The following is a 55,947-nucleotide window of genomic DNA, read 5'->3' on the forward strand; positions in this document are numbered from 1 at the left end:
TGTCGCGTTTAGTTCCCGATTTCAATTGAAGCAGTAAGCTGAAACTGAAGCGCTGGAATTTCACCTTAGCGCTTCACCAACACGTCAAGGTTCCTGAGCTTCACAGCCCTGCGGCTTTGGTCAGGTTCACCCGGAACCTGTCGCGCCTGCGCTGGTAGCGCCGGGTCATCTCGGCGGAGGCATGTCCAAGTTGCTTTTGAACATAGCGCTCATCAACCTCTGCCGACGAGGCGAGTCCGGCGCGTAAGGAATGCCCGGAGAACATTGCCAGTCGTTTGGCTTCCGGCAGATCGGATCTGACGTCGCTCTTCAGAACGGTTGCCTTGATCAGTCGTGCGACGTGCTTGTCGGAAAGGCGGGTCTCGAGGGCATGTTTGCCGTCCCGCGAGGTGCGCACGAAAACCGGCCCAAAGTCGATCTTCGCGAAGTGTAGCCATTGCTCCAGCGCATGGACGGGGCAGGTCTGGTCGCTTGAGCCACGCCCGACCTCGACCTCGCGCCACCCGGTCTTGGCGTTTAGCGTCAACAGAACACCTCCTTCGAAGATCTCCATCCAGCCGCCGGAGTCCGGTGTATCATCCTTGTGTACATCGAGGCTGACGATCTCGGAGCGACGGAGACCTCCAGCATAACCCAAAAGCAAGATCGCCCGGTCTCGGAGCCCGCGGAGATCGTAGGGCAGGGTGGCCACCATGGCCTGGATATCGTCAGGCAGGATAGCTTCCTTCTGAACCGGCGGGCGCGCATGCTTGCGTTTGATCCCAGCCAGAACAGTGGCGATGTGGCGGTCCTTGCGATCAAGAGTGAACCCGCGCTGCCTGTAGTTCCAAGCGAGGCCGGAGAGGCGCCGCTCAATGGTGGAGACCGAGAGAGCAGGGGCCTTCCCGGTCGCGGCGGCCAGGTCCGCCACATAGAGCCCGACCATCTCGGGCGAGGGGGGCAGGGGATCCGTCCCTTTCAGCCGGCACCAGCGGGTGAAGTTTTTCCAGTCGGCCGAGTAGGCCTTGTTGGTGTTCTCAGCTGTAGAGGCCTCGGCGTAATCGCGCGCGGTGTCGATCAGCCGGTCGAGCGCGCCGGAGCCGGCCACATGGGCGGGCAGAGCGATTGAGGCTCGGTCCCGAGAGGTTCTCTCGTCGTGTTCGTCACTGTCCAGCGAGTCATAGGACGCTGAGCTCGAAATCTCTGCGTCAGACGCGTCGGAATCCTCGATTTTGGTGCCGTTATTCGTAATACTGCTCATGTTTTTGAGCATATCATTTTTACGTCCGATAACGCAAGGTTATTGGACATTATGGCAAAAGATAGAGTGAGGCGTTTTCTGTGCTATTTTCTGGAGCAAAGCGCCGCGATGGTTTAGGCTTCAGTCATGACATTTGCCCGACCGGATCACTCCATCGACACAGACACTCTACCCCGGATGCCCGCATGGGTCACCTCGGCACGTCCTGAAGCCTTTGAAGATGTGGCGTTTTTGTCGGGCGCGGCGCTGAACCACCTGCATCTTGTGTTGGGACGCGAAGAGGTCCCCAAAGCCTTGTTGCGGGATCGGCTGGCGCTGCGAGCGGCCGAGGCATGTGTCGGGTTTTCTGGTCGTCCGGAAAGAGCCCCAGAGCTGCGCGACGCGATTCATCTTCTGCGCTCTGGCGATCTACCTGGTCCCGCGGGGGAGACATATCTTTCTTGGCGTCGCGCCGCTGAACGACCGGTGTCTGTCAAGGCTCTGGCGCGGGCCTTGCCGAGCCTCGACCCGCGACAGATTGCCGAGTGGTTCGATACGGGGCAGGGGGCGCCGGTGCGCCGCGCCGCGATGGTTTTGGAGACAGTCCTGACGGTAGCACCGCGTGCCGAGGTGCCCGCGCTGGTCTTCGCGGATGCCGCGCTCGCGCAGACGCTCGGTTGGGATCATCTTGTGCCGCTACTCGCCGCGGGTTTGAAACGCACAGACCTGCGCAAGCGGGGTGACGATTTGCGCCTGGCCTGTCATCGCGCGCTCATCTCATCGACCCGCGAGGCCGTGCGTCTCGCCGCAGATCTCGCGCGGCGGACGGCGCATCTCAAAGCGGTTGCACCGAAGCTGCGGGCCAAGGGTGCGGGCGACGCGGTCGCGATGTTCCTGAGCCGCGATGCCGTGGCGCCTTCAGCCTTGCCTTTGGCGGACCGCGCGGCGCGGCGGCTCTGCGACCGGCTGGTCGATCTCGGCGCTGTGCGCGAACTGACCGGCCGCGACACCTTCCGGCTCTACGGGGTGTAGTGATGGCCAAGGATCGCTCCGAACCCGAGCTTGACCGCGAGTTGTCCGACCTGCCGCCCGAGCTGCGCTGGCGCGAATGGATGCGCCGGATCGAGGCGGTGCTGTTTGCCTCCGCCGCGCCGGTGCCGCGTGCGGATCTGGCGCGCATAGTGGGGCAGGCGGCCTCGGTTGATCTGCTGGTCGAGGATCTGGCCGCCGATCTGGAAGGGCGTGCGTTCGAGATTGCCATGGTCGCAGGGGGGTGGATGTTCCGGACGCGGCCTGTTTACGCGCCTGCGATCCGCGCCGCTGCTGATGTGAGCGACCAACTGCTGGACCTGAACGAGTTCGACGTCGCGATTTTGGCGGCGATCGCCTACCACCAGCCGATCACCCGCGACGGGCTGAAGGATATCTTTGGCAAAGAGATCAGCCGGGATCTGATCGGGCGGCTGCATGCACACGGTCTGATTGGAACTGGGCCGCGCGCGCCGCGTCGTGGTGCCCCCTATACCTTTGTGACCACAGACGCGTTCCTCGCAGCTTTCGGTATGGAGAGCTTGCGCGACCTGCCAGACGCTGAACAGCTGAATGACGCTGGGCTGGCCGCGCGCCCTTGAAACCTGCTTCAGACCATCAGGGCACCTGCCGCTGCTGATGGAGCCGCGCGGCCGCCTGAACGAGATCCGCCAAATGCGGGCCAGCGGTGGTAGAGCAAGGCCCAGCTTTGGGCCTAGGCAGGACGGCATCGCTGAAGGATGTGACCAGTCCGCTCCAAGCTGGCGCAGCCTGAGCGACACGTTTCCAATAAGAGATCGCGGGACTTCTTCGCGTTCCGAAAGGCGTCGACCGCCCTTCCGTCAATTGCCGAAGCAGATGATAGCGATCTCGATGAGGGAGGCGCGCGATGGACATGCGCTTTTTACCAAATTGAAAGCAGGCTGATCCAAGAAGGTCCGGGAGTGATCGCCCCTCTGCCATTCGATGCCCTGCTGCATGCAAACGAAGCAGATCGTCGATCAGGCGCTCCAGACGCCGAACTCCGTTGGCGGCGGGACGGGTGCGTTTGCAGAGGGCCGCGCCGCACCAGGCGCAGATCTGATGCGGTACAAGACGCTTCTGGCTGAACGGAGCCAATCCTTGTCCGCAGGATGGGCACCTGTCCCGAAGTCGGCAGCCATGGCGAAAGCAAGAAACGCGTGTCGCCAGGCTCCAGCCTCGGCGAAAATAGGGCGTTTCGTCTTCCGCCAGACAAGCGGGACAGAACTGCAGCCAGGTAACCTGCCTCCCGGGTGCGCAGGTCTGCTGAGACCCTGGCCGCAGGGGCAAACGCAGCACAGCCAAAGGGTCGGGAGCAACGGTCAGAGCCGCGATGTCTTCCAAGGGTATGTGGGTATGCTCCCCCAAAAGCCGCAGGATGCGATCGGGCAACGCCCGATCAAGCCGTGCCGACCAGTTCTCGCCCGGCGCTCCGAGAAGCGCACCAAAATAGTGCGGAGGTATGCCGTTTGCGTAAGCGAGGCGGTGCAGCCAACTCGACAGAAGTTCACCTGGTGCGGGCATAATGCTCATGGGCCAACGGTTTCCCGCCGCACTTTCATACCGCTCTGCAGGTGTGACGGAGATCCCGGTCGGCCCAAACCTCATGTCATCTCGTGACGCAAAGCCGAATTGCGGCGCCTCGAAAGAGGCACATAGCCAAGGTCCGACAGGGTTGCGCCCGTGATCCGGTCCTCACCGCGCGAGATGGCCGCAACTGCGGCCCGGGTGACGATCTCGACAACCTCGCCGATCAGCCCCTCTGACAGATCGTGGATGATCTTCGCCAAGGGTTCGCGCGACAGATCGGAAGCTTTTGCGAGCGGCAGACTGGCTTCCAGGCTGTCGAGAAGCGTCGCGAACTCCTCGTCATACGCCCATCGTGGAATGGGGATCGTATCGAAACGTGAGCCCATTTCGTCCGTATCATGAACCGCATCGTAGATCGCGATTTCGCCGACAAGGACGGGTGAGATGTCATGCACCCGTGCGATCCGCCGCAAGAACGAGAAGATGGCCTTCACATCTTGGCGCCGCCCGCGCAACGCGCTGTGGAACTCGTCGAAGATCAAAAGGCGCGGCTTCAGGCGCTCCAGAAGATGATCGACCTGATCGCCGGCGCGGGCCAGGCTGCGCCAGCCCGCGGCTTGTGGCGCGCGCAATCCGGACAGGATGCTGGCATAGAAATGCGACAGCCCTGCACCTTCCCGGGTCTGAATCACCCACACCTTTTGTTGGTCGGCAGCACGCAGATGTTCGACGGCGAAGCGTTCGGCGATCATGGTCTTGCCGTTATGGTAGGGACCGGCAAGCAGCAAACCGCGTGGGCGCAGGGATGGCGGTCGCTCAAGCAGCAGTCGCATCGCGTCATGCGCCGCGCCGGCCGCCGGATGGCTGATCCAGCGCGGCGCGCGCACATGGGCGATCCGCACTGCGTCATCGGCCTGCAAGAGTGGGACGGTGGCGGACATGAGGTGGTCCGGCACCTTACCAATCCTCGATTGGGAAGACCCGCCGCGGACGATCCGGGTCGAGCTTTGCCTGGGCCGAGGCGGAAGGCGTAGCGAAGTCGGCATAAGGCTTCTTTGCCTCGGTGGCATGCCGGGCGCGGGTCATCTCCTTCAAACGGCTTTTGGGGGTTTTGGCGGCGGCAACAGTTGCGGCGATTTCGCGTCGGATCGCTGATGCCTCCTGCACAGGGCGCCGCTGGATTTCGCGCCGCCGCTGTCGATCCGCCTGGTGCTGCCAGAGCGTGATCGGCTCGGCCAGTCCGTCCCGTCGCCTGACCGGCCGCCAAGCCTGGGTATCCGGATCCTTGACGTAGACATGGCTGATGTCGCGAGGATCATAGCACAGATCGAGCGGGTTCAGCCGGTCACGACGCGCGACCAGCCGGCCCAGCCAGGGCTCGAAATAGTCGATGGCGAAGAGACTGATGCCCTGAGGTGAAATCTTCCGCGTCTTGCGCGGCAGGAAATTCAGCAGCACATCGACAGGTGCATCGATCGGCTGGTCTTTCGGCTGGAACCGATCTTCCCACTCTTTCGCCGGAACGGTCAGCTTGCGCGCATTCTGACTCAGGTTGTGGTCGATGATCGCGAGCGCGATGCAGCGTTCAAGATCCGCGAAGCTGAGCCGTGCCCGCGCTTCCGAGGCATAGTCGCCCCGATCCGCGATGGAACGCCCCGTCTTGCCCGGCAAAGCCCGCAGCGCCGTGTTCACTTTCCCCAGCAGGCGTTCGACGACTCCGCCCCGATGCACGGTGCCCTTGTTCCGCATGCGTATGGCGATGCCATAGTCCGCGCATCCTCTGCTGAAGGTGCTGCTTTGGAACTCCTTGGCGGAATCGACGACGATCTGCTTCGGGCGACCATGCATTGGCCAGGCATGATCGATGCCGCGTTCTGCCAGCCAGGCAGTCTTGCAGCACATCGCGTGCGCCAGACAAAGCGCGACAGACAGTCGTGACGGCCGCTCGAGGGTCAGGCAGAAGCCGATGATCGCGCTCGTGGCCACATCTGCAGCGATGGTCAGATAGGGGCGACCAACGAAGACGCCGTGGTCATCAATCACCTCGACAAACTGGATGTCTGCCGGCGTGTGATCGATCTGGACAACGTCGAGCGCGTGGTTAGCCCGGATGTAGCCGGGTCGCGGCTTCAGCCGGTTCAGGTGTTTACTATCTGACAGGCGGCGGCGGGCAATTTCTTCCGGTGCGAACAGAATGGGGATCCGCCGGGCGACAGTGACATAGGCGGGTGGAGTGTGCCCTTCCTCTGCGCAGCGGGCGCGGATCTCTTCAACGATCGGTGCAAGGTCTGGCTGCTCAGGGCAAAGCCACATCTCCCGCAGGGTCATCGCGATGATGCTCTCGACAGCGGGGCTGACCCGTGGTTTCCTTGTCCCACTCGTTCGCGGCAGCAGGGACGATACCCTGCGCTCTTCCCGATACCGCGCCAGATAGTTGTAGACTTGGCGTGTCGAAAGCCGCAGCTCGGATGCCGCGCGCATCACGGCCTCACGCACGGGCGCCGCCCCGTCAAGAATCCGGTCCAACTCGCGCGCGATCCGCGTCGCCTTGGCCCAAGCTTCATCCGAGGCATGCGCTCCGCCGGACGTCATCGATATGAAACTTTCGAAACCGGCTGGGCAGTGCGCCAACAGGGCGGCCACTTGCTGAAATACGGAACCAAAATTGAAACCTTAAGCTGAAAAATGATGTGCAATATCGCGGTATCTTCCAGAAATCACGTAATAATCATGTGCTGAAATGGTGAAGAAAATGCGACATGTGGTTCCTGCCCGGTCCGATGGAAGAGGAGCCGGATTATCTGCCGCCCGGACCTAGGGCAGAGCTTCGTGAAACCGCAGTCCTCGACGATTGGCGGAAGGCAGAAGCGGGCAATGCCGCGCGTCTCGCCCGTGTGGCTGGCCGGATCGGCGCGCTGGACGACCGGCTGCGCCGTGGCCCGAAAGGTTGGCGGCACAGGCTCGCGCTGATGGAGGCGGCAGACCTCAGCTGGTTTGTAGGCGACCGAATTGGCCCGGATCGGCTGGCGCTCTGGAAATCCATGCGCTTGTCCGGCGTGCAGGACGACACCGCGGCGCTCGCGCGTGTCGGATGGGCAGTGCGGCGTCTTACAGGCGGCCCTGGACCGGAAGTGGACCTGTCCGCCTTCCTCGACCGCCGCGACCCCGAGAACCTCGGCGTCGAAGCCGAACCCTTCGCGGATCGCGCGGGCGGTTGGCTCGATCTCATGGCGCAAGCCGCCGATCTTCACCCAATCACGCGCGCTTGCATGGGCTTCCATCTCTGGAGTCTCGCGGGCCTCGGGCAGCACGGCGACCGGATGGAAGCGGCGGTCACAGCCGCACGGATCGTGGCCAGTGAGGGCAAGGGGGCACTCTTCGCGCCTTTGGCCATGGGCGGGGCAGGAGGATTGCGCTTCGGTGGCCCACCCGCTGACCGTCTGTCTCGTTGGCTTGACGGGATGGAGACCGCATGCCTGACCGCAATGCGTCACCTCGATGATATCGAGGCATGGTCGGCGAGGGCGGAAGCCGAGATGAGCCCGCTTTCAGGCCGCACGCCCCCGGCCTTGTGCGCGGTACTTACCGAATGGCCGCTCGTGTCCGCTCCGATGGCCGAGGCCCTGATCGGCGCCAGCCGGGCTGCCGTCCAGCGCAACCTTGCTTGGATGGAAGCGCGTGGTCTGATCCACGAGATGACGGGGCAGGGGCGGTATCGGATGTGGAGGGTCGCAACTTAAGCCGTGCTCTTTGTCGGGGGGCCGACAGTTTATGTTAGAGTCAACGCTTCTGTCCGCCAAACTTGCAGAGAATTCGCGCATCTAGCCCAGTTTGACGAATGTTGCTCGAAGCACGAATGTCCGCACAGATGAAAACGAACCGCCCGTGTCCAGTCTTCGTCTCTTGCTGCGGCTTATAAATGCGTGGCCCAGCGAGGATGGCTCTCGTCAATGATCAAGGCATGGCTGTGCCTGCGATGTCCCCTTAGGTGGGGATGGTCGAGTGGCAAATTATCGTGGGTGTGCTCAAGCTCAACGGGATCGCCGGACGGCCAGAGTTTCAGCGCGGCGAGCATTCCACAAGCCGCGAGGAGCGCCAAACCGATCAACGCTGTAACGACGCCATAAACTGTCAGGAGCCAGCCCGACAGCGGATAGGTCACCAGCCAGCAGGCGTGGGATAGGGCAAACTGCGCCGCGAAGAGCGCCGGGCGGTCCTCCGCATGCGTGGAGCGGCGCAGCAACCGGCCGGAAGGAGTGAGAACGGCGGAATATCCGATACCCACCAATAACCACGCCACCAAGAGGATGGACCAGCCAAGTCCAGCGGTCAGGACCGTCGCACCCAATCCAAGAAGGGTTGCTACCATCAGTGAGGCGCCGCCGAACATTACGGGCCGGTCGGGCAGCCTGTCCAGCAGGCGCGGTAGGATTAGCGCCGCCGTCATGGAGCCCGCGCCAAAGGCGAACATCGTCCAGGCCAGCGCGCTCTCTGACAGGCCAAGAGAGCCGCGCACCAGAACGACTGTATTGACCAGCACCATCGCACCTGCCGCCGCCGCCGCGAGGTTCAATGCCAAGAGCCCGCGCAAGCGGGGCGTGGCCAGATAGATGCGGATGCCGCGCGTAGTGCGGTCATAGACACCGCGCGGCTCGGATGGGCGGGGACTGGGCAGCACGACCGAAACAACCAGAAGGGCCGATGCGGCGAAACCGAGGACCGTGCCGAGGAAAAGCGAATTGTAGGACATCACCGCGAGCAGAAGGGCCGCCAGCGTCGGGCTGACGATGTTTTCCAGATCGTAGGCCAGCCGCGACAGCGACAGCGCGCGGGTATAGCGCGCCTCTTCGGGCAGAACGTCCGGGATCGTCGCCTGAAAGGTCGGCGTGAAGGCGGCGGAAGCCGATTGAAGAAGGAAGATCAGGACGTAGACCTGCCAGACCTCGGTCACGAAGGGCAGTGCGAGCGCGACACCGGCACGCACCAGATCGAGCGTCACCAGAAGCGCGCGGCGCGGCACGCGGTCTGCGAAAGCCCCTGCAATGGGCGCGATGCCCACATAAGCAACCATCTTGATGGTGAAGACTGTGCCGAGGACCAGCGCCGCCCCGTCGCCCGAAAGATCAAAGGCGAGCAGGCCGAGTGCGACTGTGGCGAGTCCGGTACCCAGAAGGGCTACGACCTGTGCCAGAAACAGGTGCCGATAAGTGCGGTCGGAGAGAATATCGAGCATGGTCAGCCTCAGAGATATCGGGCGATCGCCCGCAACTCGGCGCGATCAGTTTCAGAACTTTCAACGTCGATACAATGGTCCATGTGATCATGGATCAGCGCACGCTTGGCGTTCGTCACGGCCTTTTCGACCGCTTGCATCTGCTGAGCAATCTCCAGACAGGGTTTGCCCGCCTCGATCATTTCGATCACGGCGCGCAAATGGCCGTCAGCGCGTTTCAGCCGGGCGACAAGGGCGGGATGGGTTGCATGGACTGGATGTTTTGTCATAAAGTAGTTCTATCCCCCCCGGGAGGATAGAACAAGATGGTGCCACGACGCACCACGCTAGAGACGGGCAGACGGGCAGATCCTATGGATACCTTGAGGACAGTTGTAAACGCCGCGTTTGCGACACTCTTATGTTTGGCCGTACTCCTCTGGTCTGTGGTGCCCGCAACCTCGCACGCACCCTCAGTCATCGGCGTCCTTCAAGAGCACGCAGAAATGGTTGCTGAGCACGGTCATTCGCATGGACTGGAAGAAGACCTCGCCTGGGCCATGCATGGACATAGCCATGACAGCATCGATCACGATCACAGTCAGGCGGTCGTGCCTGGCCCCGACCGATCGCCGCACCCGCTCGATATTTATAGAGCCGCATGGCCGTTGAGTTCGGCCACGTCGAACACCTTGCAGACATACCAAATCGAAAGACCTCCGCGCGTCTGATCGACTGCGTGCCAACAGCGCGCTGCATTCGATCATCAACACATATGCGGAGTTCAATCCATGAATACAGTCCACCAGGGCTGGACCGATCCCGGCATACGCCGGATCGTGATCCTGTCCTTCATTGCCCTTTCGGCGCTCGTCCTGGGTGCGGAAAACGCTCTTGCCCATGCCGTCACAGAAGGTGACGCAGGCTATATCCAGGAAATCTGGGGGGTGAACATCATCCCCTTCATGTATCTCGGCGCCAAACACATGGTCACGGGATACGATCACATCCTGTTCCTGCTCGGCGTCGTCTTCTTCCTCTACAAGATGAAGGATGTAGGCATCTATGTCAGCCTCTTCGCCCTCGGGCACTCGACCACGATGCTGGCCGGTGTCTGGTTCGGCTGGGGCATCAACGCCTACATCATCGACGCGATCATCGGCCTTTCGGTCGTCTACAAGGCGCTCGACAATCTCGGGGCTTATCAGCGCTGGTTTGGGTTCCAGCCGAACACCAAGGCCGCAACGCTGATCTTCGGCTTCTTCCACGGCACGGGCCTGGCCACGAAGATCCTAGACTACGAGATCGCGTCAGAGGGCCTACTGGCCAATCTTCTGGCGTTCAACGTGGGCGTCGAGCTTGGCCAGATCATGGCGCTTGCCGTGATCCTCATCGTCATGGGCTTCTGGCGGAAATCCCCAAGCTTCTTCCGCCAAGCCTACACCGCCAACGTCGTCATGATGTCCATGGGATTCATCCTCATGGGCCTGCAAATCACCGGCTACTTCGTAGCCACCTGAGAATTTAGGAGACCAAAATGTTTAACGCAAAAAAACCGAGCCTTGATGAGCTTCCCAGCTCCGCGCAGCTTATCCGTTCCACTGCCATTGCGGCGGCCAGCGCCGTTGCGATCCTTGTGACCGTCGTGCTGCCTGCCGAATACAACATCGACCCGACCGGGATCGGCGGGGTTCTCGGGCTGAGCGAGATGGGTGAGATCAAAGCCCAGCTTGCGGAGGAGGCCGAAGCCGACAGGCTGTTGGAGATCGAAGCCGAAGAGCAGTCGAGCCTTATGAACGATATCTTTGGACTTTTTGTCGGCACGGCATATGCACAGGACGCCGAAATCTGGCGTGACGAAACCACCTTTACGCTTGCACCCGGCGACAGTGCCGAGTGGAAGCTGGTCATGGAAGAGGGCCAGACGGTGGAATACCGAATGCTGGTCGATGGCGGTCGGGTGAATTTTGACATGCACGGCCACGGCGGCGGCAATTCGGTGACCTATGAAAAGGGCCGCGGTTCGACGGGCGACGAGGGCGAGATCATCGCGGCATTCGACGGCGAACACGGATGGTTCTGGCGGAATCGGGACAGCCAGCCCGCAACCGTGACTGTCCAGGTGCGCGGCGAATACACCGAATTCAAAGACGCAAGTTGACACAAGGGCAGCCACCCGCATGAAAAGATGCGGGTGGTTGCCTGGCTCCGAAACAGACCTTGGATGAGTCCGCAGTCTCGCCTCAGATTTTCCCCCGAAACCAACCTCGGGCATCTTTTGGCCAATCAGTGAGTACCCGCGTGGCAATGTCACGCCTATGTTACGGGATACTTCTTGACCTCCCCCTACTGGAAGCTTGCATAAGGATCGCATGATCTGCGTTTTCCGCCTCATTTTGATTCTTGCATTGAGCTTCGGTGCCGTGGTTGCGCCGGATGTATCGGCAGCGAATGCGGCTGAGGCAGCAATGGCTCAGATGGTGGGCGCTGAAAGCGGGGACGACCATTGCGGCGGATGCGATCCGATCGGATTTGCTGACGGGATAACCTGCGAGGGTGGGTGTACAGTCCCTTGTGGCGCGGGAACTACGGCCGGTATCGTAGCTCGTACGTCAGCGATGACGCTTGAGATGGCCTTCGGTGTTGTCATCCCGGTCGCGGGACCTGTGATCCCGATTGGCGCGGTTCCCTCCCTTGATCCATTTCCTCCCAAGCTGCCTGTCTGAACCTGATAGCGGCCTCGCTTGTTGCGGGGCCTGACCGTTGCCTTGGCCGAAGCTGGCTGAGTGCGACCCTTTCAGATCAAGGCAGAAGTAATGACCCTCAACAGACTGATTTCACGACGGCACGTGCTGCGCACCGGTGCCGCTTTCACGGCCATATCCACTCTGTCACCGGCACGAGTAGCGATGGCAGGTCCGACAGAGGACCCATTCTTGCTACGCGCTGCGGCCGGACAAGCCGCCCTGCGACCGGCACCCTACGGCCCTACCGACGTCTGGAGCTACAACGGATCCCTCCCCGGCCCCGAGATCCGGGTGCGGCAGGGAGACCGAATTCGGGTTCTGGCCCGGAACGGGCTAAATGAAGGGACGACGGTCCACTGGCATGGCATTCGCACACCCAATGCGATGGACGGTGTGCCGTTCCTGACACAGGACCCGATCCCGGTCGGTGGCGAGTTTCTCTACGAATTCGATGCGCTGGACGCAGGTACATTCTGGTATCACCCGCACCAGCGCAGTTCGGAACAGGTCGGGCGCGGGCTTTACGGGCCGCTGATCGTCGAGGAAGCAAACCCGATCCGCGTGGATCGCGATTTGACCTGGATGCTCGATGACTGGCGGATGACCGGCGACGGACAGATTGCGACAGATTTCGGAAGCCGGCACGACGCGATGCACGGCGGTCGTATCGGCAATTCCGTGACGATCAACGGCCAGATCCCTGACCGTATCGCGGTGCGATCCGGGGAACGCATCCGCCTTCGGCTGGTCAATGCAGCGAACGCGCGGATATTCGGGCTGGATTTCGGGGGGCTTGCGCCGGTCGTGGTCGCTCTGGACGGTCAACCCGTGTCACCTCATGTACCAGACGATGACATCGTGGTGGTCGGTCCGGCCATGCGTGTCGATCTGGTGATTGATATGACCGGCAAGCCCGGAGAGAGCCTGACCATCACCGATGTCTTCTACAGGGATCTGGAATACCGTCTGGTCGATCTCGCCTACGGGCCGGATCGGTTACGGGACGCGGTCCCGGACTGGTCGATGGAACTGCCACCCAACCCGCTGGCCGAACCCGATATGCAAGCTGCCACGCGGCATCAGATCATCTTTAATGGCGGCATGATGGGGCAGATGATGATGGGCGGCGGCATGGGGTCCATGATGGAGCAGATGCGCGAAGGCAACATGTGGTTCATCAACGGCAAAGCAGCAACGGGGCACATGATGGATCCATTGCTGGTCCTGCCGCAGGGCACGTCGCATGTGCTGCAGATGGACAATCGCACCGCGTGGCATCACCCGATGCATCTTCATGGACATTCGTTCCGTGTGATCACACGGAACGGGCAACCGACACGGCATCGCGAATGGCAGGACACCGTCCTGATGGCACCGGAGGAACGGGTCGAGATCGCCTTCGTGGCGGACAATCCGGGAGACTGGATGTTCCATTGTCACATCTTGGAACACCAGGCGGCCGGCATGATGGGCATCATACGTGTCGATCCTGGCACGACCAAAACCTGAAACAATCTCACGTAACGATCACCACGAAAGGAAAGAACCGATGAAGAAACTAATTGGACTTGCCAGTCTTGGCACCGCAGGTGCTGCCGCTGTCCTTGCAATGAGCCTGAATGCCGCGCCTGCAGCAGCGCAAGAGGCCACGCTCTACAAGAACCCGCAATGCGGATGCTGCGAGAGCTATGCGGACTACCTGCGCGAGAATGGCTTCACGGTCGAGGTAAAGCCGACCCATGATCTGGCTCAGATCAGCCGTGATGCAGGTATCCCGGACGATTTCCAGGGCTGCCATACGACCTTTCTGGGTGACTACGTCGTCAGCGGTCATGTGCCAATTGATGTCGTCAACAAGTTGCTTGATGAGCGCCCGGACATTGCCGGTCTGACACTTCCCGGCATGCCGTTGGGATCGCCGGGTATGGGGGGCGCGAAGCAGGAACCGTTCAAGATTTACACCGTCGAAGAAGGTGTGAACCCGACCGTCTATGCGGTCGAATGATTAATTGCGCGGACTGGTGCGATCCCGTGCCTGACCGGTTTCAAGGGAAAACAAAGGATGAAGTGCATGATGATGGATGGTGGAATGATGGGTGGCGGCATGATGATCGCGATGGGACTGGTTTGGTTACTCATCGTGGCGGTGCTGGTGCTCGCGGCAATCGCCTTGGTCAAATACATCCGCTCGGACAGCGGAAAATAGAAATGCGCCAAGATGCGGAATGAGGGCGACAGCAACGGCGACGGCCTGTTGTCGATGGGGATTGGTCTGGGGGCGTGCGTCCTGCTTGTCGTGGCATCGATAGTAGCACTCTCGTTGTATTTGGATAGCCAGAAGAAGGCACAAGCGACATGAAAAACACCATTAGGCTCGCCGCAGTCTTGCTCGCCACAACGGTCTCTCCCGTTTCGGCGGAGAGCGACTTGCGCATGGGCGAGCGTCTCTATCAGGAGAATTGTGCCAGTTGCCATGGCGCAAACCTGGAGGGGCAGCCTGATTGGCGCACCCGATTGCCGAACGGCAGATTGCCTGCCCCGCCGCATGATGCGTCGGGTCATACCTGGCATCATACGGACCGCGTATTGTTCGACATCGTGAAACGCGGACCGGCGGCGATTGTCGGGGCCGGTTATGAAAGCGACATGCCCGGATATGAGGGCGTACTGACAAATGACGAAATCACGTCGATCGTCGACTACATCAAGAGCACCTGGCCCGACAAAGAACGTGCCTTTCAGAGTGAGCGGACCCGCGAGGACCAGCAAGCAAAGCCATGACCAGCTATCGTGACAATATGACTGTTCCCACGCCCCGCCGGAGAAATCTCGGCTTTGTGCTGGTGCCCGTCGTGGCTTTGGCCCTTATGGTCCTGTTTGGCTGGGGGCTTTTCAGCGAGGGCGATGATCTGCCGTCCGCGCTTATCGACAAGCCCGTACCGGAGTTTGCACTCGCTCCGGTGCTCGGCCGCGAGGAAGGTCTTTCGACGCAGGACCTGATCGGCCATGTTTCGCTGGTGAACGTCTTCGCCTCGTGGTGCGTGCCCTGCCGCGCCGAACATCCGCTATTCATGGAATTGAGCGCCACGGGCGAAGTGCCGCTCTACGGGATCAACTACAAGGATCCGCCCGAACAGGCGCGCGCCTGGCTAGACGAACTGGGTGATCCCTACACCCGCATCGGGGCCGACATAAACGGACGTGCGGGCATCGAGTGGGGTGTTTACGGCGTGCCTGAAACCTATGTCATCACGTCCGACGGCACCATTGCCTACCGCCATGTCGGCCCCATCACGCGAGCGATTCTGGAGGAAACCCTTTTGCCGATCGTCCGTGATCTGAAAACCCAAGCCGGCAAGGAGCCAACGCCATGAAATATCTAAAAACGGCGCTGCTCGTCTGGGCATTGTCCGTCGGCGCTGCGTTTGCCGGGCCGCAAGGCTTCGCACTGCACGACACGCCGCAGCCGGTGATCAATGTGCGCTACGAGACCGAGGACGGCAGCCGTGGGGACATGGAGGATTTTCGCGGCAAGGTGATCCTCGTGAATGTTTGGGCAACCTGGTGCGTGCCATGCCGGGAAGAGATGCCGACGCTGGATGCGCTTCAGGCGGAACTTGGCGGCGACCGGTTCGAAGTGGTCGCCCTGTCCATCGACCGGGCCGGATCGCCCGTCGTGCGGCGTTTCTACGACGAGATCGGTGTCACCAATCTCAAGATATATGTCGACAAGACCATGCTGTCGATGACCGCGCTGCGCACCGTCGGTCTGCCGACAACGATCCTGATCGACGCGCAGGGGCGGGAGCTTGGGAGACTGGTCGGCCCGGCCGAATGGGATGATCCCGAGATGGTCTCCTTCTTGCGAGGCTTTATCGAATAAGCGCCCCTGAAAGAGCGCCGCCCGCCCTTGACCGCCCAGTTATCAGAATGACCAGTACTCAAACTTCAGAAGGATTTTCCGGATGACCGACATATCATCTTCCAACGATGCGGGTGCCGCCGACATCGAAAGCGCAGGCAACTGGCCCCGGTGGTTGACGCGCAGACGACTGCTGTTCGTCGGTGCGGCAACCGTTATGGGCGGCGGCATGGCGCTGAACTGGGGATGGCTCACCGCGATCGGTCTCGCGCCTGTCTTGGTTTCGCTGGCACCCTGTGCCGCGATGTGCGGGCTTGGTCTGTGCATGAAGGGCGGGTCCGGCGGGAAATGCGACGATGCGGGTGGTGGCAAGCCCGATCAATCCGAAAGGTGATGCAGTTGATTGTCTATCTGACCCGGCGCGCCGCCTTGGCGACATTTGCGGCCACGATCGCCTTTCCGGCCTCCGCCGATCATCCGGGTGAAAATCTGGATGCCCGGATGTTCGAGATGGAGCCATACTTCCAGGCCATCGACGCGGCACAGGCCCCGGATTTCGAGTTGCAGAATGCGGAGGGCAATCCTGTGCGCTTGGCGGATTTCAGCGAAAGGGTCGTCATCCTGCATTTCATCTACGCCAACTGCCCGGATATCTGCCCGCTCCATGCGGAAAAGATCGCGGCGGTCCAGGCTTCGATCAACGACGGGCCGATGAGGGATCTGGTGCAATTCATCTCGATCACAACCGATCCCGTGAATGACACGCCGGACGTTCTGCGCGACTACGCGGACCGGCATGGGCTCGATCCGAGCAACTGGGTCATTCTGACCAAACGGCCCGATCAGAGCGACGACGCGACGCGCCTTGTGGCGCGGGACTATGGGCTCGAGTTCACCACGACCGCCGACAGCGACATGATGATGCACGGTGCGGTCACCCATGTCGTGGATATCGGCGGGCGGTTCGCCGCAAAGTTCCATGGCATGGATTTCAAGAATGTGAACCTGATCCTCTATGTCAGCGAGTTGATCAACAATGCCCAGCATCGACGCCGGGAACGCAGTTGGTGGGACCGGGTGACAGGGGTGTTTCAATGAGTGTCACCGCGACTGGCGTCATGCCATCTTCGGCGGATGGAATATCCCTGACAGCGCTACGTCGGTATTTTTCGGTAATCATCCCGGCCAATCTGATCTGGGAGTTCGCCCATATGCCGCTCTACACGATCTGGAACGAGGGCACCTGGGGTGAGATCGTCTTCGCCGCGGTTCATTGCACGGGTGGCGACATCCTGATTGCCATGAGCGCGCTGGTGCTTGCCTTGATGCTGACCGGCCGTGGCTGGCCCTTCGTGGCTCCGACGCGACGCTCGGTAACCGTCCTGACGGTGGTGTTCGGGTTGGGATATACGCTGTTCAGCGAATGGCTCAACATCGTGATCCGCGCGGCTTGGGCCTATTCGGACCTGATGCCGATCATTCCGGTCCTCGATGCAGGGCTGTCGCCCGTGCTGCAATGGATCGTAATCCCGCTGATTGCCTTCTGGTGGGCGGCGCGACCCTTCAGCGCCGAGCATAAAGCATGATGGATATTTCCGGCATCGGCATCTTCGCGGCCTTTCTGGCGGGGGCCATTTCCTTCCTGTCACCCTGCGTCCTGCCACTGGTTCCGGGCTATGTTTCCTACATCGCAGGCCAGCCGGATTTGCGCACGACGCGATCGGTCGGCCTGCGGGCACGCGCCGGGGCACTTGGCCTAAGCACCTGCTTCGTTCTGGGGTTCTCCACGGTCTTTGTCGCGTTGGGGGCCGGGGCCAGCGCGCTCGGGTCGTTGCTGCTGACTTGGCGCACTGAGCTCAACTATCTGGGCGGGGCGATCATCATCCTGTTCGGACTGGTCATGCTGGGTGCCTTCCGTCTGGAAGCGTTCTCGCGTGACACCCGCTTCACACTCGACATTCCGGGGGGTCGCCCGCTTGGAGCCTACGTCCTGGGCTTGGCCTTCGCCTTTGGATGGACGCCCTGCATCGGGCCGATCCTCGGCGCAATCCTGACGCTCAGTTCGACATCCGGCGGTATGTCGGACGGCATCTGGCTGTTGTCGATCTATTCCGCAGGGCTGGGCGTGCCGTTCCTGCTGGCCGCGCTGTTCACCGACGCCATCGCCGCACGGGTCAGACAGATCGGCAAAGCCGGTCGCTGGCTCTACAAGGGCGCGGGCGTCGCCATGATCATCATGGGCGTTGCCATCATGACCGGCCAATTGTCCCGGTTTGCCTACTGGCTTCTGGGAACCTTCCCATTCTTGGCCTCAATCGGTTAGTCTTCCTCGGCATTCCTGATGTGAAGCCAGATCAGTGCTGACCCGATGACAAGAAAGATCAGGTTGAGGAAGAACGTGTAATCGATGCTGAACCGGACCATTTCCTGAAGCGAAGGCCGCTCGGTCGGGATCATCCCTACGAGAGCGAACAGGTAATGCACCGTAATGCCCGCAGCGACCATGCACAGGTACAGCAAGCCTGAAAGATAGAGCGCATACTGCCAGCCGTAATATTTTGCGTGCACCCATATCACCGTGGCAGCAACAAGATCGGCTCCGAGAAAGGCGATCACGCCTCCGAACGACGCATCACGCGACCAGAGCATCGCAGCCAGGGGGACATTGCCCATCGACCCGATGAAGGTGAAGAAGGCCACGACCGGTGCCACCAGCGCGTTTTCAAGAACGATCAGGAAGCCCGGCGCGTCCTGCGCACCGCCATCTCCGACCAGAAAGATCGCGTTCCAGAAGCTCTGCGGCACAAAGACGGAAATGAAACCCGCGACCGTGAAGCCGAAGAGGATCTCCTTCCAGACCATCTTCCATTCCATGAAGAAAGCGCGGGCGATCCGGTCCCATCCTTCGCGGGACAGCAGTTTGTCGCGGAACGAACCCTTCATGGTCTGGTCCCTGTCCATACCTTCGTCGGACTGGGCCTTCTCCGCATGCTCTTTTGCGCTTTCGACAAACGACCTTGGAAGCCATATCAGGGTGAGGGCATAGGCGTAGATCGTCATCAGGATGCCAAGCATGAAATTTGCCACCATGAATTTCCAGCCCAGCAGGACCAGAAGGACGATTCCAAGCTCGATCACCAGATTTGTCGATGAAATCAGGAAGGCGATCGAATTGACCGGATGCGCACCCTTCACGAGGATCGAACGCGACGCGGCAAGAGCCGCGAAGGAACAGGACGATGACACAAACCCAAAGAAGCCGGCAATGCCTGCCTTCCTGGCACCACGGTCGCCAAGAACACGCGCCATCTGATCCCGTGTCACGAAAATCTGGATGCCTGCGGAGATGATATACCCGAAGATGAGCGCCCAGAGCGCCTTCCAGAGCATGCCCGCCCCGGTCGTGAATGCTTCGATTATCTGGTCCATTCAGCTTGACCCTTTTTCGCAGTGCTGTCCGACTTGCGCATCTATCGGGAGAACGAGTCCGAGGGATATGAAAACGGCACCCGCCTTTCAGCCGATCAGATAGACCCTGATCGGCATCCAGATCCCCATGACCATCATCATCAGGTTCTCTGTGAGCGAGACAAAGCCGAGCGGTACGTTGCTGTCGCCGCCGACGCAGGCGCACTTCAATTCACGCTTGTCGATATAGACCGCCTTGAAAACCGATACTGCGCCAACAGTGCCGATGAACAAGGCCACCGGTGCCGAAAGCCAGGTCAGCGCCCCGGCGACCATGAGGATACCTGCGAAAGCCTCTCCAAACGGATAGATATTGCCATAACGCACCCACCGACGCGCCAGCAGGTCGTAGTTCAGGAACATGGTCGAGAAGCTCTCGACATCCTGAAGTTTTTGTACCGCCAGAAAGCACATCGAGATCGAAATGAACCATTCCAGCCCGCGCAGGGTGAAAATGTTCTCGAAGCTGTACCACGACAAACCGAGCGCCATCAGGAACGCGACGGCAAAGATCGTGATCACCGGCTGGTAGGACGTGTCCGAGCGTTCGTCTTCCGGCGCATCGATGCCGAAATGGACCCGAAGGTCGTCATATCCGCCGATCCGCTCGTCCCCGATCCAGGTTTGCGGGGTGGTTTCGACGCCGTGCTCTTCCATGAACGCGTCGGTTTCCTCACGCGTGGTCAAAGGGTGATCCTCGACTTCGAAACCCTTGCGCTCCAGCAGGTCCTTGGATTTGAGCCCATAGGGACAGAGGTGGTCGGGCATCACCATCCGGTAAAGCTTGGCTGTCTGGGTTGTGTCTCTTGGCATGTCATATCCTCCGTTTCAGGGTTCAGGCGTCGCAGCCATAATAGCCGCGATAGCCTGCCCGCAGGCCGGCATCGAGTTCGAGCACGAGGTTGGCGTCCTGCACTTCACCACTGTTTTCCAGCGCCGCAGCCCCGTCCGGCGCACTGAGGCTTACGGACATTCCTTCGGTGCTCAGGGTGCCGGTTGCGTCGGTTGAACCAAGACGCACCAGGTCGCCGCTGATCTTTGCCAGCGCCGCCGGGGCACCGTCGATCTGTCCTGTGGCAAGCACAGGTTTGCTGGTCGTCGTATACTTGAAGGTGCAGATGGCCCCATCCGGGAAAAGCTGCGCGATCTCATCGCCAGTCAGGAATTCCAGATCAAGGATGGCGATTTCGGCGGATGAGAGTGCCTCGTTCAGATCGACGATGCGGGCTGAACCATCCAGACCCTCATCAGCCGCGTCACCATTCGTGTCGATGTCATTCACCAGATACCGCATTTCGGCGATTTCTTTGTCTTGGGCAAAGATGATCTCGTCAGCCAGTTTGCGCACCCGAGGGTCAGAAATGTTGGCGCGGCTCGATGTCATGATCGCGATCGAATGGTGCGGGATCATTGCCTTCATGTAGCTGGTATCGCCCACGGTCACCTGGCTCCGGACCAGCCAGAGGGATCCGGCAAACACCACGGCGCCGCCAATAAAGATGGCAGCGTTGATCGCCTTGCTGGAGTACATCGACAGCATGAAGCCCAGCATGATGATCGCCATTATGGCCCCCATCAGCACGGCCATATAGGCGCGTGTTTCGGACCAGAAGATATGGCTCAGCAGATAGGTGTTGAGATACATCAGGATGAACATCACCACCGTGGATGTGGCGATCATCGCGAAAAAGCGTATGTATGTCATTGGAAACCTCCAGTCTCGAAAAATTGATGTCCTATAGAAGGAACAACATTGCTGCGCTGGAATGTTCCGTAGTTTTCGGGAAAGTTCGGCTTTTGCAGACGTCAGAGCTATCCGGACGCCTTGCTGATACTGCCCGCCTTTTGTTCCATCGCCAGATCGGCCAAGATGGGGCAATCGGGGCGGTGATCACCCGCGCATGCATCCACAAGATGCGACAGCGTCGCGCGCATTTCGGTTAGTTCAGCGATCTTGCTGTCAATCCGATCAAGATGCTCTTCGGCAATCTGCTTCACCTCGGCACTGGCGCGGTCAGTATCGGCATAAAGCTTCAGCAGGCTCCGGCAATCCTCGATGGTGAATCCAAGGGCCCGTGCCCGGGCGAGAAAGGCCAGCTTGTGCACGTCGCTTTGCCGAAAGCTGCGATAGCCATTTGAACTGCGCAGCGGTTCGACAAGACCGATGTCTTCGTAGTAGCGGATCGTTTTGGCGGGAAGGCCGGAAAGGTCGGCCACATCTCCGATGTTCATAATCGTTTCCTCCTTGAGTTCATTCAGCTGGAATCGGGGATGCCGAGGCTTCGGAGACGGGGCGCGCCGTTTCGTCCATCGCCGGGCGCACGCGGCGCAGCCGCAGCGCATTCGTCAGCACGAAGACAGAGCTGAGCGCCATCGCACCGGCAGCCAGAACCGGTGAAAGCAAAAGCCCCGACACCGGATAAAGCACGCCCGCCGCCACCGGGATCAGGGCGACGTTATATCCGAAAGCCCAGAACAGGTTCTGGCGGATGTTGCGCATGGTGCTTCGCGACACTTCGAGGGCGTTCACGACGCCACGCAGATCGCCGGACATCAGCACCACGTCGGCGGATTCGATGGCCACGTCGGTGCCGGTGCCGATGGCGATCCCAACGTCCGAATGGGCAAGCGCGGGTGCGTCGTTGATCCCGTCGCCAACGAACGCGATGCGTTGGCCCGCGCCGCGCAGATCGTCCAGCGCGGCCACCTTGCCGTCGGGCAGAACGCCGGCGATCACATGGTCGATGCCGATTTCGCGGGCGATAGCCTCTGCCGTTTCGCGCTTGTCACCGGTGATCATGGCAACCTTCAGTCCCTGTGCGTGCAAGGCGCGGATTGCAGCGGCGCTGGACGGCTTCACGGGATCGGCTACTGCAATGACGGCGGCGACACGACCGTCAATTGCAGCGAAAAGTGCGGTGCGGCCCTGTTCGGCCAGACGGCGCTCCTCATCGGCCAGATCGCCAATCTCCAGCCCCTCGCGGGTCATCAGGCGGTCGGCCCCGACAAGCACCTCGCGGCCCGCCACTTTTGCCCGCACGCCGTGGCCGGTGATGGATTCAAAATCCTTGGCGTCATGCCGCGCGACGCCCTCGACCTTTGCCGCGCGCACGATTGCCTCGGCGATCGGGTGTTCCGATTGCGCCTCGACAGCGGCGACAAGCGCCAGCACCTCGGTGCGGTCAAAGCTGTCCGCAAGCACGAGATCGGTCAGTTCCGGGCGGCCCTGGGTAACCGTTCCGGTCTTGTCCAGCGCCACCACATCCACGCTGGATAGCTGTTGCAACGCGTCGCCCTTGCGGAAGAGCACGCCCATCTCGGCGGCACGTCCCGTGCCGACCATGATCGACGTCGGCGTGGCGAGCCCCATCGCGCAGGGGCAGGCGATGATCAGCACAGATACACCGGCCACCAAAGCAAAGGACAGCGCGGGCGAAGGACCGACCAACAGCCAGACAATCACCGTCAAAAGCGCCAATGCCATGACAGCGGGCACGAACCAGAGCGTGATCCGGTCCACCAGCCCTTGAATCGGTAGCTTGGCGCCCTGCGCCTCTTCGACCATCCGGATGATCTGGGCCAGCGTCGTGTCGGCGCCCACACGCGTCGCGCGGAAGTGGAAGGCACCGCTGCCGTTGACGGTGCCGCCTGTGACGGGATCGCCCACGGATTTGGCGACCGGCACCGGTTCGCCGGTGATCATACTCTCATCCACACGGGCACTGCCTTCGGTCAGTTCACCATCCACTGCGATCCGCTCGCCAGGGCGCACGATCAGAATGTCGCCAGCGACGATTCGGTCGATGGCCACATCCTGCGGCTCCCCGTCAACCAGCACACGGGCCGTCTTTGCCTGAAGGCCCATCAGCTTCTGGATCGCAGCCCCGGTCCGGCCCTTGGCGCGGGCCTCCAGCCAGCGGCCCAGAAGGATCAACACCACGATGACCGCCGCCGCCTCGAAATAGACCGCGCGCGATCCCGCGGGCAGCAGCGTCGGTGCGAAAAGCGCCACAAGTGAATAGATGTAGGCCGCCGATGTGCCAACCGCGACAAGGCTGTTCATGTCCGGCGCGCCTTTCAACAGTGCCGGGAAACCGCGTGTGTAAAAAGTACGTCCTGGCCAGAGCAGGACTGCCGTGGTCAACACGAACTGGATCGTCCAGCTGGTCCAGTGGCCGATGGTGTTACCGATCAGACCGTGCATGCCGGGGATCAGATGTGCGCCCATCTCAAGTAGAAACACCGGCAGGGCGAGGGTCGCTGCCACGACAGTCCGTCGTGCCAGAACCCGCGCCTCTTCGTTCCTACGGGCTCCTGCGTCTTCCGATGAACTATCTTCGGCCTGAGTGGCGGGGTAACCTGCGTCGCTGGCCGCCCTGATGAGGTCGACAACCGCGACCGCGCCCTCCAGATAGGTGACCGTAGCGGTTTCCGAGGCCAGGTTGACGTTCACGTCCAGCACGCCCGGCAGCACTGCCAGTGCCTTGTCCACCCGACCGACGCACGAGGCACAGGACATGGATGAAATGTTCAGACGTACGCTCCCGGTACGGGCCGGATAGCCGATCTCCTGAAGGGTCGTGGCGATTTCGGCGATGCGCTCCGGTGCGTCGATCTGCGCCTGGGCGGTCTCGTTGGCGAGATTGACACGGATATCGCTGACCCCCGGCAGACGCGTGAGGCCACGTTCCACGCGGCCGACGCAGGAAGCGCAGGACATGTTTTGCAGGGAAAGCCGAAGGGTGCGCGGATCCGACATGAGAATCTCCTTGTTCTGATACTCCTGCAGATAGGGCCTCCAGTTACTGGAAGGTCAACAGGCATGTAGAATAAAATTCTGGCCATTGACCTTCCCGCGCCGGAACGCCTTACATGCATGTCGTCAAAGGAGATTGCGATGTTCAGATTCAGCGTACCGAACATGAGTTGCGGCCATTGTACCGCTTCCATCCAAAGGGCCATTATGGCGGCCGACCCAGATGCAACGGTTTCGTGCGATCTGACTGCACGTATCGTCGACGTCGACAGCACTCTGGATGAAACTGCATTGGCCGCAGCGATCAGCGATGCGGGCTACAGGTCTGAGAAGCTGGCAGAGGTTCAGTAGCCAAGATGCGTCAGCAACGCTCCGCTGGACGGAGATAGTGGCTCTCTCTATGTCGCTGATATGCAACACTCTCTGACAGCAGCGGCCAAAACTCGCCTGTTTCAAAAAAAGCGACAAACCTTCCTGCGCAGGACGGATTGACTGTACTGCATCGCTCTCCGATATTCGCGGCATGAGCTTTCGAGTTTTCATATCAAGCTGGTCAAGGGCGTTTACGTGCATTGCGTTTGCACTGGCATTGGTGTTTTCACCACCTTCTGCCGCTCACGCTGCGTCCGGCATGCATGACGGACATCAAGCCAAGTCTGTTGGTGTCGTTGGTGCTGCCATGACTCATGACACCGGAAGCGATGCGCATCACGCGCATGAGAAGCTTGGGGTCGCAAGCGACATCGACATCGCAGCGTCCGACAAGGATGGCAAAGAGCAACAATCCCAAGAGTGTTGCAACGGCATCTGTATTTCTGTCGTCTTCATCGAAGACACCAGGATCAGAGCAGAGCCGGTTGGTACAAGTGAATATGTCATTCTGGACGGTCGAACGTATTCGGTAGAAACAGCAGGGTTTCTTCGGCCCCCTCGATTCCTGATCTGAACCGGCGCCCAAATCGGGTGTGAGCCTTGCGCAGAGTCTGCGTGAGACAACGTTCACCAATCAGGTTACTTTCATGAAAATTCATCTACTTATGGGGGCTTCGGCCCTCGGGCTTGGCGCATGCGCCTATGAGCCCACCCCGTTGCCGTCCGTCGCGACCCAACAGGCCGTCGTCAACACGGCAGTTTCATCGCCGATCAGCTATCAGGACCCCTTGGCGGGCTACACCTATCGCGGCCCTACAGGTCCCCGCGACTGGCGTTCCGTCAATCAAGAACAGACGGAGGGCAACTGATGCGGGTATCGAAGTTTCCGCTGGTTTTCGGCTTTCCGCTAATCTTGGGTGCCTGTGCTGCAGCTGTACCGGGCATCTACACGGAACCAAAAGCTGGCTTCGCCAACATTTCCAGCCAGGTCACACCAGCCATCGGCAAACGGACAGCCTTCGCCGAAACCCAGGCCGAAAACGAGGCCTTGAAGAAGCAGGTGCACGCAATGGTGCACCGCAAGACCATTTCGGCGGACACCGCCGTTCAGGTCGCGCTTCTGAACAACAAAGGGTTGCAGGCGTCCTATGCGAACGTTGGCCTATCGGCCGCAGAGGCCTGGCAGCAATCGACGCCGGAAAACCCGATCGTGTCGATTGGTATACTGGGCATCGGTGCGCCCGAACTGGGTGCCTACAGGGCGATCGAGGGACTGATCCGGTCGAACGTGCTCGATGCCACCACTCGCAAGCAGCGTACGGCCATTGCAGACGCAAACTTCCGGCAGGCTCAACTGAGCGCCGTGAACGACACACTCGCACTGGCCAATCAGACGCGGAAGGCATGGGTCGATGCCGTAGCCGCCTTCGAGGCTGTGAGTTATCTCCGCCGTGCGAAGGCGACGTCTGACGCCGGATCGGAATTGGCTATGAGGCTGGGTGAGACCGGCGCACTCAACAAAGCTGGACAGGCCCGCGAGCAGGCATTCAATGCCGAACTCGCTGGACAACTTGCCCAGGCACGATTGAGTGCTACCCGGTCCAAGGAGGCTTTGACCAGGCTCATGGGGCTGTGGGGCACCGAAGTCGACTATTATGTGCCCGATGCCCTTCCTGCGCTGCCGCGTTCCGTCGGCCGTGTGACTGACATCGAAGCGAAAGCATTGCGAAATCGGGTTGATCTGCGCGTTGCCAAACTTGGCCTGGAAGCACAGGCCAAGGCGTTTGGTCTGACTGATCAGACTCGCATTATCAGCGATCTCGAATTCATTGCCGGGTTCGAAGCGGAGCGGGAAATTGAGGACGGAGAAACGGAGACCGTGACCACCCCTCAGGTGGAGGTGGAGTTCGCAATCCCTATCTACGACACCGGGAAGGCACGGATGCGCAAGGCGGAATTGTCGTACCTGCAAGCAGCCAACGTGCTGGCAGAAAGAGCCGTCAACGTCCGGTCCGAAGCGCGTGGTGCTGAAGCCTCCTATCACGCCGCGTATAAGATCGCCCGCCACTATCGCGACGTTCTGGTGCCGCTACGCACGACCGTCGAAGAAGAGGGTCTGCTGTCCTATAACGGCATGATCACCAACACATTCGAACTGCTGACAGATGTGCGCGAAAAACTTGGCGCATCACTGGAAGCGGCAAACGCAAAACGCGAATTCTACATGGCACAGGCTGATCTGACCGCTGCGATCTATGGCGGCGGCGAAGGCGGTGGCGGTGCTGGTGGAGAAGGCGCGACACTTGCCGCCGGTGGCGGCGCAGGACACTGAAAGGAACTGACATGCTAAATAGACGTCAATTACTCGGAGCCGGCGCGGCAGGTGCAACGCTGGTATCTTCGAAAGCCTGGGGTCAAACCCTGAACATGGGCCTGCCCGAAGCTGCCCAAATGGATAGCGCAGCAACGGCGATCACGGCGCGTCCCAATTCCGGACCGGACTACAATCCGGTTGTGACACTGAACGGCTGGACATTGCCACACCGAATGAACAACGGGGTGAAAGAGTTCCACCTCGTTGCCGAACCGGTCGAGCGCGAGCTCGCCGATGGCATGATCGCGCATCTGTGGGGCTACAATGGTCAATCCACCGGGCCGACGATCGAAGCAGTCGAAGGCGACCGGGTGCGCATCTACGTCACCAATAAGCTGCCGGAAGGCACAACGGTGCACTGGCACGGGCTCATTCTTCCTTCAGGCATGGATGGGGTCTCCGGATTGAGCCATCCAAGCATCCCGCCGGGCAAAACCTTCGTCTACGAATTCGACTTGGTGAAGTCCGGAACGTTCATGTACCACCCCCACGGCGATGAAATGGCGCAGATGGCGATGGGGATGATGGGCATGTTCGTGGTTCATCCCAAGGATCCAACATTCATGCCGGTGGATCGCGATTTCCTGATCATGCTGAATGCTTTCGACATCGATCCGGGGACCTATGTGCCCCGCATCATGACGATGACGGATTTCAACCTTTGGACCTGGAACAGCCGGATCTTCCCCGACATCGATCCGCTGGTCGTGAACAAGGGCGACCGGGTGCGAGTACGGGTTGGGAACCTTACGATGACGAACCACCCGATCCATATGCACGGCTATGACTTCAAGGTCACCTGCACGGATGGCGGCTGGGTGCCGCCTGAAGCACAGTGGCCGGAGGTCAGCATCGACATTCCCGTAGGTGCGATGCGGGCCTACGAATTCGTCGCCGATCATCTGGGAGATTGGGCGATCCATTGCCACAAATCGCACCATACGATGAACGCCATGGGCCATGACGTGCCGACGTTCATCGGGGTGAACAAGAAGCCGCTGACCCAGAAGATCCGTCAATTCCAGCCGGAATACATGCCGATGGGCATGTCCGGCATGGGGGACATGGCAAAAATGGAAATGCCGCTACCCGACAATACCATCCCGATGATGACGGGTTGGGGCCCGTATGGACCCATCGAGATGGGCGGCATGTTTTCGGTCGTGAAGGTGCGGGACGGCATCGACGCGGACGATTACTCCGATCCCGGCTGGTACGAGAACCCTCCGGGCGAGATGGCCTACGAATGGACCGGCGAATTACCCGAATTTGCCTCCAACAACAGCCCCAAGACCATTCTCACACCGAAACCAACCTCGAAGGGCTGAGCGGCCCTTCGTCATCTCCAACCGAACCAACCTACAGGACAATAAAATGAGAAATCTTCTTTTGACGACAAGCTTCGCGATCGCGCTATCAGCACCGGCCTTTGCTGCAGGTACACACGACGGCGGACATGGGGAGACCAAGCCAGCCGCAATGATGGTCGGCATGCCGGGTGACGCCGCCAAGGTTGACCGCACAATCGACGTCACTTTGCTCGAAAACGATGAGGGCCAGATGCTGATCGAGAGTGAGCCGATGGATATCAAAGAGGGCGAAACCATCCGCTTCAACATCACCAACAAGGGCGAGCTGGAGCATGAATTCGTCCTCGACACGGTAGAGCGGAATGCCGAGCACAAGATCGAAATGGCCAAGATGGACATGGAACATGACGATCCGAACCGTATCCGTCTCGATGCGGGCGCTTCGGGCGAGGTTGTCTGGACTTTCGCAAATTCTGGCACATTCGAAGCGGCATGCTTGATCGCCGGCCACTACGAATCCGGCATGCACCGTGAGGTCGCAGTAGGTGACCAGATGGCTCAGGCTGACGTGGAATACACGAGCGGCACCATCAAGAAAATCGACGCCAAGGCCGGCAAGGTTACAATCATCCACGGGCCGTTGGTCACGCTCGACATGCCCGCCATGACCATGGTGTTTCGCGCGGACGAGACGATGATCGCGAACATGTCGGAAGGTCAGGACATCGAATTCGTCGCTGACCGGGTCAAGGGCAAACTCACTGTCACACAGATCAAGTGATGAAAATCCATGGGGCCAGGGCAAACGCCTTGGCCCCATCGCTTTGAGGCTTGGCCCGAGCAAGCAAGAAGATCCCAAAAAATCAAGCGCTACGGAGGTAGCCGAGCATGACGAATTTCCTGAGAACCTGCACCATCGCCCTTGCGCTCGTCCTTCCGGCTTTTTCAGTGGGCGCTTCCAGTGGCAAGGGCCAGCAGCCTCACGCGCGTGCATTCGAAGTGCCTGGCCATGATCCGATCGGGAAACCCGGTGATGGCTCCTCAATCGACACGACGATTGAATTGTCCATCAGGGAGACAGAAAGCGGCTACATGCTTTTCGAGCCGGACGCACTCCACATCGAGAGCGGTTCAGTTATCCGCTTTTTGATCAGCAATCTGGGCGGACTGGATCACGAGTTTTTTCTCGGCTCCTTTAACGAGGTTGCAGAACACCAGCAGTGGATGCGCGAACATCCCGATATGCAACATGACAACGCCAATTCAGTTTCGATCCCTAGTGGACAAAATGCCGAGTTGATCTGGGAGTTCTCCGATATGACCAACCTGGAGTTCGTATGCTTGATCCCCGGCCACTGGGAAGCGGGCATGTGGGGCGTCATCATCGTGCACGATCACCTTGCGCCGAAATCCAAGGGCTAGACTTTTCAATGTCACTCTTGGACAGGTATCACCTGCTTGTACACGACGTAGCTGCCGCCTTTGGGTACGACTACAACGATGCCACGCCAGACTGGGTGCATCCGTTCATTCATCTCATACTGGTCTTGGCCCCCGCGCTGCTGATCACCGTTGGCTCATATCTTGCTATTCGCGGCATTCTGAAGCTTTGGAAGTACCGCAGCACGCCGGCGTTACACACAGAGCCCATACGAGGGCTTGAAAAAAGTCTTTTCAAGACTGTCTTGCGCTACTCCAGAAGTCAGCAGGCATTGATGATATTGGTTAGCCTCATCGCAATGCCTATACTCTATCTGACTTTAGAACTGCCAAAACAGATCGTAAACAACGCTCTGGATTCAGGCCGTTTCCCGATTGCCATTTTGGGACAAGACCTCGATCAGGTCGTTTTCCTCATGCTGCTTTGCGGTCTTTACCTTCTGGCGATCATCCTGAACGGGCTAAACAAATATGGCCTTAATGTCTTCAAAGGGTATGTCGCTGAGCGTTTTCTGCGGCGCTTCCGCCTGCTGGTCTATCGGCACTGGCGCAGCGATCCAGACGCTCGAAACCAGAGCGAAATCATCCCTATTCTCGCACAGGAAGTTGAGCCCATAGGTGGCTTTGCTGCAGATGTCCTTGCGCTACCAATCCTGCAAGGCGGTACGCTTCTGACGATCCTGTCTTTCATGTTCGTTCAGGACCCTGTGGTGCGAGTACGGGTTGGGAACCTTACGATGACGAACCACCCGATCCATATGCACGGCTATGACTTCAAGGTCACCTGCACGGATGGCGGCTGGGTGCCGCCTGAAGCACAGTGGCCGGAGGTCAGCATCGACATTCCCGTAGGTGCGATGCGGGCCTACGAATTCGTCGCCGATCATCTGGGAGATTGGGCGATCCATTGCCACAAATCGCACCATACGATGAACGCCATGGGCCATGACGTGCCGACGTTCATCGGGGTGAACAAGAAGCCGCTGACCCAGAAGATCCGTCAATTCCAGCCGGAATACATGCCGATGGGCATGTCCGGCATGGGGGACATGGCAAAAATGGAAATGCCGCTACCCGACAATACCATCCCGATGATGACGGGTTGGGGCCCGTATGGACCCATCGAGATGGGCGGCATGTTTTCGGTCGTGAAGGTGCGGGACGGCATCGACGCGGACGATTACTCCGATCCCGGCTGGTACGAGAACCCTCCGGGCGAGATGGCCTACGAATGGACCGGCGAATTACCCGAATTTGCCTCCAACAACAGCCCCAAGACCATTCTCACACCGAAACCAACCTCGAAGGGCTGAGCGGCCCTTCGTCATCTCCAACCGAACCAACCTACAGGACAATAAAATGAGAAATCTTCTTTTGACGACAAGCTTCGCGATCGCGCTATCAGCACCGGCCTTTGCTGCAGGTACACACGACGGCGGACATGGGGAGACCAAGCCAGCCGCAATGATGGTCGGCATGCCGGGTGACGCCGCCAAGGTTGACCGCACAATCGACGTCACTTTGCTCGAAAACGATGAGGGCCAGATGCTGATCGAGAGTGAGCCGATGGATATCAAAGAGGGCGAAACCATCCGCTTCAACATCACCAACAAGGGCGAGCTGGAGCATGAATTCGTCCTCGACACGGTAGAGCGGAATGCCGAGCACAAGATCGAAATGGCCAAGATGGACATGGAACATGACGATCCGAACCGTATCCGTCTCGATGCGGGCGCTTCGGGCGAGGTTGTCTGGACTTTCGCAAATTCTGGCACATTCGAAGCGGCATGCTTGATCGCCGGCCACTACGAATCCGGCATGCACCGTGAGGTCGCAGTAGGTGACCAGATGGCTCAGGCTGACGTGGAATACACGAGCGGCACCATCAAGAAAATCGACGCCAAGGCCGGCAAGGTTACAATCATCCACGGGCCGTTGGTCACGCTCGACATGCCCGCCATGACCATGGTGTTTCGCGCGGACGAGACGATGATCGCGAACATGTCGGAAGGTCAGGACATCGAATTCGTCGCTGACCGGGTCAAGGGCAAACTCACTGTCACACAGATCAAGTGATGAAAATCCATGGGGCCAGGGCAAACGCCTTGGCCCCATCGCTTTGAGGCTTGGCCCGAGCAAGCAAGAAGATCCCAAAAAATCAAGCGCTACGGAGGTAGCCGAGCATGACGAATTTCCTGAGAACCTGCACCATCGCCCTTGCGCTCGTCCTTCCGGCTTTTTCAGTGGGCGCTTCCAGTGGCAAGGGCCAGCAGCCTCACGCGCGTGCATTCGAAGTGCCTGGCCATGATCCGATCGGGAAACCCGGTGATGGCTCCTCAATCGACACGACGATTGAATTGTCCATCAGGGAGACAGAAAGCGGCTACATGCTTTTCGAGCCGGACGCACTCCACATCGAGAGCGGTTCAGTTATCCGCTTTTTGATCAGCAATCTGGGCGGACTGGATCACGAGTTTTTTCTCGGCTCCTTTAACGAGGTTGCAGAACACCAGCAGTGGATGCGCGAACATCCCGATATGCAACATGACAACGCCAATTCAGTTTCGATCCCTAGTGGACAAAATGCCGAGTTGATCTGGGAGTTCTCCGATATGACCAACCTGGAGTTCGTATGCTTGATCCCCGGCCACTGGGAAGCGGGCATGTGGGGCGTCATCATCGTGCACGATCACCTTGCGCCGAAATCCAAGGGCTAGACTTTTCAATGTCACTCTTGGACAGGTATCACCTGCTTGTACACGACGTAGCTGCCGCCTTTGGGTACGACTACAACGATGCCACGCCAGACTGGGTGCATCCGTTCATTCATCTCATACTGGTCTTGGCCCCCGCGCTGCTGATCACCGTTGGCTCATATCTTGCTATTCGCGGCATTCTGAAGCTTTGGAAGTACCGCAGCACGCCGGCGTTACACACAGAGCCCATACGAGGGCTTGAAAAAAGTCTTTTCAAGACTGTCTTGCGCTACTCCAGAAGTCAGCAGGCATTGATGATATTGGTTAGCCTCATCGCAATGCCTATACTCTATCTGACTTTAGAACTGCCAAAACAGATCGTAAACAACGCTCTGGATTCAGGCCGTTTCCCGATTGCCATTTTGGGACAAGACCTCGATCAGGTCGTTTTCCTCATGCTGCTTTGCGGTCTTTACCTTCTGGCGATCATCCTGAACGGGCTAAACAAATATGGCCTTAATGTCTTCAAAGGGTATGTCGCTGAGCGTTTTCTGCGGCGCTTCCGCCTGCTGGTCTATCGGCACTGGCGCAGCGATCCAGACGCTCGAAACCAGAGCGAAATCATCCCTATTCTCGCACAGGAAGTTGAGCCCATAGGTGGCTTTGCTGCAGATGTCCTTGCGCTACCAATCCTGCAAGGCGGTACGCTTCTGACGATCCTGTCTTTCATGTTCGTTCAGGACCCTGTGTTGGGTGCCGCCGCACTGACGGTGCTGCCAATTCAACTCGTGCTGCTGCCCAAGCTACAACGCCGGGTCAACGCCCTTTCACGCACAAGGATCAGGGAAGTCCGACAACTTGGCAGGCAGCTCAGCGATCAGTTGCGCGAACGACAGGTCAATCCGGCCGGGCTGCTGCCAGTGAGTACAAGTTTTAGAGAGCTTGAGCGCGTGCGCAGGAAGATTTTCCGTCTGAAGTTCTTCATCAAGGCCCTCAACAATTTTCTGACCGCGCTGACGCCCTTCCTGTTCTACTCTTTGGGTGGATATTTTGTCATCGAAGGTCGCATTACACTCGGCGCGCTGGTGGCCGTCCTGGCAGCACACAAGGACTTCTCGGCACCGCTGAAAGAGCTCTTCAATTACTATCAGACGCTGGAAGACACGCGGATCCGGTATCAGGAAATCATGGCCTTTTTAAACAAATCGATTCAGCCATTGGGGCATGCTCAGCCAGACAACACTGCGCCACAAGAGGCTGGCCAATTCGAGCGATCCAAGCAGAGATACCCAGCTCTTTCTTTGGTAGGGCAGGGGGCCATAGCAACATCATGAAGGAGTTTGATGGGATGAAATGGGCAGCGATATTCTTTGCTTTGATCGCCGTTGCTTCAGCAGGCTGGTACATCATGCAGCCGGATTACTCTCAAACGGGTACGCAGACGGATGAGGGCGTCGCGCTTCCCGCAGGCGCGCTTGTAACTGTCACGCTACCAGCAAGTTTTACAGAGCAGGAGCAAATCGGCGCAGGCGCTTATGATGCGGTCTGTGCCGTGTGCCACGGCCTGAACGGGCAAGGCCGGGATGGCGTTGCTCCACCGCTTGTTCACAAGATTTACGAACCGAGCCATCACAGCGACATGGCGTTTGTCCTCGCGGCGCAAAATGGAGTGCGGGCGCATCATTGGAAATTTGGAAACATGCCAGCGGTTGAAGGCGTGACGCGATCAGAGATCCTTGCTATCGTGACGTATATTCGAGCATTGCAGCGTGCCAATGGGATCAATTAAGCCGTTTCGACAGATAAGAGGGTGGAGTTTGGTTCGCGGTCAACGACTACTAGGTTCGCCGCGACATGGCCACAACTGGCGGAAGAACGTTTTCATGAGTAAATGTCTTTATGCGTCCATATTGAGTATTGGTGCATTTTTCAGTTCTTTCACCGCAACATATGCCGAGGAAACCGACCTCTTCAGATTGACCGACCGCGCAGCCCCGGTCGGCATCGGTGCCCGTGAGCCATCACTTGCAACCTTGCCGGATGGCCGGGTCGTATTGAGTTGGACAGAAGAAAACGGAGCCGAAGCGGAAGTTCGCATGGCCATCCTTGATGGCAGCGAGTGGTCGGACGCTCGCACAATTCATAAATCGTCAAAGATTTACATCAACTGGGCCGATTTTCCATCGGTAGCGGTGCTGGCTGATGGCGGCCTGGCGGCACAATGGCTTAAACTGAATGGGGAGGGTGATTACCAATATGACGTCAATATCGCTTTTTCTAAAGATGAAGGCAGAAGCTGGACGGAACCGCTTGTTCCCCATGATGACAGATCACAACGCGAGCACGGTTTTGTTTCGTTGGTTCCCGATCAGTTTGGCGGGTTGACGGCGCTGTGGCTGGATGGCCGGGAGTATGACAGTCAAACAGAAGGCGAAAACTTCGAGAATGCGATGCAGCTGCGCGCACGACAGATCAACTCTGACGGAACGATGAAGCCAGAAAGCCTGTTGGACGCGCGCGCTTGTACTTGTTGTCAGACGTCCGCAGCGCGGACCGCTTCGGGCGATATCGTGGCGGTCTATCGTGATCGAACCGCCGATGAAATCCGCGACATTTCGATTGTTCGATCTACCGGAGGGGACTGGACGCAACCCCTCACTGTTCACGACGACGGATGGGAAAGTGCCGGCTGCCCCGTAAATGGCCCAGCTGTTGATACGATGGACGACAAGGTGTCCGTCATCTGGTTCACTGCAGCTGAGAATAAACCGGAGGTTTATATCGCGTTTTCGGACGATGGCGGCGCGCAGTTTGACGAACCGCTCCGCATTGACCTCGGCACAGCCGCGGGACGGGTGGATGTTCTGCAAATGCCGGATGGAAGCGCATTGGCGCTCTGGATTGAATATGTGGGAGGCGGTGAAGCGATCGTCATGTGCCACATATCGCGAAGTACCGGATGCGCAGCGCCTCAGGCGCTCCATATCAATCGGGGCGGCGGATCGATCGGTTTTCCCCGAATGGCGCGCGGAGACGCCGGTACGTTTGTGGCCTGGACGCAGCCGACCGGCGGCGGGGATGGGGACACTACAATCCGCATGGTCGAAGTCGCGGTGACTCCATAGGTTTCGAGCATACATCTCAATATCCTATTGCTTGCTTGACGCCGTTGCCCTTATTCTGCGGCCCGCCCGAGGGCCAAATCAGGCACTGTACCGGCTTGCTTCAGGCCCCACCCTTTGATGATGGCATAAACCGCCGGAATGACGATCAGGGTCAGCAAGGTTGACGACACCATTCCCCCGATCATGGGCACTGCGATGCGCTGCATGATCTCGGACCCGGTGCCATGCGCCCAAAGGATCGGCATCAGGCCGGCCATGATTGCGACAACTGTCATCATCTTGGGGCGCACGCGGTCTACTGCACCCACCATGATCGCGGCGTGGAGCTCGTCGCGGGTCAGGTCCCTGTCGCCCGCGCGGGCACGCGCTTCATTCAACGCCTGATCGAGATAGATCAACATGATCACTCCGGTTTCAGCCGCCACCCCGGCCAGCGCGATAAACCCGACGGCCACCTTAACCGACATGTTGAAGCCCATGAACCACATGAGCCAAATGCCACCGACCAGAGCGAAAGGCAGCGACAACATCACGATCAAGGTTTCCGTCAGGCGGCGGAAGTTTAGGTAAAGCAGCAGAAAGATCAGCGCCAGCGTCAGCGGCACAACAGTGGCCAGCCGCTGTTTCGCGCGTTCAAGGTATTCGAACTGACCGCTCCAGCCCAAAGAATAGCCGGGTGGCAGAGTGACGGAGGCCGCGACCGCCGCCTGAGCTTCGGCCACATAGCCGCCAAGATCGCGTCCGACGATATCGACAAAGATATATACGGCAAGCTGTCCGTTCTCGGTGCGGATCGACGTAGCTCCGCGGGTGCGTTCAATGGTGGCCACGTCCCCCAGTGGAATGGTGCCACCGCCCGGCAGTGCAACCTGAACCTCGCGCCCAATCGCCTCCGGATCAGACCTCAGTGTCGCCGGATAGCGCATTGCGACGTCGTAGCGCTCGCGCCCCTCGACGGTCTGCGTGATGGCCTTGGCCCCCAACGCCATGCCGATTACCTCTTGCACATCCTGCACCGACAGACCGTAGCGGCCAAGCGCTGTACGGTCCGGGGTGATGTCGAAGTAATAGCCGCCGATCACCCGTTCGGCATAGGCGCTGGTCGTTCCGGGCACCGTTCGTACCACGGCTTCGACCTCACGGGCGACCTTTTCCATCTCGGTCAGGCTGGTGCCGAAGACCTTGATCCCCACAGGCGTGCGGATGCCGGTGGACAGCATGTCGATGCGCGCCCGGATCGGCATCGTCCAGGCGTTCGATACGCCGGGAAATTGCATGGCGGCATCCATTTCCTGCCGAGGCTGTTGATTTCCACTCAGAAGCGACCCGGGCAGGCATATAATTTCCATTGAGGGGGCATCGTTGAGTGAACCCCAAATCGACTGATCAACTCGCTGACCGTCTCTTCGCCCTTCAGCGCCTCTAGGCTCTGGACCCATTGATTTGGTTGCGGTCTCCGCGCGATCTTGATTCAAGCTCCCAAACTTTAGGGGGCGTGATGAGCAATCTTTTCTGGCTGAACGATGAGCAGATGGCACGGCTTCGACCGTACTTTCCGAAGAGCCATGGCAAGCCACGCGTCGATGACAGGCGTGTTCTGAGTGGCATTATTTTCATTAATCGCAATGGCTTGCGTTGGAGCGACGCGCCAAAGGAATATGGTCCATCCAAGGCGCTCTACAACCGATGGAAGCGGTGGAGCGACATGGGCGTGTTTGCCCGGATCATGGTTGGGTTGGCTTCGGAGGGAACGGACCGGAAGACGATCATGATCGACGCGACCTACCTCAAGGCGCATCGCACGGCCTCCAGCCTGCGTTTAAAAAAAGGGGGCGTGGAAGGCTGATCGGGCGCACGAAAGGTGGCATGAACACAAAGCTGCATGCTGTCACCGACGCCGCAGGGCGTCCGATCCGGTTCTTCATCACTGGTGGGCAGGTCAGCGACTACACCGGTGCCAGGGCGCTGGTGAGCAGCCTGCCATCGGCTGACTGGCTACTGGGGGATCGAGGATATGATGCGGACTGGTTCCGTGAGGCGTTGATAGAAAAGGGGATCAAGCCCTGCATCCCGGGACGTAAGTCGCGCGACAAACCTATCAAATACGACAAGCGGAGATACAAGAGGCGCAACCGGATCGAGATCATGTTCGGACGCCTGAAGGACTGGCGGCGGGTTGCCACTCGCTACGACAGATCCCCAACCGTATCCCTCTCAGCAATCGCGCTCGCCGCGACCGTCTTGTTCTGGCTCTGAATCAATGAGTCTGGAACCTAATGCGACCTTGGTCTTAAATTCTGGGCGATGCTGCTTCCGTTTCGACATGTCAGATCTCCTTCGTGTTGAAGATCAGCAGACTACAAATCGCAGCTTACGCCAGTGTCCGAATTTCGGGGAGAATCTCAGACGCTATCACTCGCCTGTCGAAAATCTCAAAATTACTGACCTCACATTTTTGTGATATTAAATTGGTTGAACCTCCAGTGGGTGAAGGTTGTAGAAACCGGAAAAGTTTAGTTTGAGGGTAGTGGAATGAAGTTTGTAAAAGATGCGGCTATCTCGCGGCGCAGTATCCTGCTTGGAGCAGCGGCGAGCGGCCTCACTCTGAAAGCGGGCACCGCATTTGCCCAAAACACGCCTCCGCTAGCATCACCGGTTGTACGTAGGAACTCGTCCGGTTTTGCTGTCGCGAATTGGGAGGATCACTTCGACAACCTGAAACATGGGGTAATACTCTGCGATATAGATTCCCGAGCGGTGCAGTATTGGTCCGAAAACCAAAGCGTTTATAAGCTTTATCCTTCCAGTGTGCCTGAGTCCGAAGATCTTACCAAACGCGGGTACACTAGCGTGATCAAGAAAGTGGAAGGTCCAAGCTGGCGCCCAACTCCTTCAATGAAAATCCGCAATCCTGAATGGCCCGACTACTTTCCACCTGGTCCTGATAATCCTTTGGGCACGCACGCTCTCTACCTGTCATGGCAGTATTATCGCGTCCACGGGACAGGAGACACGCGGAAGATTGGCCGCCGATCATCAAATGGGTGCATTGGTCTTTATAACGAACATATCAAAGAATTGTTTGCTTTGGCCGAAGTAGGAACACAAGTCAAGCTGTTTTGATCCCGCACTTCGCATGACTTGTTAAAGTCTGATCTCGTGTACCAGCGCTCATTCTACGTTCACTACTCGAAAGCCATAGTTTCATGAAACGACGAAAATTTCTCTTTGCCACCGGGGCTGTCGGAGCTTTGTGCAGTCAGCCCGTTTCAGCTCATGTAGTGCTGCCAAAGTATGATTTGCCGCCGGAGTATTTGCCTCAAGTAGTAAGCATCCCAGGAGGCGCTGATCCCTACGAAATTCATGTTTTCCCAAGCCAGTTTGCCCTCTTCTGGACCCAACCTGACAACACTGCAATTCGCTATACCGTCGGGATCGGTCGCCCGAGTCTTTATGAGGCAGGCGAATTCTATGTTGGGGCAAAGAAGGAATGGCCCAGCTGGACACCGACCCCGGGCATGTTGCGTCGTGAGCCTCAGAAATATGGTCCCTTACGAAATGGAATGCCTGGCGGTTTGAGCAATCCTCTAGGTGCGCGGGCCCTCTACCTCTTTCAACCGGGTCGTGGCGATACCTTTTTGCGTGTGCATGGCACAAATGACCCAACCACTATCGGCCGTGCAGTCTCGAACGGGTGCGCCAGATTGGTGAACGATCAGATTGTCCAATTTTATGATAAAGTCCCGCTGGACACCCGTGTGATCCTATACCCCGCAACTTAGAACACTGCCTTGGCGAGATCAGCGTGTTTTGGTAGCTTTTCAGCAGAAGATTTCCTAGGGAAGATAACTCAATCACCCCGGATCTCTCTCAATCCTAGGAAGGATTCAAGATGTTATTAGCGCGACGCGGCCTGTCGAAAATTGTTCTTGCAACAGTATTAGCAGCATTTCCTGTTACTACTGTGGCCGCACAAGAACTCAATGAAGCAGATATCAAGCGTCTCGCACTTGAAGCGATCTTGGAAAAACCCGAAATTCTGATCGAAGCGCTTTCAATCCTTCAGGAACGTGAAAATGTAGCGCTCGCCGAAGCGCAGACTGACGCCCTGTCTGAGTTGCGCGATGATTTCGAACAGAATGCTCCGATCTTCGGGAACTTGGATGGCAGCGTCACACTTGTCGAGTTCTTTGACTATAACTGCGGGTATTGTCGCCGCGCTGCACCAGAGGTCAAAGCGGTACTGGAGGCAAGCAAGGATGTCCGCATTATTTATCGTGAATTCCCGATCCTAGGGCCCGGTTCCGAAGTTGCGGCGCGCGCGTCACTTGCCGCGAGAAACCAAGGTAAATATCAGCAGTTTCACGAGGCAATGATGGCATTGAACGGGCAAGCCGTTGAAGCAAGCGTTATGAAAATTGCAGGCGATGTGGGGCTCGATCTCGAAGTTTTGAAAACAGATATGCAATCTGATTCAGTGAGTGATCACATTGCGGCCTCTCTGCGTTTCGCAGAAGCTTTGGGTATAACTGGAACGCCGACGTTCGTATTGGGTGACGAAATAATCCCCGGTGTGATCGAGCGCGGCACACTTCTTGAAAAGATAGCAGAACTCGTCCCCGAGTGAAAGGGGGGACGATTATGAGATCGGCCCTTATAGCCCTTGATCTTCCACCCGCTGGAACCCCTATCTCCGAAGTTATCTGGAGCAAGAGGTCTCACTATGGAAAACGAAAAGTCATTAGCCTTCGGCGGCTATATGATCGAAGGCCACGTCCCGGTCGCCGACATTCGCCGTCTGTTGGATGAGCGCCCAAACGCTGTTGGCCTTGAAGTCCCCGGTGTGCCTTACGGATCGCCAGGGCATGGGCCAGAATCGGAACGTGAGGCCTATGTTGTACATTTGGTCAATCGAGAGGGGACCACGAAGCCGTTCACAAACTACGAGGCAGCCTGAACTCGAGACGGTGACAATGAAGGGCGGTTGAGGTCAGAGGTTTTTGAACTGACCTAGGCACCAAGGGTTGTCCATACGTAAGTTGCGAAAACACATGCCCGTGCGGGATCAATATTTTTCTTGAACCTCTAGTAACTTTAAGAGTTAAGGCATCGATAACGGTCGGCCCCATGGAGCATAGTCGTCTGTAATAACTTGACTCCTTCCTAGGTAAAAAAATTCGGGATGTGGGTTGGATCGCCGCCAATAGCGTGAAAGGAACAAGAAAGATGCTGACAAGACGACATTTCATCCAGACGACCGCTGCACTTTTCTCCGCGTCTATCTCAAGTCCGCTCCTCGCTGACACCTGGCCCACTGAAGCGGAAAAGGGTGCTTGGGATGCACAGGTAACACCGCCGGGCTATAACCCAGCCACATCAAACCCGTGGGGCCTACACCCGCGCTTTCTGCCGCAGCGGGTTGTAGCTAAAAATGGTCTTGTGGCCGGTGACATTCATGTCGACGCCGTGGCGCGCTATCTTTACCATATCGAGGAAGGCGGCACTGCGATGCGCTATGGCGTCGCGATCGCTCGCGGCAAACTTTATGAGCCGGGTGTCTACACGATCAAGCGCAAGGTCAGGTGGCCGCATTGGCAGCCAACACAGAACATGATTAACCGCGACCCGGAGCTCTACGCCGACATCGCTGACGGTATGGAACCCGGACCTGAGAACGCGCTCGGGTCACGGGCGCTTTATCTCTATGTCGGGGACCGAGACACCTATCTGCGCATCCACGGTACACCACAGCCGCGAAGCATCGGCGGACGAGCAAGTTCCGGTTGCGTCCGGATGGTCATGGCGCACATAAACGATCTGTATCCAAACGTGGAGATTGGCTCGACGGCGTTCCTATATTCGGCCGAGGACAGCGTGACTCCGCAGAGCTGACCCAAGGCGCGTCGTCAGTCCGAAGCTCGAACGTGCCAATCAGGATTGGCGCGCGACGCAGATGGGATTGCCGCCCGCCGATCGCAACGGGACCAAGGTCGTTTCCACCGGCCCATTATGATTATACCAATAGCAGTTATCTTCGGGACGTAGCCGTGCCGCGTTGAGATCTTGGTCGGGTGCAGCAAGGGCTGCGACAGACTCTGGAATATTCCCGATCCTGAATGGATCGTTGTCTTCCTTCGGAGGCACCGCACAGCCAGCTAGGGCCAATGTTGCAACCATGAACACCGCATATTTTTGAAGCATATCTATCTCACTCTTTGGCAGGTCAGCCGCGTCCACAGACTTGGCAACGCGTTTCAAGGTTCCGCAGATCGGTGTCCTTACTTGACCAAGTTTCTGTTTTAGCTCTTGAAGCTCTAGTTACTGTAGGGGCTATCTCAATGTGGAATGAACGAATCCCGAGGTCAATCCCATGTCTTCCAATGGCCACCGCCACGACCACAAGCACAGCTCTGACTGCAGTCACGATCATGTTGATGATCACAAACATGCGAGCGTAGCTCGCTACTCTCATGGAGATGGTGCTGCGTGCTGCGGTGCTGGAGCCAACACGGGACCGGCAGAATCCATCCCGTCGAATGGGCGAAGTTTTCAAGTTTCCGGTCTGGATTGTGCCGAAGAGGTGGCAATCCTGAATAGGGTGGTCGGTCCAAAAGTCGGCGGGACTGAGCATCTGGCGTTCGATGTCATCAATGGGCGGATGACAATTCTGGATACCGCAGTCGGGATTTCGGACAACGAGATTTCGCAACTGGTCGCGAGTACCGGCATGAGCGCAAAACCGTGGGACGCCGACAACGCAGCAGAGAATCAGGCCGCGCATCTGGCACGTCAAAAGCGGTTTACCGCGCTCAGCGGCGGCTTCTGGGTGGCAGGTTTTCTCTACCACATCGTCGAAACCGGCATGGGTGGTGCGCTCGGGCTATTCGCAGGGCACGGAGAAATGCCGATGCCACTCGCGGAAGCAGGGTTATTCGCGGTGGCAATTCTCTTCGGGGTCTGGCTGGTCGCGCCCAAGGCTTGGTCTTCCGCGCGACGGTTTTCCCCTGACATGAACTTGTTGATGGTGGTCGCAGTGGCGGGTGCCATCGGGCTGGGCGAATTCTTCGAGGCCGCGACGGTTGCGTTTTTCTTCTCACTTTCGCTTTACCTTGAGAGCTGGAGTGTGGGGCGGGCCCGCAACGCGGTATCGGCCTTGCTGGATCTGGCGCCGCCGACAGCTCGGGTGATCCGATCAGATGGCAGCGAAACCGATGTGCCTGCGGCAGAGGTCGCCGTGAACGATCGCTTCATTGTGCGCGGCGGCGACCGCATCCCCCTCGACGGTGAAGTGGTGGAGGGGGCGGGAGCCGTCGATCAGGCTCCCATTACCGGAGAAAGCGCGCTCGTGCCAAAGGAGCCGGGCGATGAGGTCTATGCCGGCACGATCAACGGCGAAGGCACACTGACGGTACGAGCGACCAAGGCAGCTTCCGACACAGTGTTGGCCAAGATCATCCGTATGGTCGGTGATGCCCATGCCCGCCGCGCGCCGGTCGAGCAATGGGTGGCGAAATTCGCGCGCATTTATACACCCATCGTGATGGCGGTGGCGATCACCATCGCGGTGGTGCCGCCACTCTTGCTCGGCGGCGCCTGGGACTATTGGTTCTACAATGCGCTGGTCCTTCTTGTCATCGCATGTCCTTGCGCACTGGTCATTTCTACGCCGGTGTCCATTGTAGCAGCGCTGGCCGCTTCGGCGCGAGCAGGGGTGCTCATCAAGGGCGGCGCTTATGTCGAAGCGCCAGGGCGCACCACAGCGCTGGCGATGGACAAGACGGGAACGATCACCATGGGCGAGCCTGAGGTGGCGGCGGTTCACCCGCTGGGTGAAGCCTCCGCTCGCGAAATCATCACGCTGGCAGCCAGTCTGGAGGCGCGGTCCTCGCACCCGCTGGCACGCGCCATCCTCGCGCGCGCAGAAAGCGATGGTGTTTCCGTGTCTGCCGCAGAGGACACGCGGACCGTGCCTGGGCGCGGGCTCGAAGGACGCGCCGACCGGCGCGCGATCTGGCTCGGATCAGATCGGTTTGCCCAAGAGAAAGGTTTCAGCAATGCCATTCCGGCGGATCTTCGGGACCGGATCGAAGGGGCAGGCAGCACCCTGGTTGCCGTGGGTGACGAGACCGGCGTGACCGGCGTGCTGGAGCTTCGTGACCGCATTCGCCCCGATGCAAAGGGTATCGTTGCGCGTCTGCACGCGCAGGGTGTGAAGACAATCGTGATGTTGACGGGCGACAACGAACGCACCGCACGTGCGGTGGCGGCCGAGGTCGGCATTGACGAGGTGCGCGCCGAACTCTTGCCAGAAGACAAGGTGAAGGCCATCGAGGAACTGGTGGAATGCCACGATATGGTGGCGATGATCGGCGACGGCGTGAACGACGCGCCCGCAATGGCGCGCGCGCATTATGCCATTGCCATGGGGGCTGTCGGATCGGATGCGGCGATCGAAACGGCAGATATTGCACTGATGACCGACGATCTGGCTCGAGTGCCGTGGCTGATTACTCACTCTCGGCGGACAATGACGATTATCCACCAGAATATCGGTATATCGCTGGCAACAAAGGCGCTGTTCGTCGGGCTGACCGCGTTCGGGATGGCCTCGATGTGGGGCGCCATCGCTGCGGATGTAGGCGTTTCCCTGTTGGTGGTCGCCAATGCGCTGCGGCTTTTGAACGGCCATCGGATCAAGGACGGGCCTTCGGGCGGTGAACCGGTGGGCGAGCAGATGGCGAAGGGAGCACTGGCGCACGGTCATTGATCCGACGTCTTCGGTAGAGTAACCTCTGGCACCAACAGACCTCGCAAAAAGGGGCGTCGAGCAGTGACAAACACCAGATTTCCACGGCGCGCCTTTTTGATGGGCGGATTGGCCTCCTTCCTGTCAGGTTGTGCCAGCAAGTTCCGGTCTTACAACGGACCCGAAGTGACCCGGCTACGCATGTATAAGGCACAGCGGTTTCTGGTTCTGGACGGGGTGGATGACGTCTTGCGGACCTATCCCATCGGATTAGGCTTCGCGCCCGAAGGTCACAAGCAGTTCGAGGGGGACGGCCGTACGCCGGAGGGCTCCTACGTGATTGATCGGCGCAACCCGGAGAGCCTCTTTCACCTGTCGATTGGCATCTCATATCCCAACGCGGCAGACATCGCTTTTGCGCAGGCTCAAGGAAAGTCGCCCGGTGGCGACATTTTCATCCACGGAGGACCGCGCAAGGGGATCGACCCAATGAATGTCCGCGACTGGACGGCAGGCTGCATCGCCGTCACTGACCGCCAGATCGAGGAAATCTATGCCATGGTCAGGGACGGGACACCGATCGACATTTACGCCTAAGGATCAGGTGAAGCGGCGCCGCAGTGCGACGTTGATCGCCTCAATGGCCATGACCATGACGACGACCGCAATCGTGACGCTGGCGGCCTTATCATACTGGAAGGATCTCACGTAGGTCTGGATGTAGAAGCCGATCCCACCCGCGCCGACGATGCCGAGGATCAGCGACTCGCGCAGGTTCAGTTCGAACCGGAAAATCGTGTCGCGGGCAATGACTGGGGCCATCTGCGGCCAGATCGCATGCCTGAGCCGCACGAGCGGTCCGGCGCCGGCGCTTTCCAGTGCTGCGATCGGCGCGCGGGACACGCCGTCGATCGCCTCGGCATAGAACTTGGCGAGCATCCCCGTTGCATGAAAGGCGACCGCGATGATGCCGGGCAGCGGCCCGAGCCCGACAGCGCCCACCATAAGCATGGCCACGAGGATCAGCGGCACGGCCCGGATAAAGGCCAGCAGCGCGCGCACAGGGCCGAACACCATGCGCGAGACCATGGTCTCGGAGGCGAGGATGGCCAGAGGGATCGACAGGATCACAGCGCCGAGGGAACCGAGGATCGCTATTCTCAGCGTTTCCGCGCTGCCCTTCCTGATCTCGGCCATCACTGTCGGATCGGGCGGGAACATCCGCCCGAGAAAGTCAGCGATCCGCGGACCGGCCGAAACGAGACGCGACAACTCGACATCGGTCGTGGCGAAGGACCAGAGGATTGCGCCTGCGATCAGGGTGCTGGTCGCGAAGCCGCCGAACCTGCGGTGGCCCATCAGGACACCGCCCGGAGGCCGGAACCGGGCATCGGCTCTGCCTCCCGGTAGAGAGCCGCCGTCGCCTCGTCCTGCAACTCGGATGTCGGCACATCGAACACGATCCGCCCGTTCCGCATGCCGATGATGCGCTGCGCGAAACGCCGCGCCAGGTCGGGCTGGTGCGAGGAAAACAGCGCCGTTGCGCCGCGCGCTTGCGCCGCCCCGGTCAGCATCGCCAAGACCTCCCCAGCGCGGGTGGGGTCGAGGTTGCTCACCGGCTCGTCGGCGAGGATCAGCCGTGGCTCCTGCGCGAGACACCGCGCAATGGCCACGCGCTGCCGCTGGCCGCCGCTGAGACTGTCGACCCGGCGTTCGGCGAGATCGGCAATGCCGCAATCAGTGAGGGCTGTGCGCGCAATGTCGAGATCATGTGGCCTTGGCGACCCCAGCAGGGCGCGCAGGGGCGCCATCCGGCCTAGGCGGCCGTTGAGCACGTTGCGCAGAACCGTGGAGCGTTCGACCAAGGCGAATTCCTGAAATACGAAACCGGTATCAGGTCGGCTTGCGCGCGGCGGCGGTTGGTCTGGATCGAGCGGCGCACCCAAGACTGAAACGCGCCCGCGCCAGCCGTGGAGCCTGCCATCGAGCAATGCCAGCAGCGTTGTTTTTCCTGCCCCGGACGGGCCGAGCAAAGCGACGCTTTCGCCGGTCGAAATCGTAAGCGAGACTCGCTCCAGCGCCGGAACACTCCCGCCCGGATGGGCAAAGTTCAGGTCGTCGATCCGGATGGCGGTGGTCATTCCAGGAGCCCATATCGCCGTGCCATGTCGCGCACGCCGTCATAGGCGGCAGGGTCGGCCCTGACATAGCCGTCCGGCCCGTAGAGATAGCGCAGCTTGTCGCGGTTCTCGGGCTCGTTGAGCCGCAGCATCGCGTTGGTGAAGCGGTCTTGCACCTCGGCATCCAACCCGGGTCGCGCGATCACGACATGGCTGGGGATTGGCGGGCTTTCCGCGATCCATGTCACCTGTGCTTGCTGCTGCGGCGTCAGGAGCAGGTCGGCATACTGGCTGGCACCCGCAGCGTCGACCAGACCTTCGGCCATCGCCTGCATGGCCTGCTGATAGCCGCCTGCGAAGAAGACGCGGCCGAAGAATGCCTCCGCCGCGCCTGGGCCGTCGATCAGCCGAGCCTCGACGAATTCGGCGAGCGGGTAGAGATAGCCCGATTCCGAGATCGGATCGGCGAATGCGATGTCGCGTCCGCGCAGGTCTGCAAGCGCGCCGATGCCACTGTCGCGACGCACGAAAATGCGTCCCGTATAACTCGGCGCGTCGCGGTAGACCTCGGAGAGAAGCGGCACCGCGCCGATCTCGGCCTCGGCCAGAACGAAGGGCAGGGCGCCCATGAAGGAGATGTCGGCGTCGCCGTTTCTCAGCGCCTCGACCGCCGCCGCATGGTCGATGGTGACGAACCCTTCGACGGGGACGCCGATCTCACTGGCCAGCCAGCCGCTGATGGCCTCTATGTCGCCCAGGAGCTTCTCGGGGTTCTCCTGCGGGATGAAAGCCAGCCGCAACGCAGTGTCCTGCGCGGCCAGCGGGGTTGCGAGCGATACTGCGCCCGCAGCGGCCAGCGCCAACATCGTTCTGCGGTTCATATGGATCGCCATCAGAATGCCCTCTCTTCGATTGCGTCGGCTTCGGACTTGAACGCGGTCCAGCTTGTTTCGGCAGCCACCCAGTCATCAGTACGAACGGCGTCACCAACCTCGGCCAGACGTTGGGCCAACGCGTAGACTTCAGGCCGCGCAGCCAGGTTCGACATTGTGCTGGCGTCCGCCGAAAGGTCCGCGGCCACGGTGTCGGTCAGCAGCAGGATATGTTTTGCATCCCGCTGCGGCAGCAGCGTATCAAGCGTCGAGGCGAAGGTCGTCAGTTCGGAGAATGCCAGCCGGAAGGCGGTGTTCTCGGCGTCGAATGCCTCATAGGGCTCGTCCGCTGCGCCCACGGTCTCCAGATAGGCCGTCAGGTCGGCCCGTTCCGCTCCGGTCAGGCCGAGCGACTTCGATTCGTCGAACCAGTCCACGACAGCGGCCAGGGTCGGCAGCGACCCGTCGTGGAAATAGGGCGCGGTGTAGACGGTGCCGAGCAGCGTGGGTGTATCCATCGCACCGGTGCGGGCGCCATCGTAGGCCAACGCAACCGAGCCGATATCATGGGCCTGCCGGTCCAGGAAGTTCGTGTCCGGGACGTGGCAGCTGGAGCAGGAACGGTCGCCGAGCGCCGCGAAGGGTGTATTGAAGATCGCTTCGCCGCGCTGCGCTGCCTCGGGAGCGGCTTCGGTCAGCTGACCATCCGGTGTCAGCATGGAGTTGGGCAGGAAGTCGAATTCGAGCATGTAGGCGAGCAGAGCATCCAGCATGAAGGGCGTCGGTTCATCGCCGCCGAACTCGTTGACGATGACGTTGCGGGTGAAATCGCGCAAGGAGGCGAAGCGGCCATCGCGGCCGTAGGGCCCGGTGAAGCGCAGGCCACGGAGGCTGGGGATGTCAATCGGATCATCACGCCGGTCATTGAAGATCGGGTTGAAGAAGGCGCCATCGACATCGATCGCGCCTGGTTGATGGCTCGCACCCGGAATGAAAAGCCTCTGGTTAACGTCCGATCGGTTGTGACAGGTCGAACAAGCGACCCCGAGACCCTGCGCCGGATTGCCAAAGATTTGCGCGCTGTCGAATAGCATGTCGCCATAGGCCACCAATGGCAGGTCGGTCTCGTCGATGCCCTGCTCCTCGAAATTGAGGACGAGGCGCGGCAGCGGATCCTGATCGAAGATGTCAGACCCCGGCGGCAGGCTAGGCGGCACCTCGATGGTGCGGCCACTCAGGACAACAGTTTCCGGCAGCGCGCTCAGCGTCCGGCGCGGCGCGAAATCGTCAACGAGGTAATTCTCGGCGAGATAGAGGGAGATGACTTCGCGCGCGGCTTCCATGGTTTTGCGACTCGCGGGTGTGGCACCAGCACCAAGAACACCGGCGGAACCTGTGCTGCTGTTGAGTTCCAGCCAGGCGAGGCCGATGCGTCTCGAAGCGTCGGGATCAGCAGCCGCGATACCGTCCGCGAACGAGCGATAGAGTTCTCGGGCTGTCCGCACGGCCTGCTGCGCACGTGCAGGGTCGTCGGCCATGACTGCTCGGTCCAGTTCCTCGTCGATCCGGCGCGCGATCAGCCGCGTCGCCTCGGCAAAGACCGCCTGGCGGTCTTCGCGAGTGATGGCGTCCAGAAGGGGGGCGGGTCCGATGTCGCTGTTGCCGTCCAGCCATGCCAATGCACCAACAGAGAATTCCGAACCCCGGTAGGGTTCGGCCCAGGCGGTCCCGACGTCATCCCAAGGCAGCGGTTCGAGATTTCCGAGGAAGAGAGTCAGCCGGTAGGCCGCCGCCTCGGGAAGCCATGGAGCCTCCTTGGCAGGCGTCGCAGCGACAGGTCCGGACAGGACGAGCGCACTTGCGAGTGCGACAATGAACGCTCCAAGGAATTTCTGAATCACCGCAGTCTCCGAATTCAAAAGTTAGACACGGCTAATTTATCTACCCTAAGCAAACAAGTTGTCAATCCTGCAGTTTCCCTGCAAAGTCCCAACTATGACAAAGCTGCAATCACAGGAACATGAACCGTTCGAAACTGTCGACAGGGCTCCCGAAGCACAGGCTGAGGGGTTCGCGACCGTGCGTCAGGCACATGAGAGCGAAATGGCGGAAGATTACGTTGAACTGATCGCCGAACTGATCGAGTCGCGCGGAGAGGCAAGGCCGGTGGAAATCGCCGAACGTTTTGGAGTGAAGCCGCCGACCGTGACCAAGAACATCTCGCGGCTCAAAGCTGCTGGCCTGGTGCGGCGGGAACCTTACCGCGCCATATTCCTCACGGATGCCGGTCGGGAGTTGGCCGAGGCCTGCCGCCGACGACACAGGATCGTCGTCGCGTTTCTCCTCAGCCTGGGAATCGACGAAGAGACTGCGGAACGCGATGCGGAAGGGATCGAGCATCACGTCAGCACGACCACGCTGGAGGCCTTCGAACACGCCCTCCTGCAATCTCAAAGCGGCAAGTAGCGCAGCATCAAGTTCTCGCGAAATTCAGAAAAGCAAGACTCAGGAGGCGGCGGCGTCAGCAGTCAAAGGCTGGTGGGTTGGCATTTGTTCTGATGGTCAACCTTAGTGCAGAAAATCGTTCGTGTCCTCTGAGCTTGGCCAGCCCGAGATAGTGTGCCCAAAATCTCTGACTGCGACGACGGTGCAGCGAGAATGTCGATCGCGGGAAAAGACGTGGATACAACCTTTGATTTGCTCCTCTGTTCAAAGCGCATAGACAATTGTCACCACCGTCGTCATGACGATGAAGAACATGACCAAGGCACCTATGGCGAGCGTCCGGCCCATGTCGCGGTTTGGCTCTGCTACTTTCAGACGCAATTCTTCGGCCGTTTCCGGAAACTCGAGCGCCGCGGAGTTTGACCCTCGCACCAACTCGTATCGTGAATTCCAGCGACGCACCTCGGCCGCGTTCCACCCGTTCATGACCAGAATGATCGCGGCGATCATCAGCATCGAGGACGGGACCCAGATCGTGTAGCCACCCATGGTTTCGTCGGACAGGGGATCGAGAAACCCGGTTCCCGCCGTTTGGTAGGAAGCATAGAGGCTCACCTCTTTGAGTGTCGTCAAGGAACCCAGAAAAATGTTTGAAACGATCACCGCGAAACCGGAGATCAGCCTTGCGCCGCGCCTCGCGCCCTCAGGGGGATCTCTCGGGTCGAAGAGCATGCCGAAATACCAGATCCCTGCCAGCACCATCGCAAAATGGGCGAACACCTCGATCGCCGCGATGCGCTGAGCAAGTCCGTAAAGCACTGGAATCTGCCAGATAAAGAGCGACGTGATGAGCGCGGCAGTGGCGGTTACCGGATGTGCCAAGAACCGAAATGCAAAAGATTTTCCAAGAGCGTCGAGGTATCGACGCCACCGTCTGTTCAAACCGGCTTGCAATAATCGCCACGGCTGAGAGACCGCGAAGAGTAGTGGTCCTGCAAGGCGGAGGAGAAGGTGCTCCACTTGGTGCACCGAAAAGAGGCTATGCCCCAACGAAGCCAGAGGCGCATTTGTGGCCGCGAGAATGCAGGTCAAGCCAGCGAGGAACAGGGCTTGCCGCCACATAGACACCGTCCCGCGAATGCGAGCGGATCGCACGAGGCCGCGCATGTAGACCCATGCGGCCAAGCTGACGGAAACAAGGGACACTGGCGAAATCGCATACCCAAACGGGTCGAAAAGGAGGAAGTAAGTGATCATCGGCTCCTGTCATTTTGTATTGTCGGCGTATCGACGGATACCGGTGAAAGTCGGGATGTTCCCACAGCGCCACCCCGGGCCAAGGACAGATCAGTGGACATCGTGAGATATTTGCCCTGCATCCACATGAGAAAAAGGTTTTCATAGAAACGTGAGAGCGGGTGGCCGGACTGACCGGCTGGCGCGATGAAATAGGATCCGGCTTCTTCCGAAAACGACATGACCGCCTGAAAATTGGTGCCCGCGCTGGCCGCGAAGGGGCGGTCATTGTCAGAAGAGAACAGCGTTGCAATCAGTGTGTATGGATCGCCCGAAGATGGGGCTTCGAGAGACAGCAGATCGCTGATGATCCCACTCGATCGGATTGGCGCCCACCCCATATTCAAAGCGTGTGCTTCGCCCCAGACCCAATCTGACGGATCGGGTCCGTAGCGGTCGACAAGCCAGCCGATGGCATCATCCAGGGCCGCACGAACCTGATCCTGGCAGGTCTCGATGCGGGTGGACGGGCGGATGTCGCACCAGATTGCGCTCCCTCCGCGATCTGAAAGCACCGCAAATAGGATATCGGCATTTGGCCTGGCCCAGACCGTTGTCGCGGATGGAAATTCATCCTGAAGTATCCGTTTTTGCAACGCGCGCGCCCAGGCCCAGAACACGAGCGGTTCCGGTGAAAAGCGATCCATGTCGCCATTCCATTGGGCAAGTTGACCCAGAATATCGCTGCGAAACTCATCTGCGCGGTTCTCTTCGAGAGCGCCTGCGGAACCCACGAACCAGAGCTCTTTTGCCATTATAGGAAGAAGCGCCCGCGCGGCAGTGCTGACCGTGTCGCGCTGCGCCGCAATCGCGCCCTCGACCGAGAATATCGGTTGCCGCACATCAAGAGCTGCCAGACGGGCGTCTCGAAACGAGAAAGGCGTTTCGACCTCCCTGTCAGGCCAGCGAGCAAGGATTTCTCGGCCGATGGCAAGAATCTCCAATCCGGCTGGTGCCAGGTTCATGCTTGCGTCCATAGCATCGTTCACATCGGCGGACCGCGCCAGACGGTCAAGCATCATCAGAAAATTGCCGGCCTTGGCAGCGGTGGGACTCACTGGCTCTTTAAGGGCAGTCAGTGACAGAGATCGGAACGCCCAAGCGACGCGTTCGCTGCGACCGACGACAATGAAGGGCACACCCGGCATTGTAGCCCCAATCGCGGCTCCGGTCGGGAGTTGAATATCCGCCAGGTACCATTCAGAAGGCAGCGATAAGGGGCCACGTATATCGGCGGCGAGAATTGGTGCTCCCGAAGCTGTTCTGTCTCCAGGCAACGCCCAAGCATCGAGGCTGACCTTGGGCGAGGTCACAAACAGCTCGGGCAAAAGAGGTCGATCTGACAAGCCGGACAGGTCACTCTGGCGTCTCTCGGGTTGAAGATCGTTCAGAAACGCTTGGGCAAGTCTGAGACTATCGACGGGTCTCCAGGCAGCGATCATTCTCTCATCCGCGATCAACAGATCGGGTGAGCCTCTGCCGCGCCCGCCTTCGGATACCAGACCAAGCCACGCGTTGACACCAGCGGCATATGCGTCGAGCGCTTGGGCTGTCGAAGGCTCGACTTCGATCGTCTGGTCAAGTGGCAACAAGGCTTGCGCTGCCCGCCTTGCCCTCAATAACTGGCCAAGCCTGTCCTGAGCGTGAACGAAACCAAGCGCGAAATAGGCGTCCGCAGCGGAGTCTGCAGAAATGTGCGGTATGGCCGCAGCATCTCGCAGAATATCGACTGGACCTTCGATTCCCGCAACACTGAAATCCTCGTCATAGTCGGGGACGGAGGCGCGCAAAAGAAAGTAGACGACACCGGATACGGCCAGTCCTGATGCAAAAATCGCCAGGAGCAAGTACAGTAATATGTTGAACAGTCGTTTCAATTCGTTGCCGGTGCCAAAGCAATCTCAAGACGTGATGCGCAAGAGGATCACCGAGGCGAAAAAAGCGAGTAGGCCGAAAGCAATACCGAAGCCTGTCGCGTATTGAAGTATATCCAGGCGGTTCCCTTTCTGCCGTTGCGCCAGATAGCCACCCCAGAGCGCCCCTCCGACAAAGCCTGCGAGCACCAGCATCACGATTCCTCCGATTTTGATTTTTCTGAATTGAAACGTCGTCTGGCCGATCCGACGGTAAAGGCTAAGGCCCAGACCGCACAGATGAGCGCCAGCGATGTCCAATCACCGAAACGTGCGTAAGGTGTAGGCGCAAGCGCTGTCGGCAGGATGGCATCTATGACTCCAGTTTGTCCGGTCTCGAGGCGCGCGATGATCTCTCCCTTGGCGTCGATGATCGCGGAAATCCCCGTGTTGGCCGCCCGGACCACAGGAAGCCCTTCTTCGACCGCGCGCATGCGCGCGGAGGCGAGGTGCTGCTCGGGGCCGATGCTGGTACCGAACCAGGCATCATTTGTTGCGTTGAAAATCCAGTCGGGGCGAAAAAGGTCATCGACCACCTGGCCCGGAAAAATGATCTCGTAACAGATCGCCACCGCGACCAGAGGCGCACCCGGGATCGCCAGCGTGCGTGGCCCTGGTCCTGGCGTGAAATCGCCCAAACCTTCGGTGAGCCGCTCGATCGGCAGCCAGCCTCTCAGGGGCACATATTCCCCGAACGGAACAAGATGATGTTTTGCATATCCCGTCAGAATTTCGCCGTTGCCGTCATAGGCTTGAACCGTGTTGAAATATCGGGTTTCCCCATCGCCCTCTACGCGGTCAGGCACTCCTGTCAAAAGGATCCTGCCGTCTGGCAGAACCGTGGATAACCGCCTGCGCGCCAAGGCGTCCTCGTCCAGAAAACCGGGAAAGGCCGTTTCCGGCCACAGCAGCAGGTCGAAGCGTCCAGGTTGCGCAGACAAGCTCAAGTATTTTTCCAGTGTTCGCTCGCGGCTGCCCGGTGCCCACTTCTCGACTTGCGGCACATTGCCCTGGACGATGCGCAAAGCGATGTCCGTCGGCGGCACATCCGTCCCTGAACGCAGCGCGCCGCCACCCCAGAGGCCCATCACCGCAGCGGCGAAGAGCACGAGAACAGGCACGCGTCTGTTTGGTGCCGCCACAATCAACACACCGGGCAACAGCCCGATAAAGACCGTGAGAAAGCTTAGCCCATAGCTTCCGACCCAGGCGGCCGGTTGGCGCAGGGCGGCATGTTCGACAAGAGCATAAGCGGCAAGGTTCCAGGGAAACCCCGTCAGGACATGACCGCGCAGCCATTCTGCGGCAACCCAGCAGGTTGCAAGCAGAAGACCTGCCGTAATGCCGCCGACAGCACGGCGCTGCATGATGGTGGCAAATAACATCGCCGCAATCGCTGGGAATATGGCCAGTCCGGCGGACAGTCCCGCGACTGCCGGGATCGCAAGGGCACCGAAACGTTCGGCATCGACGTAGAAGCTCTCGGCGATCCAGGAAACTCCAAACCCGAACTGGCCCATTCCGAAGACCCAGCCGATGAAGAAGGCGGGCGCTGTCGAAACCTGCCGGAGGACGAGAAAGAGTGCTGAGAAGGCGACCGGAACAACGATCAGCCATGAGAATGGTGGAAGGGTTAAAACCGTTAAACCGCCCGCTGCAAAGCTAATCCCTGATCGCAGGGGAATGTAACGGCCACGACCCGTCAGTGGTCGCAAGCCCGCCATCATGTGCCAGTTTTCAACTTGGCGCTCAACCAAGGGGCTATGAGCAGTAGGCCCACGCCACTGACCACGAAAACATCCGCCATGTTGAAGGCGGGCCAATGCGTGGATCCGACATAGAAATCGAGGAAGTCCGTCACACCCCGAAACCGGATGCGGTCGAGGACGTTGCCGAGCGCGCCACCGATAATCGCACCATAGGCGATAGCCTCGGCCCGGTTGTCAGTGCGCAATAACATGACAGTCAACCAGCCGCAGACCGCGAGGGCCAACACTGTAAGGCTCCACCATGGCGCTCCACCAAGTAATCCAAATGTCACGCCATCGTTGCGCAGGTAGATGAGATTGAAACCGGGAAAGACCGGAACTCCGGCGCTCAAATCTGCCGCATTGGCGACGACAATTGCTTTTGTCACCTGATCGACAAGAAAAGCAGTTCCAGCCGCAAAGAAACCTTGGAAATGGGACTGTTTCATCTCATCCTCCCAGCCATACATCGAGGAACAACATGATCACCAGGCCAACCGCGAGACCGAGTGTCGCCCTGTTTTGATGGCCAGAACGGTGGGTTTCGGGAATGATTTCGTGGCTGATGACGTAGAGCATCGCCCCGGCGGCGAAGGCGAGGCCCCATGGCAACAGCGGCTGCGAGATGCTGATGATCCCAGCCCCAAGAAGCCCGCCTACCGGCTCGACAAGACCTGTCAGGGCGGCAATGCCCCACGCACGGCGCCTGGAATATCCCTCACCAAGCAATGAGACCGCTACGGCGAGACCCTCGGGAGCGTTTTGCAGCCCAATGCCAATCGCAAGCGGCAAGCCACCAGAAAGACCGTCAGCCCCGAACCCGACACCAACGGCGAGTCCTTCGGGGAAATTGTGGATCGTGATCGCGATGATGAAGAGCCAGACGCGGCGCAGCGAAGCAGAGTCAGGGCCTTCCCGCCCCGACTTGAAATGCTCATGCGGCAGCCGTTCGTTCATCAGAGCGACCGCGCCCATGCCAAGCAAGATAGCAACACAAACGATGGCCGCCGGGAGAGCACCGTTGTCGAACTGTCCTTCGGCTGCATCGAGAGCCGGGATGATCAGCGAGAAAAACGATGCAGCGAGCATGACACCCGCTGCAAAGCCAAGTAGCAGATCGCGTGTAGCCCGGGATGGGATGCGCCCGAAAAGAACGGGGATCGCCCCGACCGCTGTCAGCGATCCGGCGGCCAGACTTCCTAGAAAGCCAAGGGTAATTGGGGAGAGGGGTTCCAAGCGTTGAGGTCTCGTCGATACGTCAGTCAGCGGCCGAATAACTGCTAAAGATCTCGGTCGATCCATCGCCGCGGATCAGGAAGACCTCATAAGCCTCTCGATCGTCTTCCGGTCCCATGCCCGGCGATCCATAGGGCATTCCGGGCACCGCCAACCCCACTGCATCTGGACGCTCATCCAACAAACGCTGAATGTCTGATGCCGGTACATGTCCTTCGATCACGTAGCCGTCGACCAAAGCCGTATGGCAGGAGACCATGCGCTGAGGCACGCCATTGTCGAGTTTGAAGCGCACAAGAGATCCCCCGAACATGTCCTCGCCTGTCGGCGCGAATCCGCTTTCCTCGAGGTGCTTCATCCAGGACAGACAACAGCCGCAGCCGTTTGTCTTCCGGACATCAATCTGGATC

At 59.4% G+C, this 55,947-nt stretch carries 60 protein-coding genes and 1 pseudogene (1 of these 61 only partly in view); 37 read left to right on the plus strand and 24 right to left on the minus strand.

The window, feature by feature from the left end; all coding sequences use genetic code 11:
• Positions 1–100 precede the first annotated feature (100 nt).
• Positions 101–1,252 carry a tyrosine-type recombinase/integrase gene (locus VR71_RS14300; RefSeq protein ID WP_296430446.1) on the minus strand — a complete coding sequence of 384 codons (1,152 nt, stop codon included), beginning with the start codon at positions 1,250–1,252 and terminating at the stop codon, positions 101–103.
• A 114-nt stretch (positions 1,253–1,366) separates the two neighbouring features.
• On the opposite strand from VR71_RS14300, the gene VR71_RS14305 reads away from it, so the two are divergent.
• Together VR71_RS14305 and VR71_RS14310 are read left to right on the plus strand one after the other, a co-directional pair.
• The gene (locus tag VR71_RS14305; protein WP_045685086.1) at positions 1,367–2,251 is read left to right on the plus strand and encodes a DUF1403 family protein; all 885 of its coding nucleotides are present in this window, start codon (positions 1,367–1,369) and stop codon (positions 2,249–2,251) included.
• Between the two features lie 2 nt (positions 2,252–2,253).
• Positions 2,254–2,850 (plus strand): SMC-Scp complex subunit ScpB, encoded by a 597-nt coding sequence (locus tag VR71_RS14310; protein ID WP_045685089.1) that lies wholly within the window; start codon positions 2,254–2,256, stop codon positions 2,848–2,850.
• A 16-nt stretch (positions 2,851–2,866) separates the two neighbouring features.
• On the opposite strand, the gene VR71_RS25575 is transcribed toward VR71_RS14310, so the two are convergent.
• The 3 genes from VR71_RS25575 to VR71_RS14320 are packed head-to-tail and all read right to left on the minus strand — an operon-like array spanning position 2,867 to position 6,391.
• Positions 2,867–3,877 carry a TniQ family protein gene (locus tag VR71_RS25575; protein ID WP_367118659.1) on the minus strand — a complete coding sequence of 337 codons (1,011 nt, stop codon included), beginning with the start codon at positions 3,875–3,877 and terminating at the stop codon, positions 2,867–2,869.
• A complete protein-coding gene (locus VR71_RS14315) occupies positions 3,874–4,719 on the minus strand; it encodes a TniB family NTP-binding protein (protein ID WP_296430448.1) in 846 nt (281 codons plus the stop codon). Before VR71_RS14315 ends, VR71_RS25575 begins: the two co-directional genes overlap by 4 nt.
• A gap of 37 nt (positions 4,720–4,756) precedes the next feature.
• Complete coding sequence (locus VR71_RS14320) at positions 4,757–6,391, minus strand: Mu transposase C-terminal domain-containing protein (protein WP_045685094.1); 1,635 nt, start codon at positions 6,389–6,391, stop codon at positions 4,757–4,759.
• 167 nt (positions 6,392–6,558) lie between these two features.
• On the opposite strand from VR71_RS14320, the gene VR71_RS14325 reads away from it, so the two are divergent.
• On the plus strand, positions 6,559–7,539 hold the full coding sequence (locus tag VR71_RS14325) for a hypothetical protein (RefSeq protein WP_296430450.1): 981 nt from the start codon (positions 6,559–6,561) through the stop codon (positions 7,537–7,539).
• A 173-nt stretch (positions 7,540–7,712) separates the two neighbouring features.
• On the opposite strand, the gene VR71_RS14330 is transcribed toward VR71_RS14325, so the two are convergent.
• Positions 7,713–9,032, minus strand: coding sequence for an MFS transporter (locus tag VR71_RS14330; protein ID WP_045685098.1), 1,320 nt, complete (start codon positions 9,030–9,032; stop codon positions 7,713–7,715).
• Positions 9,033–9,040: 8 nt separating this feature from the next.
• Positions 9,041–9,301 carry a metal-sensing transcriptional repressor gene (locus tag VR71_RS14335; RefSeq protein ID WP_007120627.1) on the minus strand — a complete coding sequence of 87 codons (261 nt, stop codon included), beginning with the start codon at positions 9,299–9,301 and terminating at the stop codon, positions 9,041–9,043.
• 501 nt (positions 9,302–9,802) lie between these two features.
• Between VR71_RS14335 and VR71_RS14340 the strand changes: the two genes are divergently transcribed.
• The 12 genes from VR71_RS14340 to VR71_RS14395 all read left to right on the plus strand — a co-directional run bounded on the left by VR71_RS14340 (position 9,803) and on the right by VR71_RS14395 (position 17,943).
• Positions 9,803–10,531, plus strand: coding sequence for a HupE/UreJ family protein (locus VR71_RS14340; RefSeq protein ID WP_009820205.1), 729 nt, complete (start codon positions 9,803–9,805; stop codon positions 10,529–10,531).
• A gap of 17 nt (positions 10,532–10,548) precedes the next feature.
• A complete protein-coding gene (locus VR71_RS14345) occupies positions 10,549–11,172 on the plus strand; it encodes a hypothetical protein (RefSeq protein WP_037275469.1) in 624 nt (207 codons plus the stop codon).
• 655 nt (positions 11,173–11,827) lie between these two features.
• Entirely contained in the window at positions 11,828–13,267 is a 1,440-nt protein-coding gene (locus VR71_RS14355; protein WP_075571762.1) for a multicopper oxidase family protein, read from the plus strand.
• A gap of 40 nt (positions 13,268–13,307) precedes the next feature.
• Complete coding sequence (locus VR71_RS14360) at positions 13,308–13,763, plus strand: DUF411 domain-containing protein (RefSeq protein ID WP_009820203.1); 456 nt, start codon at positions 13,308–13,310, stop codon at positions 13,761–13,763.
• A 66-nt stretch (positions 13,764–13,829) separates the two neighbouring features.
• Positions 13,830–13,964 carry a hypothetical protein gene (locus VR71_RS25070; protein ID WP_007121580.1) on the plus strand — a complete coding sequence of 45 codons (135 nt, stop codon included), beginning with the start codon at positions 13,830–13,832 and terminating at the stop codon, positions 13,962–13,964.
• Between the two features lie 149 nt (positions 13,965–14,113).
• A complete protein-coding gene (locus VR71_RS14365; protein ID WP_045685118.1) occupies positions 14,114–14,539 on the plus strand; it encodes a c-type cytochrome in 426 nt (141 codons plus the stop codon).
• Positions 14,536–15,132: a DsbE family thiol:disulfide interchange protein gene (locus VR71_RS14370; protein ID WP_009820201.1), complete on the plus strand. Its 597-nt coding sequence runs from the start codon at positions 14,536–14,538 to the stop codon at positions 15,130–15,132. Before VR71_RS14365 ends, VR71_RS14370 begins: the two co-directional genes overlap by 4 nt.
• Positions 15,129–15,641: a TlpA disulfide reductase family protein gene (locus VR71_RS14375; protein WP_037275463.1), complete on the plus strand. Its 513-nt coding sequence runs from the start codon at positions 15,129–15,131 to the stop codon at positions 15,639–15,641. The genes VR71_RS14370 and VR71_RS14375 overlap by 4 nt, the downstream gene beginning before the upstream one ends.
• An 82-nt stretch (positions 15,642–15,723) precedes the next feature.
• Positions 15,724–16,014, plus strand: a complete 291-nt coding sequence (locus tag VR71_RS14380; RefSeq protein WP_007121402.1) for a hypothetical protein — start codon at positions 15,724–15,726, stop codon at positions 16,012–16,014.
• Complete coding sequence (locus VR71_RS14385) at positions 16,014–16,718, plus strand: SCO family protein (protein ID WP_045685125.1); 705 nt, start codon at positions 16,014–16,016, stop codon at positions 16,716–16,718. The genes VR71_RS14380 and VR71_RS14385 overlap by 1 nt, the downstream gene beginning before the upstream one ends.
• A complete protein-coding gene (locus VR71_RS14390) occupies positions 16,715–17,206 on the plus strand; it encodes a hypothetical protein (protein WP_007121400.1) in 492 nt (163 codons plus the stop codon). Before VR71_RS14385 ends, VR71_RS14390 begins: the two co-directional genes overlap by 4 nt.
• Complete coding sequence (locus tag VR71_RS14395) at positions 17,203–17,943, plus strand: cytochrome c biogenesis protein CcdA (protein WP_040652296.1); 741 nt, start codon at positions 17,203–17,205, stop codon at positions 17,941–17,943. The genes VR71_RS14390 and VR71_RS14395 overlap by 4 nt, the downstream gene beginning before the upstream one ends.
• Here VR71_RS14395 and VR71_RS14400 read toward each other — a convergent pair.
• The 5 genes from VR71_RS14400 to VR71_RS14420 form a co-directional block, all read right to left on the minus strand.
• Positions 17,940–19,049, minus strand: coding sequence for a permease (locus VR71_RS14400; protein ID WP_007121398.1), 1,110 nt, complete (start codon positions 19,047–19,049; stop codon positions 17,940–17,942). The two genes, VR71_RS14395 and VR71_RS14400, sit on opposite strands and share 4 nt — an antisense overlap.
• An 87-nt stretch (positions 19,050–19,136) precedes the next feature.
• Positions 19,137–19,901 carry a MauE/DoxX family redox-associated membrane protein gene (locus VR71_RS14405; protein ID WP_230797761.1) on the minus strand — a complete coding sequence of 255 codons (765 nt, stop codon included), beginning with the start codon at positions 19,899–19,901 and terminating at the stop codon, positions 19,137–19,139.
• A gap of 22 nt (positions 19,902–19,923) precedes the next feature.
• A complete protein-coding gene (locus tag VR71_RS14410; RefSeq protein ID WP_045685131.1) occupies positions 19,924–20,793 on the minus strand; it encodes a DUF305 domain-containing protein in 870 nt (289 codons plus the stop codon).
• Between the two features lie 107 nt (positions 20,794–20,900).
• Positions 20,901–21,320, minus strand: coding sequence for a Cu(I)-responsive transcriptional regulator (gene cueR / locus VR71_RS14415; protein WP_037929540.1), 420 nt, complete (start codon positions 21,318–21,320; stop codon positions 20,901–20,903).
• Between the two features lie 19 nt (positions 21,321–21,339).
• Positions 21,340–23,847: a heavy metal translocating P-type ATPase gene (locus VR71_RS14420; protein WP_045685139.1), complete on the minus strand. Its 2,508-nt coding sequence runs from the start codon at positions 23,845–23,847 to the stop codon at positions 21,340–21,342.
• A gap of 138 nt (positions 23,848–23,985) precedes the next feature.
• On the opposite strand from VR71_RS14420, the gene VR71_RS14425 reads away from it, so the two are divergent.
• The 13 genes from VR71_RS14425 to VR71_RS14485 all read left to right on the plus strand — a co-directional run bounded on the left by VR71_RS14425 (position 23,986) and on the right by VR71_RS14485 (position 35,161).
• Positions 23,986–24,195, plus strand: coding sequence for a heavy-metal-associated domain-containing protein (locus VR71_RS14425; RefSeq protein WP_045685143.1), 210 nt, complete (start codon positions 23,986–23,988; stop codon positions 24,193–24,195).
• A 280-nt stretch (positions 24,196–24,475) separates the two neighbouring features.
• Positions 24,476–24,790 (plus strand): hypothetical protein, encoded by a 315-nt coding sequence (locus VR71_RS25075; RefSeq protein WP_151976399.1) that lies wholly within the window; start codon positions 24,476–24,478, stop codon positions 24,788–24,790.
• A gap of 73 nt (positions 24,791–24,863) precedes the next feature.
• Positions 24,864–25,085, plus strand: coding sequence for a hypothetical protein (locus VR71_RS14435; protein ID WP_226892491.1), 222 nt, complete (start codon positions 24,864–24,866; stop codon positions 25,083–25,085).
• On the plus strand, positions 25,085–26,548 hold the full coding sequence (locus tag VR71_RS14440) for a TolC family protein (RefSeq protein WP_045685159.1): 1,464 nt from the start codon (positions 25,085–25,087) through the stop codon (positions 26,546–26,548). The genes VR71_RS14435 and VR71_RS14440 overlap by 1 nt, the downstream gene beginning before the upstream one ends.
• Before the next feature lie 11 nt (positions 26,549–26,559).
• Positions 26,560–27,918, plus strand: a complete 1,359-nt coding sequence (locus VR71_RS14445; protein ID WP_230797759.1) for a copper oxidase — start codon at positions 26,560–26,562, stop codon at positions 27,916–27,918.
• A gap of 46 nt (positions 27,919–27,964) precedes the next feature.
• The gene (locus VR71_RS14450) at positions 27,965–28,681 is read left to right on the plus strand and encodes a copper-binding protein (protein WP_045685165.1); all 717 of its coding nucleotides are present in this window, start codon (positions 27,965–27,967) and stop codon (positions 28,679–28,681) included.
• Positions 28,682–28,788: 107 nt separating this feature from the next.
• Positions 28,789–29,322 (plus strand): plastocyanin/azurin family copper-binding protein, encoded by a 534-nt coding sequence (locus tag VR71_RS14455; RefSeq protein ID WP_045685167.1) that lies wholly within the window; start codon positions 28,789–28,791, stop codon positions 29,320–29,322.
• Between the two features lie 8 nt (positions 29,323–29,330).
• Positions 29,331–30,653, plus strand: coding sequence for a multicopper oxidase domain-containing protein (locus tag VR71_RS14460; protein WP_045685170.1), 1,323 nt, complete (start codon positions 29,331–29,333; stop codon positions 30,651–30,653).
• 46 nt (positions 30,654–30,699) lie between these two features.
• Complete coding sequence (locus VR71_RS14465; protein WP_045685165.1) at positions 30,700–31,416, plus strand: copper-binding protein; 717 nt, start codon at positions 30,700–30,702, stop codon at positions 31,414–31,416.
• Between the two features lie 107 nt (positions 31,417–31,523).
• Positions 31,524–32,057, plus strand: coding sequence for a plastocyanin/azurin family copper-binding protein (locus VR71_RS14470; RefSeq protein ID WP_045685167.1), 534 nt, complete (start codon positions 31,524–31,526; stop codon positions 32,055–32,057).
• Positions 32,058–32,065: 8 nt separating this feature from the next.
• The gene (locus tag VR71_RS14475; RefSeq protein ID WP_007120883.1) at positions 32,066–33,370 is read left to right on the plus strand and encodes an ABC transporter transmembrane domain-containing protein; all 1,305 of its coding nucleotides are present in this window, start codon (positions 32,066–32,068) and stop codon (positions 33,368–33,370) included.
• 14 nt (positions 33,371–33,384) lie between these two features.
• The gene (locus tag VR71_RS14480) at positions 33,385–33,825 is read left to right on the plus strand and encodes a cytochrome c (RefSeq protein ID WP_007120882.1); all 441 of its coding nucleotides are present in this window, start codon (positions 33,385–33,387) and stop codon (positions 33,823–33,825) included.
• A 94-nt stretch (positions 33,826–33,919) separates the two neighbouring features.
• On the plus strand, positions 33,920–35,161 hold the full coding sequence (locus VR71_RS14485; RefSeq protein ID WP_045685180.1) for a sialidase family protein: 1,242 nt from the start codon (positions 33,920–33,922) through the stop codon (positions 35,159–35,161).
• 50 nt (positions 35,162–35,211) lie between these two features.
• On the opposite strand, the gene VR71_RS14490 is transcribed toward VR71_RS14485, so the two are convergent.
• Positions 35,212–36,438 (minus strand): efflux RND transporter permease subunit, encoded by a 1,227-nt coding sequence (locus tag VR71_RS14490; protein ID WP_230797756.1) that lies wholly within the window; start codon positions 36,436–36,438, stop codon positions 35,212–35,214.
• Between the two features lie 221 nt (positions 36,439–36,659).
• On the opposite strand from VR71_RS14490, the gene VR71_RS25080 reads away from it, so the two are divergent.
• The 6 genes and pseudogenes from VR71_RS25080 (at position 36,660) to VR71_RS14510 (ending at position 41,053) form a co-directional block, all read left to right on the plus strand.
• A protein-coding gene (locus tag VR71_RS25080; RefSeq protein ID WP_230797755.1) for an IS5 family transposase occupies positions 36,660–37,417 on the plus strand; the annotation gives its coding sequence in 2 pieces (ribosomal slippage) (positions 36,660–36,996 and positions 36,996–37,417; 759 coding nt in all).
• Between the two features lie 276 nt (positions 37,418–37,693).
• Positions 37,694–38,284 carry a L,D-transpeptidase gene (locus VR71_RS25085; RefSeq protein ID WP_009820137.1) on the plus strand — a complete coding sequence of 197 codons (591 nt, stop codon included), beginning with the start codon at positions 37,694–37,696 and terminating at the stop codon, positions 38,282–38,284.
• Positions 38,285–38,367: 83 nt separating this feature from the next.
• The gene (locus VR71_RS25090) at positions 38,368–38,943 is read left to right on the plus strand and encodes a L,D-transpeptidase (protein WP_009820136.1); all 576 of its coding nucleotides are present in this window, start codon (positions 38,368–38,370) and stop codon (positions 38,941–38,943) included.
• A 110-nt stretch (positions 38,944–39,053) separates the two neighbouring features.
• Entirely contained in the window at positions 39,054–39,788 is a 735-nt protein-coding gene (locus VR71_RS14505) for a DsbA family protein (protein WP_230797754.1), read from the plus strand.
• A gap of 126 nt (positions 39,789–39,914) precedes the next feature.
• Positions 39,915–40,118: pseudogene (locus VR71_RS25095) on the plus strand (DUF411 domain-containing protein); the annotation flags it as partial.
• A gap of 269 nt (positions 40,119–40,387) precedes the next feature.
• Complete coding sequence (locus VR71_RS14510) at positions 40,388–41,053, plus strand: L,D-transpeptidase (protein WP_040652275.1); 666 nt, start codon at positions 40,388–40,390, stop codon at positions 41,051–41,053.
• 39 nt (positions 41,054–41,092) lie between these two features.
• On the opposite strand, the gene VR71_RS14515 is transcribed toward VR71_RS14510, so the two are convergent.
• Positions 41,093–41,362 carry a hypothetical protein gene (locus VR71_RS14515; RefSeq protein ID WP_009820132.1) on the minus strand — a complete coding sequence of 90 codons (270 nt, stop codon included), beginning with the start codon at positions 41,360–41,362 and terminating at the stop codon, positions 41,093–41,095.
• 379 nt (positions 41,363–41,741) lie between these two features.
• On the opposite strand from VR71_RS14515, the gene VR71_RS14520 reads away from it, so the two are divergent.
• Both VR71_RS14520 and VR71_RS14525 read left to right on the plus strand, forming a co-directional pair.
• Entirely contained in the window at positions 41,742–43,928 is a 2,187-nt protein-coding gene (locus VR71_RS14520; RefSeq protein ID WP_009820131.1) for a cation-translocating P-type ATPase, read from the plus strand.
• A 99-nt stretch (positions 43,929–44,027) separates the two neighbouring features.
• Positions 44,028–44,504: a L,D-transpeptidase family protein gene (locus VR71_RS14525; protein WP_043872282.1), complete on the plus strand. Its 477-nt coding sequence runs from the start codon at positions 44,028–44,030 to the stop codon at positions 44,502–44,504.
• Positions 44,505–44,507: 3 nt separating this feature from the next.
• Here the strand turns inward: VR71_RS14525 and phnE are convergent, their stop codons facing one another.
• The 4 genes from phnE to VR71_RS14545 are packed head-to-tail and all read right to left on the minus strand — an operon-like array spanning position 44,508 to position 48,800.
• The gene (gene phnE / locus VR71_RS14530) at positions 44,508–45,266 is read right to left on the minus strand and encodes a phosphonate ABC transporter, permease protein PhnE (RefSeq protein ID WP_009820129.1); all 759 of its coding nucleotides are present in this window, start codon (positions 45,264–45,266) and stop codon (positions 44,508–44,510) included.
• Positions 45,266–46,048, minus strand: coding sequence for a phosphonate ABC transporter ATP-binding protein (locus tag VR71_RS14535; protein WP_045685196.1), 783 nt, complete (start codon positions 46,046–46,048; stop codon positions 45,266–45,268). Before VR71_RS14535 ends, phnE begins: the two co-directional genes overlap by 1 nt.
• On the minus strand, positions 46,045–46,908 hold the full coding sequence (locus tag VR71_RS14540) for a phosphate/phosphite/phosphonate ABC transporter substrate-binding protein (RefSeq protein ID WP_240672228.1): 864 nt from the start codon (positions 46,906–46,908) through the stop codon (positions 46,045–46,047). Before VR71_RS14540 ends, VR71_RS14535 begins: the two co-directional genes overlap by 4 nt.
• Before the next feature lie 11 nt (positions 46,909–46,919).
• Positions 46,920–48,800: a cytochrome c peroxidase gene (locus tag VR71_RS14545; RefSeq protein WP_045685208.1), complete on the minus strand. Its 1,881-nt coding sequence runs from the start codon at positions 48,798–48,800 to the stop codon at positions 46,920–46,922.
• A 94-nt stretch (positions 48,801–48,894) separates the two neighbouring features.
• Here VR71_RS14545 and mntR point away from each other — a divergent pair, with 94 nt between their 5' ends.
• Entirely contained in the window at positions 48,895–49,365 is a 471-nt protein-coding gene (gene mntR, locus VR71_RS14550; RefSeq protein ID WP_009820125.1) for a manganese-binding transcriptional regulator MntR, read from the plus strand.
• A 243-nt stretch (positions 49,366–49,608) separates the two neighbouring features.
• On the opposite strand, the gene VR71_RS14555 is transcribed toward mntR, so the two are convergent.
• The 7 genes in view from VR71_RS14555 to VR71_RS14585 are tightly spaced (at most 24 nt apart) and all read right to left on the minus strand, a layout consistent with a single transcriptional unit that may run on beyond the window.
• The gene (locus VR71_RS14555; protein WP_040652273.1) at positions 49,609–50,601 is read right to left on the minus strand and encodes a cytochrome c oxidase assembly protein; all 993 of its coding nucleotides are present in this window, start codon (positions 50,599–50,601) and stop codon (positions 49,609–49,611) included.
• The gene (locus VR71_RS14560; protein ID WP_045685211.1) at positions 50,598–52,517 is read right to left on the minus strand and encodes a penicillin acylase family protein; all 1,920 of its coding nucleotides are present in this window, start codon (positions 52,515–52,517) and stop codon (positions 50,598–50,600) included. Before VR71_RS14560 ends, VR71_RS14555 begins: the two co-directional genes overlap by 4 nt.
• 24 nt (positions 52,518–52,541) lie before the next feature.
• Positions 52,542–52,709, minus strand: coding sequence for a hypothetical protein (locus VR71_RS14565; protein WP_043872279.1), 168 nt, complete (start codon positions 52,707–52,709; stop codon positions 52,542–52,544).
• Positions 52,709–54,280, minus strand: a complete 1,572-nt coding sequence (gene lnt, locus VR71_RS14570; RefSeq protein WP_045685214.1) for an apolipoprotein N-acyltransferase — start codon at positions 54,278–54,280, stop codon at positions 52,709–52,711. Before lnt ends, VR71_RS14565 begins: the two co-directional genes overlap by 1 nt.
• Complete coding sequence (gene lspA, locus VR71_RS14575; RefSeq protein ID WP_009820121.1) at positions 54,277–54,771, minus strand: signal peptidase II; 495 nt, start codon at positions 54,769–54,771, stop codon at positions 54,277–54,279. Before lspA ends, lnt begins: the two co-directional genes overlap by 4 nt.
• On the minus strand, positions 54,752–55,537 hold the full coding sequence (locus VR71_RS14580) for a ZIP family metal transporter (protein ID WP_040652270.1): 786 nt from the start codon (positions 55,535–55,537) through the stop codon (positions 54,752–54,754). Before VR71_RS14580 ends, lspA begins: the two co-directional genes overlap by 20 nt.
• A gap of 22 nt (positions 55,538–55,559) precedes the next feature.
• A protein-coding gene (locus VR71_RS14585; protein ID WP_009820119.1) for a DUF411 domain-containing protein crosses the window boundary here: on the minus strand, positions 55,560–55,947 show its 3' portion. It continues 71 nt past the right edge of the window; 388 of the gene's 459 nt are visible here — the last part of the coding sequence; the start codon falls outside the window, past its right edge; its stop codon occupies positions 55,560–55,562.

Source organism: Roseovarius sp. BRH_c41, assembly GCF_000961715.1.
Taxonomy (GTDB): domain Bacteria; phylum Pseudomonadota; class Alphaproteobacteria; order Rhodobacterales; family Rhodobacteraceae; genus Roseovarius.

Coding starts and splice junctions, on each gene's coding strand:
- VR71_RS14515 (WP_009820132.1), bottom strand. CDS start 41,362: ATGCTTCAAAAATATGCGGTGTTCATGGTTGCAACATTGGCCCTAGCT.
- VR71_RS14360 (WP_009820203.1), top strand. CDS start 13,308: ATGAAGAAACTAATTGGACTTGCCAGTCTTGGCACCGCAGGTGCTGCC.
- VR71_RS14455 (WP_045685167.1), top strand. CDS start 28,789: ATGACGAATTTCCTGAGAACCTGCACCATCGCCCTTGCGCTCGTCCTT.
- VR71_RS14440 (WP_045685159.1), top strand. CDS start 25,085: ATGCGGGTATCGAAGTTTCCGCTGGTTTTCGGCTTTCCGCTAATCTTG.
- VR71_RS14505 (WP_230797754.1), top strand. CDS start 39,054: ATGTTATTAGCGCGACGCGGCCTGTCGAAAATTGTTCTTGCAACAGTA.
- VR71_RS14330 (WP_045685098.1), bottom strand. CDS start 9,032: ATGCTCGATATTCTCTCCGACCGCACTTATCGGCACCTGTTTCTGGCA.
- VR71_RS14310 (WP_045685089.1), top strand. CDS start 2,254: ATGGCCAAGGATCGCTCCGAACCCGAGCTTGACCGCGAGTTGTCCGAC.
- VR71_RS25085 (WP_009820137.1), top strand. CDS start 37,694: ATGAAGTTTGTAAAAGATGCGGCTATCTCGCGGCGCAGTATCCTGCTT.
- lnt (WP_045685214.1), bottom strand. CDS start 54,280: ATGATGGCGGGCTTGCGACCACTGACGGGTCGTGGCCGTTACATTCCC.
- VR71_RS14470 (WP_045685167.1), top strand. CDS start 31,524: ATGACGAATTTCCTGAGAACCTGCACCATCGCCCTTGCGCTCGTCCTT.
- VR71_RS14375 (WP_037275463.1), top strand. CDS start 15,129: ATGAAATATCTAAAAACGGCGCTGCTCGTCTGGGCATTGTCCGTCGGC.
- VR71_RS25075 (WP_151976399.1), top strand. CDS start 24,476: ATGCATGACGGACATCAAGCCAAGTCTGTTGGTGTCGTTGGTGCTGCC.
- VR71_RS14405 (WP_230797761.1), bottom strand. CDS start 19,901: ATGCCAAGAGACACAACCCAGACAGCCAAGCTTTACCGGATGGTGATG.
- VR71_RS14450 (WP_045685165.1), top strand. CDS start 27,965: ATGAGAAATCTTCTTTTGACGACAAGCTTCGCGATCGCGCTATCAGCA.
- lspA (WP_009820121.1), bottom strand. CDS start 54,771: ATGTATGGCTGGGAGGATGAGATGAAACAGTCCCATTTCCAAGGTTTC.
- cueR (WP_037929540.1), bottom strand. CDS start 21,320: ATGAACATCGGAGATGTGGCCGACCTTTCCGGCCTTCCCGCCAAAACG.
- VR71_RS14380 (WP_007121402.1), top strand. CDS start 15,724: ATGACCGACATATCATCTTCCAACGATGCGGGTGCCGCCGACATCGAA.
- VR71_RS14335 (WP_007120627.1), bottom strand. CDS start 9,301: ATGACAAAACATCCAGTCCATGCAACCCATCCCGCCCTTGTCGCCCGG.
- VR71_RS14410 (WP_045685131.1), bottom strand. CDS start 20,793: ATGACATACATACGCTTTTTCGCGATGATCGCCACATCCACGGTGGTG.
- VR71_RS14305 (WP_045685086.1), top strand. CDS start 1,367: ATGACATTTGCCCGACCGGATCACTCCATCGACACAGACACTCTACCC.
- VR71_RS14460 (WP_045685170.1), top strand. CDS start 29,331: ATGTCACTCTTGGACAGGTATCACCTGCTTGTACACGACGTAGCTGCC.
- VR71_RS14510 (WP_040652275.1), top strand. CDS start 40,388: ATGCTGACAAGACGACATTTCATCCAGACGACCGCTGCACTTTTCTCC.
- VR71_RS14300 (WP_296430446.1), bottom strand. CDS start 1,252: ATGCTCAAAAACATGAGCAGTATTACGAATAACGGCACCAAAATCGAG.
- VR71_RS14390 (WP_007121400.1), top strand. CDS start 16,715: ATGAGTGTCACCGCGACTGGCGTCATGCCATCTTCGGCGGATGGAATA.
- VR71_RS14325 (WP_296430450.1), top strand. CDS start 6,559: ATGTGGTTCCTGCCCGGTCCGATGGAAGAGGAGCCGGATTATCTGCCG.
- VR71_RS14485 (WP_045685180.1), top strand. CDS start 33,920: ATGAGTAAATGTCTTTATGCGTCCATATTGAGTATTGGTGCATTTTTC.
- VR71_RS14340 (WP_009820205.1), top strand. CDS start 9,803: ATGAATACAGTCCACCAGGGCTGGACCGATCCCGGCATACGCCGGATC.
- VR71_RS14420 (WP_045685139.1), bottom strand. CDS start 23,847: ATGTCGGATCCGCGCACCCTTCGGCTTTCCCTGCAAAACATGTCCTGC.
- VR71_RS14365 (WP_045685118.1), top strand. CDS start 14,114: ATGAAAAACACCATTAGGCTCGCCGCAGTCTTGCTCGCCACAACGGTC.
- VR71_RS14535 (WP_045685196.1), bottom strand. CDS start 46,048: ATGACCACCGCCATCCGGATCGACGACCTGAACTTTGCCCATCCGGGC.
- VR71_RS14480 (WP_007120882.1), top strand. CDS start 33,385: ATGAAATGGGCAGCGATATTCTTTGCTTTGATCGCCGTTGCTTCAGCA.
- VR71_RS14490 (WP_230797756.1), bottom strand. CDS start 36,438: ATGCAATTTCCCGGCGTATCGAACGCCTGGACGATGCCGATCCGGGCG.
- VR71_RS14355 (WP_075571762.1), top strand. CDS start 11,828: ATGACCCTCAACAGACTGATTTCACGACGGCACGTGCTGCGCACCGGT.
- phnE (WP_009820129.1), bottom strand. CDS start 45,266: ATGGGCCACCGCAGGTTCGGCGGCTTCGCGACCAGCACCCTGATCGCA.
- VR71_RS14345 (WP_037275469.1), top strand. CDS start 10,549: ATGTTTAACGCAAAAAAACCGAGCCTTGATGAGCTTCCCAGCTCCGCG.
- VR71_RS25575 (WP_367118659.1), bottom strand. CDS start 3,877: ATGAGGTTTGGGCCGACCGGGATCTCCGTCACACCTGCAGAGCGGTAT.
- VR71_RS14475 (WP_007120883.1), top strand. CDS start 32,066: ATGTCACTCTTGGACAGGTATCACCTGCTTGTACACGACGTAGCTGCC.
- VR71_RS14555 (WP_040652273.1), bottom strand. CDS start 50,601: ATGATCACTTACTTCCTCCTTTTCGACCCGTTTGGGTATGCGATTTCG.
- VR71_RS25070 (WP_007121580.1), top strand. CDS start 13,830: ATGATGATGGATGGTGGAATGATGGGTGGCGGCATGATGATCGCGATG.
- VR71_RS14400 (WP_007121398.1), bottom strand. CDS start 19,049: ATGGACCAGATAATCGAAGCATTCACGACCGGGGCGGGCATGCTCTGG.
- VR71_RS14445 (WP_230797759.1), top strand. CDS start 26,560: ATGCTAAATAGACGTCAATTACTCGGAGCCGGCGCGGCAGGTGCAACG.
- VR71_RS14370 (WP_009820201.1), top strand. CDS start 14,536: ATGACCAGCTATCGTGACAATATGACTGTTCCCACGCCCCGCCGGAGA.
- VR71_RS14320 (WP_045685094.1), bottom strand. CDS start 6,391: ATGACGTCCGGCGGAGCGCATGCCTCGGATGAAGCTTGGGCCAAGGCG.
- VR71_RS14435 (WP_226892491.1), top strand. CDS start 24,864: ATGAAAATTCATCTACTTATGGGGGCTTCGGCCCTCGGGCTTGGCGCA.
- VR71_RS14465 (WP_045685165.1), top strand. CDS start 30,700: ATGAGAAATCTTCTTTTGACGACAAGCTTCGCGATCGCGCTATCAGCA.
- mntR (WP_009820125.1), top strand. CDS start 48,895: ATGACAAAGCTGCAATCACAGGAACATGAACCGTTCGAAACTGTCGAC.
- VR71_RS14395 (WP_040652296.1), top strand. CDS start 17,203: ATGATGGATATTTCCGGCATCGGCATCTTCGCGGCCTTTCTGGCGGGG.
- VR71_RS14565 (WP_043872279.1), bottom strand. CDS start 52,709: ATGCTGGTGCTCGCAGGCTTTGTCGGAGGGGCGCTCTGGGGTGGCTAT.
- VR71_RS14425 (WP_045685143.1), top strand. CDS start 23,986: ATGTTCAGATTCAGCGTACCGAACATGAGTTGCGGCCATTGTACCGCT.
- VR71_RS14540 (WP_240672228.1), bottom strand. CDS start 46,908: ATGAACCGCAGAACGATGTTGGCGCTGGCCGCTGCGGGCGCAGTATCG.
- VR71_RS25090 (WP_009820136.1), top strand. CDS start 38,368: ATGAAACGACGAAAATTTCTCTTTGCCACCGGGGCTGTCGGAGCTTTG.
- VR71_RS14385 (WP_045685125.1), top strand. CDS start 16,014: ATGCAGTTGATTGTCTATCTGACCCGGCGCGCCGCCTTGGCGACATTT.
- VR71_RS14525 (WP_043872282.1), top strand. CDS start 44,028: ATGGGCGGATTGGCCTCCTTCCTGTCAGGTTGTGCCAGCAAGTTCCGG.